A 52,611-nucleotide genomic window follows, 5' to 3' on the forward strand; every position below is an offset into this window, starting at 1 on the left:
GATAAAAAAATATTGCTCGGCTCAAAAAATTGTTGTATTTTTAAAGCCTAATTGATTTTAATTGTTAACCCTGCTCCTTAATTACATGAATTAAGGGGCCATAAAAGTCCAAAGGGAGGTGAAAAGATGCGTATACGAACATACGAAAGTGTGGTTGTGCTTAATGCCGCACTCGAAGATGATCAAATCGAATCTATTCTAAAACGTATCGAAGAAATCATCACTTCAAACGGTGGCGAAGTACTCGATATCGACAAATGGGGCAGAAAACGCCTCGCATATCCAATCCAAAAAGCCAAAAGCGGTTATTATGCCATTTTCCGTTTTAAAGCTCCTACTGAATTAATTAAGGAACTCGAGCGTAATTATCGCTTGGACGAAAATATTATTCGTTTCCTTACTATTTTACTCGATAAGTTTGCTCTAGAAGCAATTGCAAAGAAAAAAGAGTCTGCAGAGAACGAAAACTCCGGCGACTCCGAAACTAATAATGAAAGCAAAGAATAAAAAACAAGTTAAGTATGGAGGTTACGATGGCTGAATTAAAGATGCCAGAAATTAACAGTGTAATTGTTGCAGGAAATTTAACCAAGGATCCTGTGTTCAGACAAACATCCAACAATACTCCCGTTGTTAATTTTCACATAGCTGCAAACAGAAGATACAAAGACAGCAGCAACCAATGGCAGGAAGATGTTTGTTACGTTGGCGTGGTTGCCTGGAACAAACTGGCAGACAGTTGCAGAGACAGATTGAAAAAAGGAAGCGCCGTTTTAATCGACGGCGAATTGCAGAGCAGAACTTTTAAAACGGAAGACGGCCGTAACAGAACCATCGTCGAAATCAAAGCAAAGAGAATTCAATTCCTTAATAAATTCAACAAGGCTCAGAACAACGGCGAAGATACATCTGACAACGACAGCATTGTTGACGACAACGACGATTCCAGCTTTGAAGACAATTCTTTCGACAAATTCTTAACCGATGAAGAATCGGATTTAATCAACGGAGAAGAAAATTAGGAGTTACTAATTAGAAAATGAAAACTACAAAAAGAGTAAAACGCGTAATTGAAGGATACATCGATTATAAAGATTCCAAACAGCTCCAGAAGTTCCTGACCGACCAGGGAAAGATTATTCCCCGCCGTATTACCGGTCTCAGCGCAAAACAACACAGAGAATTGGTCAGAGCTATCAAAAGAGCGCGACATCTTGCTATTTTACCATTCGTATCCGAAGCTGTTAAGTAAAGGAGATAATGATGAAAGTTATACTTAGAAAAAATTTCAGTCAGTTGGGCAATGTGGGCGAAATAGTTAATGTGAAAGACGGATATGCCCGCAATTATCTGATTCCTCGTCAGATTGCTTATCAGGCAACCAAAGGCAATATAAGAGCTCTCGAAGAAGAGAAAAAACAAATTCTCAAAAGAGAAGCCAAGGAATTGGAAAGCGCCCAGGCGCTGGCTGCCGAATTGGAAAAAGTATCCATTTCTATTCCTGTAAAAGTCGGAGAAGAAGAAAAAATATTCGGTTCGGTAACTACTCAAATGATCGCCGACGCCCTTAAAGAAAAGGGTTTCGACCTCGACAAACGAAAAATCGAAATAACCGAGCCGATTAAAGCTTTAGGCATTTACAGCGTTTCAATTAAACTGCATCCCAGCGTTACCGCAACAGTAAAAACCTGGGTAGTAAGAGAATAGTTTTGGTGAGCCGGCTTTTTAGCCGGCTTTCTATATTTTGTTCGTTAAATAAAATTAATTCATCAACTAATTTAAGATCTCGTGATGAAAGAAATAAGATTTAGACTGTTCCTAGTAATCGGCGCTATTGCTCTTTCGCTCTATCTCCTCTACCCTACTTACCAGGATTATAAAAACAACGTCGACGTTTCCGAAAAACTGGTTCACATGGAAGATAGCCTTAAGAAGAGCGCCCCGAATTTAACCCCAACTGAAATAAGAGAATTAATTACATCAAAAAAAGACAGTATACTTGCCAACACTCCGGAATTCCGCTCGGCGCGCGAAAAAAGAATTAAATTGGGTCTCGATCTTCAGGGCGGTATGTATCTCGTCATGGAAGTGAACACCGCCAAACTGCTCGAAAGACTTGCAAAAGACCCCGACGAACAATTCTTTGAAATTCTCAAACAGGCGGAAGCCGAGTCCCAGCTTTCAGATGAAAACGTGGTGACGATTCTGGCAAGATTAATGCAGGAAAAGAATATTCGTCTGAGCCGCTATTTCGGCACGATTCGAGAAGACGATTCGCAAATTATCAGTCGTCTCCAGGAACAGGAATCTGACGCCGTTACCAGAGCCATAGAAATTATTCGCAACAGAGTCGACCAGTACGGAGTTTCAGAGCCCAACATTCAGAAACAGGGTTCCAGAAGGATAGTTATCGAATTGCCCGGAGTAGCAAGAGAAGAAGAGGCAAAGAGACTTTTGCAGGGCAGAGCCTTGCTCGAATTCAAACTCGTAAAAGATGCTGACTTTGCTATTCCTATTATGAACAGAATCGACGAAGCGCTCGCAAAATCACTTGGCGTCGATTCCGTACAAACTGCCAGTACCGATACTACCAAACAGTTAACCGAAGAAGAATTTGCAAAACAGCATCCCTTCTTTGCCGTCGCCCGTTTGGCAGACCCTCAAGGGAGAATACCCGACGCTTACGTAAAAGAAAGCGATAAGCCCAAATTGAATGCGTATCTCCAACGCGAAGAAGTTAAAAAAGTAATGCCCGACAACGTAGAATTTCTCTTCGACGCCAAACCGATTGTAGGCGACGACGGCGAGAAATATTATCGTATGTATATGGTAAACAAAACTCCCGAATTAACCGGCGGAGTTATTGTTGACGCGCAGGCAAATATCGATCCTACCACTTCGGCTCCGGTTGTTTCGATGCAAATGAACGCCGAAGGAGCCCGCGAGTGGGCAAGAATTACCGGTTCGAATATCGGTAAAAGATGCGCAATCGTATTGGACGGAGTGGTCTATTCGGCTCCGGTCATCCAGAGCAAGATTCCTTCGGGTAATTCTCAAATAAGCGGCATCCCGAATCTGGACGAAGCTAAATTGCTCGAAATCGTATTGAAAGCAGGCGCTTTGCCGGCGCCGGTGGAAATAATCGAGCAGAGAACAGTTGGACCGTCTTTGGGTCAGGACTCGATTCGACAGGGTTTCAATTCATTATGGTTAGGTTATACGCTCGTTGCAATTTTTATGATATTCTATTACAGAAAAGCCGGTACGCTGGCTGATATCGGATTGATAGTGACAGTATTGTTAATACTCGGCGTTCTGGCAGGCTTCCAGGCAACGCTTACTCTGCCGGGTATCGCAGGTATAGTTTTAACGATGGGTATGGCGGTCGACGCAAATGTGATTATCTACGAGAGAATCCGGGAAGAATTGAATACGGGCAAAACCGCGCGAGCCGCGGTTGACGCAGGCTACAGAAATTCTTTCTCGGCCATTATCGACTCGAATATCACTACTTTCTTTACCGGCATTATTCTATACCAGTTCGGCAGCGGACCCATTCAAGGTTTTGCGCTTACGTTAATGATAGGTATTCTGACTAGTTTGTTCTCGGCTTTGATTGTTGTGCGCATGATGTTCGATTACATGTTAAACAAAGGACAAAAAATCAATATTGGTTAATTGAGGAGAGGTCAAATAGATGCGACTATTCGAGAATTTAAATATCAACTTCATGTCAAAACGGACAACCTATTTCATTGTTTCTTCCGTTATATTGTTGTTCGGATTAATCAGTATTCTTGTAAGAGGATTACAATTTGGTATTGACTTCAAAGGCGGCACAGAAGTAGCGTTGGAATTCAGCAAACCGATCGACATTGCGGAAGTGAGGAATGCGGTTGAAAACATAGGATTAGGCAACGTTGAAGTAAAAACATTCGGCGGTTCATTGGGAATCTTGTTGAGAACCGAATTGCAGCAATTACCGCCCGAAGTAATTCCAACCGTTAAAAACAAAATAGTGTCTTTGATTCAAAAAGCCGCTCCCGCAGCGGAAATCAGAATGATTGATTCTACGGCTACAGCATTGACATTCGATTTTTCGGATCCGCAAACAGCAGATGTGGTTTATGACAAATTATTCGAAGCAGGATTCCAAACGGCAAAAGCATCGGCCGAACCGGAAAACACTGCTGTGGTTGTAAGACTCGGCATTGCCGATTGGATAAAAGAAAATCTTTCGGAACATTTTGCCGACAATCCGTTTAATGTATTGAAAGAAGACAAGGTGGGTCCCAAAATCGGTCAGGAACTAAAAACCGACGCGATTATTGCAGTAATGCTATCGCTGCTTGTAATTCTAATTTATCTCGGTTTCAGGTTTAAATTTGTATTTGCACTCGGCGCCGTTATAGCTCTGTTCCACGACGTTCTGATTACGCTCGGTCTCTTTGCTGCGCTTTATGGATTAATACCCGGATTAAACCTGGAAATATCTGTTAGCGTTGTAGCGGCGTTTTTGACGCTTGTGGGTTATTCCATCAACGATACGGTTATTGTTTTTGACAGAGTTAGAGAAGAAATAAAAATTCATAAATCTTTACCGCTAATCGAAAACATCAACAGCGCCATCAATAAAACGCTAAGCCGTACGTTAATCACTGTTTTTACAACCTTGCTAACAATAGTAGTGTTGCTGATATTTGGAGGCGAAGTGTTAAGAGGTTTCGCTTTCGCCCTTCTGCTTGGTATGATTACTGGTACTTATTCGTCTATATTTGTGGCGAGCGCATTTGTACTGGAAACCGTAAACAGATCAGATAAAAAAGTTGAATTCTGACAACTAATTTTAATCATTAAGCCGCTCAATCGAGCGGCTTTTTTATTTTAAAACTTTGGCAACTATGTAGGTTAAGTCGTCGCTCTGCTCGGCGCCTTTAACGTGCTCGTCGATACTTCTTTTAATAATCTTCATTGCCTCGTACGGCGATTCGTCCTTCAAACGGCAAACGAGCTCTTCGAATCTTTCGTCCGTATATTCTTTGCTATCCTTATCCATTGCCTCCGTTATTCCGTCCGTATATAAAACGAGGAAATCCCCTTTTTGCAGTTTTACCGTTTCAGATTCGTAAGGAATTTCTGTGGGCAGGAATCCGATTATCATGCCCCCTTTTTTTAGTTTGGTTATCTTTCCGTCTCGAACCAGAAAAGGAGGATTATGCCCGGCATTGACATAAGTTAATTCTTTCGATTCTGTATTAAACACCGACCAGAAGAAAGTAACATAATTCCCCATAGTCGTATTTTCCGCAATCAGGTCGTTGATTAGATTAGTCGCTTCGTCGAGCGGCAATTTCATTTTACAAATTGTCTTGAGAAACGCCTGAAGATTCGCCATCAGCAGCGACGCGGGAACCCCTTTGCCCGAAACGTCGGCAATTGCAATCAGCACGTTAGACTCGTCGAGTTGAATAATATCGTAATAATCTCCGCCTACTATTTTTGCCGATTCGTTATAAGCTTCTATTTCGATTGTATCGAATTTGGGGATTGATTTTGGCAGCAGATTTTTTTGAATGGTTCTTGCGGTCTCCAGGTCTTTTTCCATTCTTTGCTTTTCCAGCGCCGTTTCGAAAAGCAATGCGTTTTCGATCGATATTATCGCAATGCTTCCAAGCGAAAGAATAAATTCAATATCCGTCTGTTCATAACTCTTGCGGTTCTTCCTTTCGCCCAGCATAATCAAGCCTTTGGTTTCGCCTTTGATTTGCATCGGCACGATCAGTTCAACTCCCAGATCACTCAAATGCCGCAGCTCGTCGGTAAATTGCCGTCCTGTAATTACATTTTTTATTTTGCCGGCGTCGCAATTATCGAGAAACAGAGCAATTTTGTTTTGGTCGAATTTCGTTTCGAGTATCCGGTATTTTTCCCCGCTGCAAATTACAATAGCAAATTCCGAAACGGTCATTTGACCGATTAATGAAAAAGCCAGCAGCTTGCCGATTGTTTCGATTTTCAGAAGTCCGCTGAATTCTTTACTCAGGTCGAAGAGCGAACTCAATTGATTGACTTTAGAATCGAGCTCCCGGTTGACTCTTTTTAATTCTTCCACAGTAAGAGAATTCTCAATAGCAGTCGCCCCGATATTGATAATTGTGCTTAAAAATTCGAGGTCGGTTTTGTCGTACTCGGCGCCGGTTAATTTTTTACCGAGGAAAATAACGCCGATTGCGCCTGAGGAAGAATTGATTTCTTTTCTGATTGCAAACTGGCAGGACTGAATAAAGTCATCAAGCGCTTCCTTGTTTGTATTTAAATCTTCCGGAATTTTCGGGTTTTTAAGAAATCCTTTCGAAAGATTCAGAAAAGGCTTTCCCGCTCTGTCGAAAAGCACGATCAAACCTTTGGTGGTATGGAATTTCCCCATACAGGTAAGAAGAATATTGTTCAGGATGAAATTGATATCGAGGCTGGAATTGATAAGATTGCTGAAATCGACCAGAGCCGACAGATTTCGCAACAGTCCGATATTATCGGTTTTATCCATCAGGCGTTCTTAAGATATTTGACTAACGTTACCCGATTCTTGTTTTTCTTTTCCACCGAATAACTTACTTCGTCCATCAATTTTTTCATCAGGTAGATTCCGAGTCCGCCGACTTTTTTCTGTTTGTAAAATTCCCGTACGTCGGGAACCGGAATCAGTTTCGGATCGAAACCTTTGCCTTCATCGGTAATTGCAATCGTAAATTTATCATCATTAAACTTAATGTCGATATCGATAATACCGTCCGGCGAAAACTCATAGGCATGTTTAATAATGTTTGTGCACGCCTCGTCGACAGCGAGTATAATCTGTTCTATATCGTCTTCGCCGAAGCCGCATTCCAAAGCGGTACTTTTCACAAAGTTTCTGACTTTTGCCAGATTCTCGGTTCCGCTGTTTATTTTAAGTTGTTTATGCAATCTGTAATTTTTCAAGATTTACCCGGCTCGTTAAACTTTTGGATAGCTTCGTTTTCGTCTTTATAGAATTCGTAAAGGAGGGGAAAACCGAGCAGATCGAAAATATTGTAAACGTTTTCCTTCAAGTTGGCAAATTTAATATCGCCGTTATTTTCTCTCATGGTTTCAACGTAAGCCATAAAAACGCCGAGTCCCGCGCTGCTGATGTAATTGAGTTGATTGAAATTGACGACAACTTTGAATTTATTTTCCCGAATCAATTTGTTGAATATATTTTCAAGTTCAGGAGCCGTATGAGCGTCCAGATATCCTTTTAATTCAACAATACTAACTGTACCGGCGTCCCTCAAGCCGACATTAAAATCTGCCATTTATATTTCTCCGTTTTAATAATTTTTATGAACTCCATCTTATGATTACAAGAGTTATATCGTCGTGTTGAGTATGGTCTTTCGAAAACAAAGTAATTTCTTTAACAATTTCGTTTGCAATTCCGTCGAGATTTTTTCCGCAGTTCGAAGCGACAATTTTTTCAAAACGTTCGTAACCGAAATCCTCGTTCATGGAATTTTTAGCTTCCGGAATTCCGTCGGAATAAATTACAAAAACGTCTCCATCTTTCAAATTAATTTGCAACTCTTCGAGAGAATTTTCAAATTTTTCCGAGTAGTCGAGCCCCAATCCGATTCCTTTCGGCAGCAGTCTGGATATTTTACCGCCGCAGCAATAGATAATCGGCGTGTGCCCCGCCCTTGCGATTTTGACGACTCCGTTTTTATAATCGAGTATCCCGTAAACGGCTGTAACAAAGTTTTTTTTGTCCAGACTGTCTTTTAGAATTTCATTGGCTTTAACCAGCAGCTCGGTGGGCGAATTGACAATTTTGGCAAGCGATTCGAAAATTCCTTTCAGTTCAGCCATAATAAACGCCGCGGAGATTCCTTTGCCGGAGACGTCGGCGACGATAAAACCGAGCCTGTTGTCTGACAGCTCGAAGAAATCATAATAATCGCCCCCGACTTCGAATGCGGGAATAAAAAGAGCGGAAAGCTCGTAATGGTCGGAGACCGGAAAATTCACAGGCAATATTTTGCGTTGAACGTCTCTTGCGACATCGAGTTCTTTCTCAAGACGTTCTTTTTCGATCGATTCGGCTATCAGCTTAGCGTTTTCCAGCGCCACGGAAGCATAGTCGGCGTATGTCTGTAAAGTGTTCTTTTCGTCTTTGTCAAAGTCGACTTCGCTGAGCCTTGCAGTAAATAAATAGCCGCTCAATTTATTGTGAACGTTCAACGGCGCAACCGCCACGGTGCGGAAATTGAATCGCTCGTCTATTTCATCGGCGTTGGTAATCGAATAAACGCCGTTAACCGAATCTTTAAGAAACAATTCGGCAGCCAGTCGAGCTTCAACATAACCGATGTTATTGACGGCGTTTACTTCTATTCCGTCTTCGCTAATCGTAACCAGCCAAGCTGCGTTGGAATTGCAAATCTTTGTAGTAAAATTAATGATTGAATCGGCAAGCTCTTTGAAATCAAAAACCTGCGTTATCAGTTTTGTAAGGTCCATCAACGAAGAGATCTCTTCGGAACGGCGGTCGAACGCTTCGGCTGTCGGAAGATGAAACAACGTAGTGAAAAATATAACACCGAAATAAATCATGCCGTAAATCATTACCAGACTGAAAACCGAATAAAGTCCCACCGACAACTTGAACAAAATCATTTTAATTACATTGCTTTCGTTCAAAAGTCCGAAATTAAATCCGAACAATATCGAAAGTATGATTGAGATCAATAGCAGATAAAGTTTCTGTTTTTTCGTAAGAAACGCAATCCACGACACTTTCAGAGAGTTCAAAGAAATTAATACGATTGTAACTATATAAAATGCGTCGTGTATAAAATCCAACGACGAATTAAAATTCGCAAACTCAGAGAAAAACGTCATTACGAAAAAGAATAACATCGTATTGAAATAGAGCGACTGGTCTTTTTTCTGCCGCAAATAATAGAGCGTTCGAAAAGTAGAAAATATGTAGGCAAGGACGATTATAAAAATGTAGTTCAGAACCGTCGTAAAAAGAGTGTTAACCGCGCCGGTGTCGGATTTAATCGAATTGCCGTCTCCTATAGCCGAATTTGCGAGCGAAATTACGAAAAAGACCAAAGCGCCGAGTATACCCGCATTCAAAACCAACGATAACGGAGCGTCTTTTCTTAATTCTGTGTAAGGCGAAATGTAATTATAGATGAAAAATATTGTAAGGAATACGAGGACTTCATTTACAAAAGAGACAATCGGATTGGAATGAATCGGGAATATAAAATTATAAATCAGAAGAAGAACCGAGACAACTACGGCGTTTTCGAGACTGCGGCTTCTTGTTAATTTAATAACGCTCTTTAGATTCATGGATTCACTTTTTCTGTTTGGAAACCGAATCGGCGTAACTGCGCGCCATCGAGTCGATTTTTCTTCCGAATTCTTCCCAGTCGACTTCGCCTTTGCCGCCGACGGCTTTTAATGTCGCTTTAATAATTTCCGAAGGATCGATGTTATGCCTGTCGTACTTTAATTTTTTCTCTACAGATATTTCCGCTTCGAGTAATTTGGGAAGTTCGATCTGAATTCTTTGTAATTCTTTATTAAGGTTGTCCAGTTCAATTCTGAATTGCCTTGCATCCTCGTGGCGGTCGTCCGTGTACGGTATGCTTACCTTAAAATTATTGGAATCGAATTTAAAATTAAATCCTGAATGCTCTTTCAGAAATTCGAATTTGATTTTACCGGCGGCGGGAATGCCATTTGTTCCAGTATGCATAAACTGATCGTCCATAGCCTGAGTATCTATATCTCCTTTGGCAAAAAAGACGGTGTCCGGAGTTACAAACAGAAATCTGTCGTCTCTCGCTTTACGGGTATTTTCAATAAAGTCGGTCAATTCCCACTCGTGCGGTATATTGTTGTCGCCGGCAAGCAAAATATCCGTTTTGCTCTTATTATACTTCCTTGCAAAATTAATAAGATCAGCCAGCAGGGCTTTTTGCAGATCCGCCAATCTCGGGTTGAATGCCAGAGTTCGGTTGTCGTCGGTAAGAATCGAATAGTAAATTTGTTTTTTATAAAATTCGAGAAGCGAATCGACCTTTTGCCGCTGAACTTCATTTAATCTCAGATAATCCGCAAACAGCTTATAATGGTTTTGATTTACTTCAAGGGGCATAGTTTTAATTTCGTAAATTACATCGCGCCCCGCCGAATCGTCCGAAATTAATACGACTTCATTCTTAACTTTATCAACCGGGAGATATTTATAGAGAGCGAAGTTGAATACGTCCTCGTTGCTTATCCGGGTTTTATAGAACAGAGGCTTGAGACTGCCCGCATAAAAAGAAATTATATCGTTTTGTCTTTCTTCGATAAACTCGTTGATATTATCCTTGTTGAATTTGAAAACCAGCATCAGAACAATTGTCAGCAAAATGATCGGTAGAATCGGCAGGAATTTTTTAATATTTTCTTTCAGACTTTCGTTCATCATCCGTTCATTTCTTTATAATATGGTTCGAGAATAACTTTTAAAGCTTCGCGGGCTCTGAAAATTCTCGATTTAATTGTGCCTACTTCAGTATTAAGCTGTTCGGCAATTTCCTTATAAGTAAACCCGTCGATATCTCTCAGGATAAGAGGCGTTTTCAAATTTTCCGGCAATCTTTCTATAGCTTTTCTGACAATCTTCTGCAAGTCGATATTCTCGGAAAAAGATTTAACTCCGTACTGGCGGTCGGTATCGCCCAGCGGCGAAAAAATGCTGCGCACTCTTTTCTTCCTCAGGTAGTCTCGACATTTGTTGACGGTAATTCGATATATCCAGGTTGTAAATTTCGATTCGAATCGGAAATCTTTCAATTTATTATAAACGCTGATGAAAACGTCCTGCGAAATATCGTCGACAAATTCGTTGTCGCCCAGAGTAAGAAACACTAAATTTCTTACCTTGTCTTTATGTTTAAGAACAAGAATTTTAAATACCGATTCGTCGCCTTCAATAAACTTTTCAATTAATTCAAAGTCTTCGTCGCGCAGATTGTCATTCTTTTCTTCATTATTGTTAAGCAAAGTCATAGTTTTAGACGTTCAAAAAAAATTAATGTTCCTCTTGAGGAAATATTTCTTTATTTTTACAATAGTAATCGATAATTTAGTTACTAATATAATTATTAATAGTGAATAAACAGCAAGCCGAAGAACAAAGGCAGCGAAAAATTTAAGGAGAACTCATGAAAATCAAAACATATGAAAAATACGGCGCTGTAGTAATCGAGTTAAAAGGCAACGTAATGGGCGGTCCTGAAGCTCAGGAATTCAGCGACTTGTTGCACAAACTCCTTGACGAAGGCAAAAAAAACGTAGTTGTCGACCTGTCGGGTTGTAAATTTATGAACAGTTCCGGACTCGGCATGCTCATCAGCGGATATACTACGATGAAGAACGGCGGCGGCAACCTTAAACTTGCCAACGCTACCGATAAAATCGAAAGTCTGCTGGTAATTACCAAATTGATTACGATTTTCGAGCATTATCCGTCGGTTGATGAAGCCGTAAAGAGTTTTTCCGAAAAATAATTTTCCAATACTGTTTTTAATTCTTTTTAATCCCCGTGGGAGGGGAAGGAAATAGTTTGTGGTTTACCCACCTTATTTATAATTAACGGAGATCGGGATGAGCGTTACCGTAATAGTTGGTAGCCAATGGGGTGACGAAGGCAAAGGAAAAATAGTCGATATTCTCTCGGAGCAGTACGACATAGTAGCCCGTTATCAGGGCGGCGCAAATGCGGGTCATACCGTTCAGGTAGGCGAAAAACAGTATATCCTCCATTTGATTCCCTCCGGCATTTTGAGGGAAAATATTATTTGCGTCATTGGAAACGGCGTGGTTATCGACCCGAAAGCTTTGCTCGACGAAATAAATTTGCTCGAAGAAATGGGAATCAATATCAAAGGCAGATTATTTATCAGTCACAACGCTCATCTTATAATGCCGTACCACAAGCTGCTCGATTCACTCAATGAAAGCGGCTCTACAAAAATCGGCACTACCGGCAGAGGCATCGGACCGTGCTATATCGATAAATACGCACGCAAAGGCATCAAAATAGTCGACTTGCTCGACAAGAAAGTCCTTGAAGAAAAAATTAAATTGAATCTCGAAGAAAAAAACACAATAATTCGAAAAATATACAACCGCGAAGAACTCGACGTCGACGAAATAATTAAGGAATACACCGAGTTCGACAGGATTATCGACCAGTATATAACAGACACGTCGGCGCTCTTGAACAATGCGATTAACGAAGGCAAATCGGCATTACTCGAAGGCGCTCAGGGTACGCTGCTCGACGTCGATTTCGGAACCTATCCGTACGTAACTTCTTCTAATCCGACATCCGGCGGAGCTGCAACCGGCACCGGAATTCCACCCACCAAAATCGATTCGGTTATCGGCATTGTAAAAGCTTATACCACTCGAGTAGGATTGGGACCGTTCCCGACCGAATTGGAAGGAAAGCAAGCCGAAGAATTGAGAAAAGCCGGAGTCGAATTCGGAGCTACAACCGGAAGACCCCGACGCTGCGGATGGTACGACGCTTTCCTCGTTAACTATTCCAGAATGATTAACGGCATAGAAAGAGCCGCCATCACAAAACTCGACGTGCTCAGTTATCTCGACGAAATTAAAGTCTGCGTGGGTTACGAAATAAACGGCAAAAAACTCAAATCGTATCCGACCGACGTAAACAGACTCGAAAGCGTAACCCCGGTCTATGAAACTTTAAAAGGCTGGAAGAAGGATATATCCAAAATCCGGTATTACGACGATCTGCCTTCCGAAGCGAAAGAGTATTTAACATTTATTTCCCAGCAGAGCGGTTTCGAAATTAAAATGATTTCCGTCGGACCGGCGCGCAGTCAAACTATTGAATTATAATTTCTCTTCCAATTTCGGAAGAATTTTATGAATAAATTTGGCAATTCTACTACAGTTAAAATAAAATTTACCCTTCTCTTTATCGGCTCTCTAATTGCGCTCGGCACATGGTATTACACACAATATCTCGTCAATAAATTGCAGGAACGCGAGAAAGAGATAATTCAGTTATATGCCAACAGCCTCGAGTATATAGCCAGACCGGACGAGTCCGGCAGCGACATAACTTTTATATTTCAGAATCTGATACAACGAATCGACTTTCCTTTGATACTAACCGACGCCAACGGGAATATTGTTTCTACTGAAGCCGGCATCGGATACAAAAACATTTACTTCGAACCCGAGATACCGAAAGAAAAATTACTCGAACTGCTCTCCGAAAAATTAAAAGAACTCGAAAACGAGCATCCTCCTATCGAAATAAAAGCGCCCGACGGAACTGTTATACAGTTGATCTATTACGGCGATTCCGCCGTAGTTCGTAAACTTCGTTTTTACCCGTATCTTCAAATTCTCTTTGCCCTCGTTTTTATACTGATTGCTTATACCGGTTTCAACTTTATTCGTAAAAACGAACAGAGCAGCATCTGGGTCGGCATGTCGAAAGAGACCGCGCATCAGCTGGGGACGCCGATATCGAGCCTTATGGGTTGGAACGAAATACTGAGAATCAATTACGACAACCCGGATAAAGTGCTCGACGTTGCCGACGAAATTTCGAACGACCTCGAACGCCTGAACAAGATTACAAAGCGTTTCTCGAAAATCGGTTCCAAACCCGAGTTAAAAGAAGAATCGCCTTACGAAATAATCGAAAACGTTATTCGTTACTTCGAACGACGCCTTCCTCAAACCGGGAAAAATATTAATATATCGGTTGAAGGCGACTCTTCCTTAAAAGCTCTTCTCAACAAAGAATTGTTCGAGTGGGTTATCGAAAATTTGATTAAAAACGCGCTCGACGCAATTGAAAGCCAAAACGGAACAATCGAATTTTCGATCAAACAAAAAAACGGTTCCCTCGTAATCGACATTAAAGACAGCGGCAAGGGAATCGAGCCGGGAAATAAAAAAGAAGTTTTCAAGCCGGGATATTCCACAAAAAAAAGAGGCTGGGGCTTGGGACTCAGCCTTTCAAAGAGAATCATTGAAAATTATCACGACGGAAAGATATTCGTCAAAGAATCGATGATCAATAAAGGCACGACATTCAGAATAATTCTAAAAAGAATTATTTAATCTTTTTTTATCATTTCTTTTAGCGCTTTCATTCCTAAGAAAAAATTTTAAGACTTTTTATAACTTTTGAAAAATATTCGGACTAAGAATAGGATTTAACCCATTAGAAAGCGTTTTTATTTGGCACGCTCATTGTTATATATTAAGCAAGTACACATAACTTACACAACCCTCCTAAAAACTAACCTCGCTGCTATGGTGTCGCCCTCCACCATAGCAGTGTTTTTTTTAAACAGAATTTGGTTAAATTTGTCATTTCATTATTCATCTTACGGAAATTCAAATGGGTGATAATCACGGAAGACGTCCTTCGTGGGACGAATACTTTTTGAAAGTTGCAATGCTTGTTTCGGAAAGAGCCACATGCCCGAGAATGCATTGCGGATGCGTTCTGGTAAAAGACAAACAAATTTTATCGACGGGATACAACGGGTCGATTCCCGGCGACGACCATTGCGAAGACGTCGGTTGTATGGTTATCGACAATCATTGCGTAAGAACCATTCACGCCGAAATGAACGCTCTCTTGCAGTGCTCTTCCCACGGTATAAGCACGCAGGGCGCCACTGCGTACGTTACTAATATGCCGTGTACAAATTGCGCCAAGGCATTAATTACCGCCGGAATTAAAGAAGTGGTAATTTTTTCGGATTACCACGATACTCTTGCTGAGGAATTCTTCAGACGCGCTAACGTGGAATTGAAAAGATTGCCAATGCCCGAAAAAATAATTAAATACGATATCGAGAATTATACTTCCGTCAAAAAATAAAAAGTCGAGATATGAAACTCACAAAAGAATATATAAAGAAATATTTCAAGAGCGAAAATTTTTTCAACCGCGAACTTAGCTGGCTTGAATTCAACAGACGCGTGCTCGAAGAAGCCACGAATCCGGATTTGCCTCTGCTCGAAAGAGTTAAATTCATCTCGATATTCTTTTCGAATCTTGACGAATTTTATATGATTCGCGTTTCCGGTTTGAAAGAACAAATCAGGGCAAAGGTTTTCGAAAGTTCGATTGACGGACTTACGCCGATGGATCAGCTGGCAAAGATCGAAGAGACCGTTCGACCGATGGTCAAGCAGATATACGACTACTGGCATAACACCATAATTCCCGAACTGAGAAAAAACAATATTTTTATTTGCGACATAAACGAACTGACCGATGAAGAAAGAGAAGGGCTAAATCAGTATTTTCTGAAAGAAATTTATCCCGTACTTACGCCGCTGGCTTTCGACCCGGGAAGACCTTTTCCCTACATTTCCAATCTTAGTTTAAGTTTTGCAATTCTTGTAAAAAAACCGAACGGCGAGAAACATTTTGCCAGAGTAAAAATACCTAGCATACTACCGAGGCTTTTGAGAATAGACCACATAATTGACAAAGATTCGTCCGCTCAAAGAAATAATATTAAGTACGTATGGATCGGGGATTTAATTAAATCCAATCTGAATATGCTTTTCCCGGGACTCGACGCGGTAGAGGCATATCGGTTCAGAATAACAAGGAATACGGATCTGGAAATTCAGGAAGACGAAGCAGACGATTTGCTCCAATTGATCGAAGAAAATATTCGACTCAGAAAATTCGGTTCGGTTGTAAGGTTGGAAGTGGAAAGCAACATGCCGGATTATATGCTCGATACGCTTGTGGAAAATCTTGAAATCACACGCAACGACGTTCATATAATCGACGGAAATCTGGGACTTGCCGACGTAATGATATTGTACGACCTTTCCCTTCCGCATCTTAAGGACAAACCGTTTTATCCCGTGCCTTCATTAAATATTGAAGAAGAAGAAAATATATTCTCGATGATCTCAAAAAAAGATATTCTTCTTCATCACCCGTACGAATCGTTTACGCCCGTAGTGGATTTTATTAAAGAAGCTTCGAGGGATCCCGACGTTCTTGCAATCAAACAAACTCTTTACAGAATTGGTCAGAATTCTCCTATAGTAAAATATTTAATCGAAGCCGCCGAGAGTAAAAAACAAGTAGCTGTATTAGTTGAACTCAAAGCGCGCTTTGACGAAGAAAATAATATCTATTGGGCGCGGGAACTCGAAAAAGCGGGCGTGCACGTTGTTTACGGGCTGGTCGGTCTGAAAACGCACGCTAAAATGACGCTGGTGGTTCGCAAAGAACTCGACGGCGTAAAACGTTATGTGCATTTGAGCACCGGAAATTACAATACGTCGACCGCTAAATTGTACACCGACTTAGGACTTTTTACCGCCGACGAAGATATATGCGCGGACGTATCGGAAATTTTCAATTACCTGACCGGATATTCGGAACAAAAAAAATACAGGAAATTGTCCGTAGCTCCCGTGAATAAAAGACAAACATTTCTTGAACTAATAAACCGTGAAATCCAAAATGTAAAGTCGGGCGGCAAAGGCAGATTAATTTTCAAACTCAATTCATTGGTCGACCCGACAATAATCGCAGCTCTCTACGAAGCTTCAAATCACGGAGTAAAAATCGATCTGATTGTAAGAGGAATTTGCTGTCTGGTTCCGCAAGTTCCGGGCTTGAGCGAAAATATTAGAGTTGTCAGCATTGTTGGACGATTTCTTGAACATAGCAGAATTTACTACTTCTACAATAACGGAGAGGAAGAAATCTACTTGAGCAGCGCCGATTTAATGCAAAGAAACCTCGACAGACGCGTCGAAGTTACATTCCCGGTTGAAAATCCCCAACTACGGAAATTCATTAAAGAAGAAATTCTCAAGACCTGTTTGCGCGACAATCAAAAAGCTAGAATTTTATTGCCTACGGGGAAATATGTATTTAATCACCCTGTTTATACGGAAAAACCGTTAAACCATCAGGAATACTTGATTAAATACGTAACAAAAAAGCACAAGAAACCGATAAGAGCAAAGAACAAATAATCAGGCCAAAAGATACCACAATTGCGTCGTAGCATAGCAAATCAAAACTCCTAGAGCAATCGGAAGAAAAGTGGCAACAGCTGTCCACTTAACGCTCTTGGTTTCCTTGTAAATCGTATAGATAGTTGTCGAGCAGGGATTATGCAATAAACTGAACAACATTAAATTGATTCCCGTCAAAGCTGTCCAACCGCCCAATTTCAGCAACTCGGCTACGTCGGCAGGATTATCCATTTCGAACATTACGCCGGCGCCGGCTCCCACTCCGCTTATCTTCAACGATAGAACCGTAAGCATTAATATTGTCGGTATTACTATTTCGTTTGCAGGAATTGCAATAATATACGCAAGTATAATAACGCCGTTTAAACCGATAACCATAGCATACGGATCGACCCATCGGATAAAATGCTCGGCAATGCTTATGTCTCCTACATTAATATTAGCCACCGACCAGATTACAATTCCCGCGGGAAAAGCAAATACGACAGCGCGCCATAAAACAAAAATCGTACGGTCTATCAGCGACGTATAGAGTATCTGGAGAATTCTCGGCGGACGATAAGGAGGTAATTCAAGACTGAATGCGGAAGGCTCGCCTTTTAACACCGTACGGGTCAAACCCCACGATACTATCAAGCTGAAAACGACACCGAGAATTGCAATGCCTACGACTGCGCCGGCAGATGCTATTCCGGCTAAAAATGGAGGCGCAAGACTTCCTATAAAAATCGACGCGATCAATATCTGAGTAGGCCATCTGCCGTTGCAAAGCGAAAAATTGTTGGTAATAATTGCTATTAATCTTTCCCTGGGACTATCGATTATACGCGCCGCAATAACGCCTGCTGCATTGCAGCCGAATCCCATACTCATTGTCAAAGCTTGTTTGCCGTGAGCTCCGACGCGTTTATAAATTCCGTCCATATTAAACGCCACACGCGGCAGATACCCAAAATCTTCTAAAAAAGTAAATAAAGGGAAAAAGATTGCCATCGGAGGCAGCATAACGCTTACCACCCACGCAACCGCAAGATATCCGCCGTCTATCAAAGCTCCCGTGAGCCATTCGGGTGAAGAGATTGAAACAAAAAAATCTCTTAAGACCGGATGCAGAGTATCCACCAGAATAGTCGCCAAAAACGAAGATGGATAATTTGCGCCTACGATTGTCAACCAAAAAACGAGAGCCAGCAGTAAAAACATGATTGGGAATCCGGTCCATTTGTTCGTAACTATCTTATCGATTAAACGATCGATATTCTTTTGGGAAATTTTACCAGTATCGTTTCTTGTTACAACTTTTGCGCTGATTTCTTCCGCGCTTTTGTAAATACTTTCCAGGAGCGAGTCGTGTAAATTTTCTCCGATTTCCCAACGGAGTTTTTCGGCTTCTTCAATAAGTAATTCGCGTTCGTTTTTCATAATTCAACCTTCAATCTCTTCTGAAATTAATTTGCCGATTTCGCCGCTTCTTACAGCGTCGATTATCTTTTGATCGCCTTCGAGCAAGCGCAGGGCTATCCAGCGCGTATTTGGCAAATCGGGGAACAAACTCTTTATTTTATTTTCGAGTTTTTCGACGGCGGGCGCTACGTTTCTGAAGTCGGTATTAACTCTGTACGGATTGCACTTAATTTCGCCCGTAGCGACTTTATGGATAGTTTCGAGTAATTCCGGAATCCCTTCTTTTTGACGAGCCGCGGTCGGGACTACCGGTATACCAAGAATTTCCGACAGTTTGATATGGTCTACGCTTATATTATGTCTCCGGGCTTCATCGATCAAATTAAGACATAATACGGCGCGGTCTGTAATTTCGAGAACCTGCAGCGTTAAATTAAGGTTACGTTCGAGCCTTGTGGCGTCGGCAACGATTACGGTGACATCGGGTCTGCCGAACAAAATAAAATCGCGCGCAATTTCCTCGTCTGTGCTCGTTGAAAGAAGCGAATATGTGCCGGGCAAATCTACGATTTTATATTTATGTCCTGCATAACTGAAGGCGCCTTCTGTTCTTCCGACGGTTTTACCGGGCCAATTGCCCGTATGCTGGCGTAAGCCCGTTAAACTGTTAAAGACGGTGCTTTTTCCGGTATTAGGATTTCCGGCTAAGGCAATAATAAAATCGACATCGGTCATGTCGATACCGAGTTTCACCAAATTTTTTTTATCGTGCGCAGGATTCATTTTTCATTCCCGATTTTTCTTATAAAAATATAATCCGACTGATTTTTCCGTAAAGCTATCAAAGCGCCTCGCAGTTCATAAGCCACGGGATCGTCGCCCACGCTTTTCAATACGGCTCGAATACGCGTACCGGGCACAATTCCGAAATCGAGCAAACGCCTTCTTTGCATTCCTCTCAATGCTTTCGAAATACCGACTACTTCGGCTTCTTCTCCGACTTCGAGGTTCGACAACGGCTTGTAATCCTGCGTTACGATTTCCTCTTTATTCAGGGGCACGATTGTAATATTCGCTGCCGCTTCGTTGGATATATACTGTTTCTTACCGTCTCCTTTTATTTCGATGCCGTCGTCTTTCTTATTCTTTACTTGAATTTGCATTCCGGGATAAATTCCGGAATCGGAAATTTCCTTGTATAAACTTTTAGGCTCGTCTTCAATATGGACAATATTTCCAAAATCATTAACATTTAACTTCGAGAGGGGAACGCCGTTATGAGAATAAACTTCGCCTTTTGCAGTAGGAATCGGATCTCCGTGAGGGTCGCGCAAAGGATTGCCGAGTCGGGCGGCAAGCTCCTTTGCTTTGTCATCGTCGATTTGATGCTCTTTGGCTTCGGCTATTTTATGCCATTCGGTTTCGCTAATGCTCGTATTTTCGGCAAAATATTTTTCAAGCAAACGATGAATCCTGACGACTTTAAGCGCGTAAGCGCGTCCGTTTTTTGTAAGTTTTTGCTTACCGTCCACATTTTCCGTAAGTCCGCTTTCTTCCAGTTTTTTGATTAATCGCCCTGCCTGCTTGACGGATATCGATAAAACTTTTGAAAGCGTGTTTTCGTCGGTATCCGTTTTGGCTTCTTCGGAATTATAAAGGTGCTTGAGAGTGTCTTCGATTAATTCCTTGTCGGAAAACTTCCACTTCCCGCCCTTCGATTTACTGAAGAATATTACCGTCAGAACTACCAACGCCGTTAATAATATTAAATAGAGAACCATTAAAACCCCCTTAGGTTAATTCTTCAACGAGCAAATTACTCGCCGCTTTTTCGCTCAATATCGTTTCTCTCTTTTTGTAGCTTATTTTAATCGAATTGTCGTATTGAATACGGTCTACAAATTCGAATTCCGTTTCGAGAAGCAAATCGATATCGGATAAATATTTAATTAAGTCGCCGTCTCTGTCGTCCACCTGTTTCAGTTTATATTTTTTACCGGTCGTACATTCGAGCATCGGGATCAGCATGTCCGCGCCTTCGATCGTGCCGTCTTTTTTGGGAATCGGATGGCCGTGCGGGTCGAAACGGGGGTAACCCAAATAAGAATCGATTTTATCGATTAAATACTCGGAAGTATGATGTTCCAGCCTTTCTGCTTCGTCGTGAAGTTTGTTCCACGGAATTTCGAGCGCCTTTTGCAAAAACATTTCCCAAAGGCGATGTTTCCTGAGTACTTTTAAAGCCTCCAATTCTCCCTTCCGGGTCAGCTTCATGCCTTTATATCTCTCGTATTCGATTAAGCCTTCCCGCGAAAGCTTTTTTGCCATATCGCTGATTGCAGAATTCGACACGTTCAATTCCTTAGCCATTTGCGACGTTGCGGCTGCAATTCCGCGCGCGTTGTAGTTATAAATTAATTTAAGATAATTCTCTTTAGAAATTGTAGTCATAAGATTAAAATTTTTTCCACAATTTAAGCTAACTTAACTATATTGTCAAGCCTCTTGAATAATATTTTCATGCTCATTGCATTTTTAACTTTTTCAGAACATTCTGGAGGAGACATTTGTTTATTATGTTGTCTAATCAAAAATTAGTATTTTTGTATCTTAAAAACGGAGTAGAAATGTCGGAACTCAAAAAAATTGATATACTGGATGCATTGCGTAATGTGACTGACCCTGGCACGAAACAAGACATCGTATCGGCAAACATGATAAAGAATATAGAGATAAATGATTCGACCGTAACAATAGAAATTGACTTTCCCCCCTCCACCTCAAGCTATCAGAATAAAATCAAGGAAGATTGTATAGTCGAAATAAAAAAAGCGGCTCCCGACATAACGAACATCGACATCAGGAATAAATCGGCGGCTCCGGCAGCAAACACAGCCGCAAATCCGTTAATGCCGGGCGTAAAAAACACCATTGCGGTCGCCAGCGGCAAAGGCGGAGTGGGAAAAAGCACGGTATCGGTTAATCTTGCCGTTGCTTTGGCAAAAGAAGGCGCCAAGGTCGGTTTAATTGACGCAGACGTTTACGGACCGAGCATTCCGCTTATGCTCGGAATCGATAAGAATCCCAGAATTTATCAGGATCCTCAAACAGGCAAAATGCTGCCGCTTGAAAGTTACGGAATAAAAACAATATCAATCGGTTTTCTGATAGACGAGGATTCGCCCGTTATTTGGCGGGGTCCCATGGCAAGCGGAGCGATAAAACAATTTATGACCGATGTTAACTGGGGCGAACTCGATTATTTGATTTTCGACCTTCCTCCGGGAACGGGCGACATACAGTTAACGCTGGTTCAATCGATTCCTTTGAGCGGAGCTGTAATTGTAACTACGCCTCAGGATATTTCTCTTGTAGACGTTAAAAAGGCGATACGAATGTTTCAGAAAGTAAACGTGCCCGTGCTTGGAATAGTCGAGAATATGAGTTATTTTATTGCGCCGGATACAGGCAAAAAATATGAATTGTTCGGCAGCGGCGGCGGTGAAAAACTGTCGAAAGAATTTTCGACGCAATTGCTCGGCAAAATTCCGATTAATCCCGATATTCGCGTTGGCGGAGATTACGGCAAACCGATTGTAATTTCGAATCCCGATGCCGATGAGGCAAAAATTATTCGGGAAATTGCCCGTAATCTGTCTAAACAAGTTGAAGCCAATTCTCAAAATTCAATTCCTAAAATTGTTTTAGGAAATTAAAGAGGTTAGTTATGAGCGATACATTAAAAGAAAAAGTAGAACAGGCTTTGGAAAATATACGCCCTTATCTCCGCGCCGACGGGGGCGACATTGAATTGGTTCAGGTTACGCCGGAGGGTATTGTGGAAGTTAAATTGACCGGAGCCTGTATCGAATGCCCGATGTCGCAAATGACTCTAAGAGCCGGAGTCGAACGGGCTTTGATACGCGAAGTGCCCGGCATCAGAAGAGTTGAAGCCGTAAATTAATTTTCCATTCATAAATCGTAGGTTGCTCTATGCGTAAAAAGGTTGTTGCGGGTAACTGGAAGATGAATAACGACCTGGATTCTTCCGTTGCTCTTATATCGGATATTAAAAACTTATTGGCGTCGAAATCTTTAAATGCGGAGGTTATTATTTGCCCTCCGTTCACCTCTCTGGACGCCGCGAACAGTTTAATCAAAGACACCCAAATTAAATTGGGCGCTCAAAATATGTATTTCGAAAAGAGCGGCGCTTTTACAGGCGAAATTTCGCCCCTTATGTTAAAAAGCGTCGGCTGTCAATACGTTATTTTAGGTCACTCCGAAAGAAGAACTATCTTCGGCGAGTCGAATCAATTAATCAATAAAAAGATTAAAGCAGCCGTCGAAAATCAGTTGAATCCCATTTTTTGTATCGGAGAAACTCTCGAAGAACGCGAAAGCGGCGTTACATTTAAAGTTATCGAATCGCAGGTGCGCGAAGGACTCGAAGGTCTGACAGCCGAAGAATTGGCTAATCTTATAATTGCATACGAACCCGTATGGGCTATCGGAACAGGCAAAACCGCGTCGCCTGAACAAGCCGAAGAAGTCCATGCATACATCAGAAAGCTGATCGGCGAGCTCTATTCAAATCAATTCGCAGAAAAGCTCACTATTCAATACGGCGGCAGCGTTAAACCCGAAAACGCAGCCGAATTGATGTCCCAGCCCGATATCGACGGAGCTCTTGTAGGAGGAGCCTGCCTTAAAGCAGACTCGTTCGTAAAAATTATCGAATCCGCACAATAAGAGGCATATCAAAATTGATATGCCCCCCTTATTTTTTTATATTTGAGGGTTTATTTTTTATACTTTCCGTACAATGATTAAAACTTTGAATATCTTTATAATATTCTTATTTACCGCTTTCTCCAACGCCTTTTCCGGTGCGTTAATAAAATCTCTCTATTCGGAAAAGAGCGCGCAAATAATCGAATCCACCGAGACCCGAGAAGTCCGATTTTTAAATAAAAACTGGAAAGTATTTACCGGCGAGGAATCCAAAACAAACGTAAATGTACCCGCTGTATTCGAAGAAGCTTCAACCCTTAACTTCGAAACAAGTTTTAATGTACCCGATAAAAAAAATAAAATCTACTCCCTGTTTTTCGAAGGGATCGGCTACTCTGCGGACATTACGGTAAACAATTCCCTGATATACAAAAAAACAGCGGGAGAGATTCCTTTCGAAATCGAGCTGCCATCCGACATACTACGGGAAGGTAAAAATACTCTCATATTAAAAATCTATTCCGGACTCGATTCAAGAACAACGATTCCCGTTAAACAACAGTTCTTAACTCCCCGTAATTACAGCGGCATCCTCAGAAACGTATATTTGACGGCAAAACCGAATGACTTTCTGAAAGAGATTGAATTCAAATCAAATTTCACACAAACGGGAATATCGATCGACGCAGAGGCAATAATTTCAATTAATAAAAATTCATCGTCGAATTATCGACTTGAATACGAATTCACACCTGCGCTTAATCCGAACGGCGCCGAAAAATTTTCTTTTAATTTGCCTCCATTAAAAGCGGGCGAGACTAAGAGCGCGTTTAATATAAATCTGAAAAATCCCGCCGTCTGGTCGCCGGACAATCCCGATTATTATGTAATCACAGCAAGTTTATTTATCAACGATTCCCTGATCGACAGGACGATTAAGAATTTTTCAATTGCCGATTTGAAAGCCGATGCAAGCGGAATTTTTCTCAACGGTAATCGTTTTACAATCCGGGGCGCAACCTATTATTTCAACGAAGGCGAATACGATAACGCAACGGCGCAAGAAATAATAAACGAACAACTTATTCGAATTAAAAGCGCGGGTTTCAACTCCGTTCGTTTTACCGGGCAGTATCCCAATCCTTATGCGGTTGCCGCGTGCAGAAAGATAGGTCTTCTGCCGCTGCTCGAGATGCCCTTAAATTCAGCGCCCGAAGAAATATTCGCCGCCGAAGAGTATCGTATGAGGTACAAAGCGATACTCGGCGAGATGCTCCGGAACTACTCTTCTTATTCGAATATTTTTATTGTGGGACTCGGCTCGTCATTTTTACCCAATTCCGAAAAAACAAAAAATTTTATTGACGAAATTGCTACGGACGTAAAACAAAAAGGCTACGTCGCTTATGCGTCGTTTGCCGGCATACCCGATATATTTTCGAGCGGTCTCAGCTTGTACGGAATAGAATTATATTCTTATCCCATCGAAAAAAACGAAGCCGCGCTTGACGAATTGGAACATCCTTACTTTATAAGCCAGGTTACGTATCCGGATTATTACGGAAACGCCTCAGGATATCTTGTAAATAATTCGACGCAGGCTCAAGCATACTATTTCGACAAATTTCTGGACTTAACGCTTAAAAGGGATTTCGGCTTTGTTATCAATACCGTCTATAATTTCAAGAGTTCTCACTCGTCTTTTTACGGCGGCTATTCGGACGACTATTACACAAGGATTGCACTATTCAACCGTCCCGACGCAACCAACAGTCTCAGCTACCGAGTTGTCGAATCCAGATTGAAAAATTTATCCGGAGTAACGATTCCGATCGGAACAAGCGTAAGCGAGAACAAACCGATTTTTATATTGATTTCGCTCGGTCTTTCGATATTGATGGCGTTTGTAATCAACTGGCGAAAAAAATTCAAAGAAGACTGCAGCCGCGCGCTTTTCAGAAGTTACAATTTCTTTGCCGACCTGAGAGACCACAGAATTTTATCGGGCATTCATACTTATTTGCTGCTCTTTATCGAAGTCGGCTCGATGGCTCTTCTTTTTACGATACTTCTCTATTACTTGCGTACGAATATATTGTTTGAAAAATTACTTGTGGATATCGGGTCAAACCGGTTAATCGATTTAATCAGCTATCTCGCCTGGAATCCCGGGCGCGCATTCGTATCGTTATATCTGTTCTTCATCGTCAAAATGTTTTTTCTGTCGATTGTACTTAAATTGTTTTCGCTCCCTTTAAAAAACAAAATTGACTTCCAAACTTTGTTCTACGGAATCGTATGGTCTTTTCTTCCTTTTACGATAGTACTGCCTGTAGAACTTGTATTATATAAAATACTGGCGATGGATACGATTAATCTTGTTGCAATTGCGGTATTATTGATTATGTGCCTCTGGATTTTATTCAGAATTTTGAAAGCCGTTTATGTGTTACTCGAAACGCATCCGTTAAAAGTATATTTCTACGGATTTCTATCCATTATTGCCGCGGCGTCTGTTATAATTCTTTATCTGCAAATAACAAATGCGACGATATATTACTTTATGAACACTTTAAAAGAATACGAAACACTATTACACTAAGAGGCGGAATTGTTTTTATCCAAACTGGAAATATTCGGTTTTAAGTCGTTTGCAAACAGGACCGTAATCAATTTCAATCGCGGAATTACCGGCATAGTCGGACCGAACGGGTGCGGCAAGACGAATATTGTCGACGCAATACGATGGGTGCTGGGCGAACAAAAGACGACCACGCTCCGCAGCGATAAAATGGAAAATGTCATTTTCAACGGCACTCGTTCAAAAAAACCGATGGGAATGTCGGAAGTGTCGCTGACGCTTGTAAACGACAAAGGCATTCTTCCTACCGAATATTCCGAAGTTACAATTACGCGCCGCATTTTCAGATCGGGCGAAAGCGAATATCTCCTCAACAAAAACATCTGCCGTTTGAAAGATATTACCAATCTTTTTATGGATACCGGCATCGGAACGAATGCATATTCCGTAATCGAGCTCAAGATGATCGAAACGATTCTGAGCAGCAAAGCCGAAGAAAGAAGACGATTGTTCGAGGAAGCCGCCGGCGTTAACAAATATAAGCTTCGCAGAAGGCTCTCGCTTAAAAAGCTCGACGACGTAAAAGCCGATCTGACCAGAGTGAACGATATAGTTTCGGAAGTCGAAAAGACCGTCCGTTCGCTCGAACGTCAGGCTAAACGGGCAAATCAATATACTCAAATTCAATCCGTGCTGAGAGATAAAGAACTCGACCTTGCCGAACGCGAGTACGCTCTTTATTATGAAAAGAAAAACAAACTTCACGCCGAAATCGAATCGTTCAAAATTCAAAAAGACGAAATCGACAGAGAAATCCGGGAAATCGAAAATCATTTAATTGATTACAGAAATAAAATAAACGAAGTCGATTCCGAACTTCAGAAAAAAAGAAAAGAAATTTCGGAAATAACGGATTCGATTCACAACAATCAAAAGAGTTTGTCCGTATCGCAGGAACGTCTTAATTCCCTCTCTTCCAATCACGACCGGCTTGTAAACGAAATAGAAGAATTTCGTAATTTGATAGAAGATACGGAACTCTCGAAAGAAGAAGCTCGCGAAAAACTGGAGAAAATCGAATCCGAGTTGGAGAACGGAACCGACAACCTAAATAACGCCGAAAAAACGATCGAGGAGAAACGCTCCGAACTCGAATCCAAAAGAAAAGAACTAAAAGAACTCCAGGAAAAAAGGTTTGCCATTCTCAGGGAAATTTCGGACAAAGAAAATTATGTTGCCGCTCTCAAAAAAGAACTCGATTCCCACTCTGCCAACATCGAACGATTAAATGCCAAAATTCAGGACATTACGAATAAAATTGCAAAGACTGTCGGATTCATAGAAGAACTCAATAACGAGAAAGAAGAAGCCGAGAAAAAATTAAACGAAGCGGGTCTTGAACTTACAATACGCCAGAAAGAGAAAGCCGACCTCGAGGCTGAATTGAATTCTCTGAAAGAATCAGAAATTGAAAAGAAAACCCTGCTCGTTTCGCTGAAAGAGAAAATCGATTTCATTCAAACTCTTATTACAAATCTCGAAGGGCTTTCGAAGGGTTCGAAAATTTTGATCGAAAACGACGAATGGAGCTCCAAAGAAAAACTCCTCTTTGCCGACGTTGGAAATACCAAAGAAGAATTTCGCTTTGCGCTCGAAGCCGCATTAAAATCGGTTCTCAACAATCTTTTAATAGAAAACACGGAAGACCTGGTCAAAGCAGTCGAGTACTTAAAATCCAATCAGCTCGGAAAAGCTTCGTTCTATCTGCTGAAAACCGATCCGAGTGACAAGACGTTATTAGGGAAACTAAATAATTTCATACAGAAAAGACGCGCAAAGAAAATCGAAAAGGAAGAAGGATTCCTCGGATGGGCGGCTCAATTCGTTGAAACGGATAAGAAATGGGAACCCTATTTCATTCAGGTTCTGAATAATATCGGAATCGTTAAAGACCTCGACTCCGGCTTGCGTCTCCATTCAGCCTATCCCGAGTTCGGTTTGACTACGCTCGAAGGAGACATTATACTTCCCAACGGCATTGTCGAAGCAGGCTCTCTTCCCAAAGAAGACGAAACTCTTTTCGGCAGGCGTAAACTTCTGGAAAATCTTAGAGAGCAGCTCCCTTCGCACGAAAAGGAACTCGAAGAAATTAAGAAAAAGATCGAGAAAGCGGAATCGCTCATTTCGGAAATCGACTTAAAACATCTCTCCGAAAGAGAACGGCTTATATCGAACGACCTGTTGAATATCGACAAACAAATTTCGCAGCTCGAATTCGAAAAGAAAAAAGCCGACGAAGAAATCGAAAATTCGCGGCAGGAAATTTCCGAACTTGCCGAAAAGTCGAATATGCTCCAGTCGCAGATTTCCGAGACGAATAATTTACTGGAAGATTTGTATTCCGAAAAAGAAATAATCGAATCCCAAATTTCAGAATTCGAAACCGGTCTGAAAGAGTTCGAAACTTCATATAATCAACTCACAAAAACTTTTAACGACAGGAAACTTGATCTCGAAAGGCTCCGAGGCGAAGTTAATTATACCAAATCAGTAATAGAACGTTACGAAAACGACATAATCAACGCAGCCAAAGGTATCGAAAAGAGAGAAGCTTCGATTAAAGAGAACGAAATTGAAACCGAGGAACTCAAAGGGCGTATTGAAGAATTAATCTCGGAACTCGACCTTCTTGAAGGCGAACGCAATGCCGCAAGGGAAGAAGAAAATAAAATTGCCGATGAGTTGAAAAAAATTAAGGACGAGGCTTCTTCTTATGAAAATCAGTTGCGCGATTTACGGAACAAACGGCAGGAACTTTCCGACGCCATTCATTCGTTTGACATAAAAGAAAGCGAAATCAATTATAAAATAAACACTCTTAAAGAAAACATCCGGGAAAATTACAATATTGAACTCGATCTGAAAGAGTTCGAAGACCTTCACGAATTCAATTTCGAAGAAGTATCGAAAGAAGTGCACGACCTCAAAGAAAAGTTGAAGAATCTCGGTCCGGTAAACCTGCTGGCTTATTCCGAGTATGAAGAAGAAAAGAAACGGCTCGACTTTCTCCATAAACAAAGAGACGATTTAATCGAGTCCGAAAAAGATTTGATTAACACAATCAATGAAATTAACGACACGGCACAAAATCTGTTTCTCGAAACATTCGAAAAGATCAGAGAGAATTTCAGGACGATTTTTCAGACACTCTTTAATCCGGGCGACGAAGCGGATCTTAAGCTCGAAGAAGGGGTCGATCCTCTCGAAGCAAAAATCGAAATAATGGCAAAACCGAAAGGCAAACGCCCTACTTCGATCGAATTACTCTCCGGGGGAGAAAAAACTCTTACTGCCACGGCTCTCCTTTTTGCTATTTATCTTGTCAAACCTTCTCCCTTCTGTATTCTCGACGAAGTGGACGCGCCGCTCGACGACGCCAATATCGACCGGTTTACCAGACTCTTAAAAGAATTCAGCAAAGACACCCAGTTTATCATAGTGACTCACAATAAAAGAACTATGGAAGCCGCCGAAACCATGTACGGCGTTACGATGCAGGAGGAAGGCATATCGAAACTTGTAGGCGTACGATTCGAAGAAATTCCGGAGACTCAAAGCTGATGGTCACGAAAAAGACATTCAAAATATTTGTCGACTTCGACGGCACGATCACAAAAAAAGACATAGGCGAAATTTTATTCCTTCGATTCGGCGACGCAGAAAAAGCCGGAGAGATAGTAAAGGATTGGATCGATCAGAAAATCAATTCCAGAGAATCGTGGCGCCTTCTTTGCCGCACTATCGAAAACCTCGACAAAAAAGAATTCGATCGTTTCATCGATTCGCAGGAAATCGACGATTCATTCAAAACTTTCGTCGACTATTGCAACGACAACAGACATGAAATCAGAATCGTCAGCGACGGTCTCGACTACTACATCGACAGGATTTTGAATAAAGAAGGTTTATCGTTCGTTCAGCGTTTTTCGAACAAACTCGTATTCGACAACAGCGGCGGTTTTTATCCGGAATTTCCTTATACGGACGAAGAATGCGACCGTTGCGCAAATTGCAAAAGGAATCACATAATTAATTATTCCGACGACGAAGATTACACTGTGTATATCGGCGACGGCTATTCGGATTTATGCCCCGCTCAATATTGCGATTTTATCTTTGCCAAGGGTTCGCTCTTGCGCTACTGCGAAATCAACAGAATTACATATTTCCCGTTCGAAAACTTTACCGACGTAATCGACAAATTAAACGAATTATCGGCCAGAAAGCGCTTGAAAAAGCGTTACCAGGCTCAACTCAAAAGAAAAGAAGTTTATATACAAGGATAATCATGAGCAATTTTGCAACTAAGATTTTCAAATACAGAAGTTATACTCCGCTACCATTTTTATTGCTGATGCTGATTTTCCAGGAAGCCACGCCGGCAAGCCTGGTTGTCGGATTCATTATTGTTTTGACAGGAGAATTTTTCAGACTCTGGGGAGTGTCGTACGCCGGCAGCGAGACGCGAACTACGGGAGGCGTCGGGGGAACTTATCTCGTAGTTTCAGGCGCATTCGCTCACGTGCGTAATCCTCTCTATTTCGGCAATCTTTTAATCTATACAGGCATCGGCGTTATGTCGATGGCTCTCTATCCCTATTTGTTGGTTGCGGCGCTTGCCTTCTTTATATGGCAGTACAGAGTAATAATAAAAGAAGAAGAAAATTATTTGAGAAAAAAATTCGGTCAATCTTACGAAGATTATTGCAGCAATGTGCCCAGATGGATACCGACATTCTCCAAATATAAAAACCCCGGACTCCCCCAACCGGAATTTAACTTGAAAGCCGGACTTAAATCCGAAAGACGCACTCTCCAGGCAATTTCCGTTACGGTATTATTATTAATAATACTTTATTTGGTTACAAATTGAACAAGAGAATAATGATCATTGCAGGCGAAGCTTCGGGCGATTTGCACGGAGCCGAGTTGATACAACAACTAAAAAAAATCGACCCGGGAATCGAATTTTACGGGATCGGAGGCGACCGTATGATTGCCGCTGGTCTTAAGCCCGTTGTTCATATAAATCGAATGGCATTTCTGGGCGTCGCCGAAATTATTCGCCATCTACCGTTTATCAGAAAAGTGCGTTCGCAGCTGATCGATACGGTTAAACAATTCGATATACGCAACGCCGTTTTAATCGATTATCCGGGTTTCAATCTCAGAATCGCCGATAAATTCAAAAAATTGGGCTTGAAGAATTTCTATTATATCTCGCCTCAAGTTTGGGCATGGGGCAAAAAAAGAATTAGAAAGATCAAAAAGATAATCGACAAAATGATTGTCGTCTTCCCTTTCGAAGAAAAATTGTACAAAGACAATAATATCGACGTCGACTACGTGGGTCATCCGCTCATTGAAAAAATTGAAAATTATGAATTCATGCCGAAAGATGAATTCTTTAATAAATTCCGGCTGGATACGAATAAAGGAATTTTAGTCTTGTTGCCGGGCAGCAGGCGGCACGAAATCGAAAAAATTTTCCCTGTCATTCTGCCGGCAGCCGAGAAAATTGCCGGCGTCAACAATTTACAAATCGTAGTCGCATGCGCGGAAAATATTGACGATTCGATATTCGGTAAATACAACAACTCTAATTTTCATATTATCAAGGGACATACGTACGATCTCTATAAGCATTCGCGTTTCGGAATCGTAAAATCGGGAACGTCGACGCTGGAAGCGGCATTGCTCGGACTCCCCTTCGTGGTTGTTTATTCTACCAACATAATTACTTATTTATTGGGTCGTATGTTTGTTAAGGTCGATCATATTGCGATGCCGAATATTTTGCTTGGGGAAACCGTTGTCGAGGAATTGATTCAAACGGATCTTAACGAAGAAAAAATCATCGGCGCAGCCGCCCGGATACTCAATAATCCCGAAAAGTATGACGAAATAAAGAACAAGTTGAGTAAAATAAAATCGATGCTTGGCAGTGCGGGAGCGTCCCGTAAAGCCGCTGAAATAATTTACAGTCAACTTAATGAAGCTTAACGATAAACAAAAAAATATAGCCCGTTTTTTGGGAATCAGAGCGGGATATTTTCTTATAAATTTTTTGGCAAAGACTTACAGAATAACCAGAATAAACGGGAACTATTTGGATGATATGATTGATAAAGGTGAAAATTTTGTGGTTGCTTTCTGGCACGGTTCGATGATACCCGGGTGGTATTTGCACAAAAATTTCAACAGCGCGGCTCTTGTAAGCAAAAGCAAGGACGGAGAAGTGTTGTACCATATTCTAAACAAATGGGGTTATAAAGTTGTCCGCGGCTCAAGTCACGTCGGAGGTAAGGAAGCTTTGGAAGAGATGATCTCTCTTTTGAAAGAAAAACATACATTGGTAATAACGCCTGACGGTCCGCGCGGTCCTCGACACAAGATGAAAGCCGGAGCCGTAATAGCGGCAAAAAAAGCAGGAACGCCGTTGATACTGGCGGGTATTTATATAAAAAATAAAATTTGCCTGAACAGCTGGGATAAGTTTGAATTCCCGCTTCCGTTTACTAAAATAAACGTTAAATATTCCGAGCCGATTTATATCGACAAAGAACTCGACTACGATGCGACTTCTAAATTGATTAACAATAGCGAACTTTATTTGAAGAAACTTCAAGAGGAAGCGGAAAAAATTGATTGATTTATTAAGAATTATATCGTCGCCTTTGGTCGTTTTCTATTATTTGGCGATTAAATTAAGAAACTATTTGTTCGACAAAGGAATTTTTAAGACGGAAAGAGTTAATGCAAAAGTGATTTCAGTAGGAAACATAACGGTTGGAGGTTCCGGCAAAACGCCGGCGGTTTTATACCTGGCGGAACTGATGAAAAGAAACGGAATAAAAACGGGAATTTTGAGCCGCGGCTACAGACGTCAAACGAGCGGATATCTGCTGGTCTCCGACGGCAAAAAAATCTTTTCGACCGTAGACGACTGCGGAGACGAAATGTATTTTGTATCGACCGAGACGAATCTGCCGACTGCGGTTTCCGAAAACAGAGTCGACGGATGCAAACGAATAATAGAAGAAACCGGAGTCGAAGCCATAATTCTCGACGACGCTTTTCAACACAGATGGATTCACAGAGATATCGACATTGTGATAATCGACCAGCGCTTTCTAAATAAAACCGGAAAGAAAGAGCAACGGCTTCTGCCGCTCGGCAATATGCGCGAGCCTTTCGATTCGCTAAAGCGCGCCGACATAATAATATTAAATCGTAAATTCCTCGATGATTATAATGTGCCCCATTCGCTCAAACATTATTTTGAAAAGAAACCCGTCTTCCGGGCTTATTACGATGTGGAAGGAATCTACGACGTTAAAACTCACAAAAAATATTCTTTCGAAGATTTCAAGGGACAGAAAAGTTTGATTGTATGCGGAGTCGCCAAGCCGCATTCTTTTCTTAACGTTTTGGAAAAAAACGAAATCGATTTTACAAACAAAATGCTCTTTCCCGACCATAAAAATTATACTTTGAAAGAAGTGCAGGCTATACGCAAACAATTTTACGATACAAACGCTTACTCCGTGCTTACGACGCAAAAGGACGCTGTAAAATTGACAAAGTATTCGAAAGAACTGGACGATATCGATATTTATTATCTGAAAATTTCCTTAATAATAGAAGACTCAGATAAATTCGACAGAATGATAATCGATAAAATAAAATATAATCCCACTCACAATAACTAATTGGAGGTAACTAATGGCTAAAAGTAAGTCACAAACGAAACGCAAGACTCCCAAGTATGTTTATTTCTTCGGCGGTAAGAAAGCCGAAGGAAAAGCGGACATGAAGGAGCTTCTGGGCGGAAAAGGCGCGAACCTTGCCGAAATGGTTAATATCGGTTTGCCTGTGCCAGCCGGTTTTACAATTACAACCGAAGTGTGCACGGCTTATTACAAGAACAACAAAAAATATCCGAAAGAACTCAAGCAGCAGGTTCTCGACGCCCTCAAAAAAGTTGAAAAAGAAATGGGCGCAAAATTCGGCGACAAAGACAATCCGTTATTGGTTTCCGTGCGTTCGGGCGCAAGAGCTTCGATGCCCGGTATGATGGAAACAATCCTGAATGTCGGCTTGAACAATGAAACTCGCGAAGGATTGATTAAAAAGACGAACAATCCTCGCTTTGTTTACGATTCGCATCGCCGCTTAATTCAGATGTACTCCGACGTTGTTATGGAAAAAGCTGCGGGCATCGAACCGGAAGAAGGCAAAGGCGTACGCCAGCAGCTCGAAGCCGAACTCGAAAAAATGAAAGAAGCCAAAGGCTATCAAAGCGACGTAGACCTGACCGCCGAAGATTTGAAAGAACTGATTGAAATCTACAAAGCAAAAGTTCAAGAAGTGCTTGGCAAACCATTCCCCGAAGATCCGATGGAACAATTATGGGGAGCTATTGCCGCAGTATTCCAGAGCTGGATGGGTAAACGCGCTATTGCTTACCGCCGTTTTGAAGGAATTCCCGACGATTGGGGTACGGCAGTGAACGTTCAGTCGATGGTATTCGGAAACATGGGCGACACATCGGCAACAGGCGTTGCTTTCACACGCAACCCCGCTACCGGCGAAAAGTATTTCTACGGCGAATGGCTTCCGAACGCTCAGGGCGAAGACGTTGTAGCCGGTATCAGAACTCCGAACCCGATCAACGAAGTCGGTAAATCCGAACACAACAAACACCTCCCTTCGTTAGAAACAGCAATGCCGAAAGTTTACAAAGAATTGCTCGGCTATCAGAAGCTGCTCGAAAAACACTATCGCGACATGCTCGATATCGAGTTCACAATTCAGGAAGGCAAACTTTATATGCTTCAATGCCGCGTAGGTAAACGTAACGGTCCCGCGGCTGTTAAAATGGCGCTCGATATGTTGCAGGAAAAATTAATTACAAAAGAAGAAGCGGTATTGCGCGTTAATCCCGCTCAGCTGGACGAACTGCTTCACCCGATTATCGATCCGAAAGCCGAAACGACGGCAACTATGGTTGCAAAAGGATTGCCTGCAGGACCCGGCGGCGCAAGCGGACAAATTGTATTCAGTTCCGAAGAAGCAGTTAAATGGGCAAAAGCCGGCAAACGCGTTATTCTCGTGCGCGAAGAGACCAATCCGGAAGATATCGAAGGTATGCGCGCCGCAGAAGCCATTCTCACAGCAAGAGGCGGTATGACATCCCACGCAGCTCTCGTTGCCCGCGGATGGGGCAAATGCTGTATCGTAGGCGCCGGTTCGATTAAAATCAATTTCAAAGACAAAACAATGACCACCAACGGTCACACACTCAAGGAAGGCGACTGGATTACTCTCAACGGCACCAAAGGCGTCGTATATCTCGGCGAATTGCCGATGATCAAAGCCGCCGAAGAAAATCCGTACTTCCAGAAATTGATGAAATTGTGCGACCAATTCAGAAGACTTAAAATCAGAACAAACGCTGATACGCCCGAAGACGCTTCAAAAGCAAGAGCTTTCGGAGCAGAAGGTATCGGCCTTTTCAGAACCGAGCATATGTTCTATGGCAAGAACTCCGAAGAACCACTTTCAAAACTTCGCAAGATGATTGTTTCTAAGACCGAAGAAGAAAGAAGAAACGCGCTGGACGAATTGTTCCCGTATGTAAAAGCCGATATCAAAGGCACGCTCGAAGCTATGGATAAATACGGCGTTACAATCAGAACTCTCGATCCGCCGTTGCACGAGTTTGTGCCTCATCGTCAGGACGAAAGAGAAAAACTCGCCAAGAGTTTAGGCATAACGCTCGAAGAGTTAAACGAACGCGCGGAATCGCTTCACGAAAACAACCCGATGATGGGACATCGCGGCGTTCGTTTGGGCATCACTTTCCCCGAAGTAACGGAAATGCAGGTAAGAGCAATCTTCGAAGCTGCCGCGGAATTAATAAAAGAAGGCAAAAAGCCCTTCCCTGAAATTATGATTCCCGTTGTAAGTCACGTAAACGAATTGAAACATCAGTACGATATCGTTGTTCGGGTTCACAAAGAAGTATGCGAAAAATTCGGATTGAAAAAGATTCCGCACCTTACAGGCACAATGATCGAAATTCCTCGCGCCGCATTGACTGCCAATAAGATTGCCGAATACGCTCAATTCTTCTCGTTCGGCACCAACGATCTGACTCAAATGGGCTTCGGATTTTCACGCGACGATATCGGCGGATTCCTCCCCGATTATCTCGAAAAGAAAATTCTTCCCGAAGATCCGTTCCAGTCAATCGATCAGGAAGGCGTAGGCGAACTGATGAAAACCGGCGTTACAAAAGGACGCGCTACCAGACCCGATCTTAAAATCGGTATCTGCGGCGAACACGGCGGCGAACCCAAGTCGGTCGAATTCTGCCACAATATCGGTCTCGATTATGTAAGCTGCTCGCCGTTCCGAGTGCCGATTGCGCGTCTGGCTGCAGCTCAGGCGGCTATTAAAGAAGCAAAATCCGCCAAACCCGCGGCAAAGAAAAAAGCAGCTAAAACAAGCAAGAAGAAAAAATAATATGGCTTGAATTCCCGGGCTGCCTTTGTTAAGGCAGCCCGTAATATTTATTAAGACAACAAGGAGATGAGGAACTAATGAAGCTATCGGATTTCAAATACAATTTGCCAAAGACAGCCATTGCTAAATTCCCGGTTACTCCGCGCGACGCGGCAAAATTAATGGTGCTCAACAGAGCCACCGAAGAAATTGAGCACAAAGTATTTTCCGACATTATCGATTATATGGACAAAGGCGATGTTGTGGTAATTAACAAAACCAAAGTAATGCAAGCCCGCCTTATAGGTAAAAAAGAAAGAACCAACGCTAAGATAGAAGTGTTCGTTTTGCGCGAGCTTAACAAAGAAGAAAATATATGGGATGTTATAGTCGACCCCGCAAGAAAAGTAAGAATAGGCAACAGAATTTATTTTAACGATAACCTGTGGTGCGAAGTAATCGATAATACGACTTCGCGCGGCAGAACCGTCAGATTTAACGAAGACGCCGGCGACATATTCAAAGCCATCGAAGAAATCGGAAATACTCCTCTTCCCCCCTACATCAAACGCGAACCGATACCGGAAGACCGCGAAAATTATCAAACCATCTTTGCGGAAATCGACGGCTCAGTAGCCGCCCCGACAGCGGGTCTTCATTTTACTCCTCAACTCGTTAAAAAGATAGAAAAGAAAGGAATTAAATTCGTACCCGTTATACTTCATATCGGACTCGGCACATTCAGACCGGTAGAAGTGGAAGATTTGACAAAACACAGGATGGATTCGGAATACTATGAAATACCGGAAGAGACTGCAGAGACAATCAATAAAGCTCTAACCAGCAAAAAGAATGTGTTTGTAGTCGGAACCAGCACCTGCCGCGCATTGGAAAGCAGCGTTACCGCAGAAGGTTTTTCGAAACCGAACCGCGGCTGGACGGACAAATTTATCTTTCCGCCTTACGATTTCAAAATCACAAAAAAATTGATAACCAATTTCCATGCGCCGGAATCGACGTTGTTAATGCTTACGGCGGCTTTTGCGGGCTACGACTTCACTATGAAAGCCTACAAAAAAGCATTGAAGGAAGGTTACCGATTCCTCAGCTACGGCGACGCAATGTTGATTCTGTAATATGAAAGTCTATGCGATTATACCGGCAGGCGGAACAGGCACGCGGATAAACGCGCCCGTTCCCAAACAATTTATACGCGTCAACGGCAAGGAGATAATTGCATACACGCTTGAAAAATTTCAGAAATCATCGATAATAAATAAAATAATAGTCGCCGCTCACAAAGATTATATCGGCAGACTGGAAGATCTAAGAGATAAATACTCGCTCGACAAACTGAAAGATATAGTCGCCGGAGGAACCGAAAGGCAATTTTCGGTTTATAACGCGTTGAATTCGATTGACGACGCGTCCGACGACGACATCGTTATAGTTCACGACGCGGTGCGTCCTCTTGTTACCGAGGCAATTTTAAATTCTTCGGTAAATGCGGCAATAGAGTTCGGTTGCTTTGTAACTGCTATTAAAGCTAAAGATACTTTAATCGAAGGCAATGAATTTGTTTATTCTTACGCTGACAGGTCAAAATATTTTTATGCGCAGACGCCTCAAGGCGCCCGGTACGGTATTTTTAAGGAAGCTTTTAAAAAAGCCGCAGCCGACAATTTTCTCGGCACGGACGAATCGACGCTCTTTCACAGGAACGGCAATAAAGTGAAAATTGTGGAAGGTTCTTCGCTCAATTTCAAAATTACAACCGGCGACGACCTCAAACTCTTCGAGCTTTTGCTAAAAGCCGGTGAACATTTATAGCTTTTATTTTGTTTAAAAATTGTATAAAATTGTGTAAGAAATAAATCAGATGTAATTATGCTTAACTTATTATTCGTTATCGTTCTCTCGTATCTTGTAGGTTCAATACCCACAAGCATTATCATTAGTAAACTGGTAAAAGGAATAGATATCCGCCAATACGGAAGCGGAAACGCCGGCGGCACCAATGTTTTCAGAGTGCTCGGCTGGAAGTGGGGAGTATTAACCATACTGCTCGACGCTCTCAAAGGCGCTGTCGCCGTTATTGTAGTGGCGCGCCTCTATCTGGATAATATTCCGTTCAACAACATTACGCCGTTCGACGATTTCACGTTGGTACAGATACTCTGCGGCGTAGCGGCTGTAATAGGTCACATATGGACTGTCTTTGCAGGTTTTAAAGGAGGCAAAGGCATTGCAACTGCTCTCGGCTTTTTGATGACCATCATTACAGTCGATATGCTCCTCGCAATCGGAATATTTCTGGTCGTTGTTTATTTCTCGCGTTATATTTCTCTCGGTTCTTTAACGGCGGCTGTTTCCGTGCCGGTTATCCTTTTTGTGCGCGAGAATTTATTCGGCGTTCACATTGCCGGTTACGGTATTATTCTTCCTTTTGCAATTGCTCTTGCTCTGCTTGTTATTTACACTCACCGTAAAAACATCGACAGACTACTCAAAGGAAACGAAAACAAAATTTCTTTCGGAAAGAAATAAATGCGTATTTCAGTATTGGGAGCCGGAGGCTGGGGTACTACCCTGGCTATCCTTCTCTATTTTAACGGACACGAAGTCACTCTCTGGGAATACAAAAAAAGCTACTCAAAAACTTTATCCAAGTCGAGAGAAAACAAAATATATCTTCCCGGCGTTAAGATTCCGAAAGAAATTCAGATAACTCACTCGCTCGAAGAAGCGTGTAATCGTCGACATATGGTCGTTATTGCCATCCCCACTCAATATATCCGCAGCGTGCTCTCGCAAATTAAAAAATATGATTTTTCGGATACTACATTCGTAAGCGTTTCGAAGGGAATCGAGCGCGACACTTTGATGACCGTATCTCAAATTATTCGGGATGAACTGAAAGATATTGCTCCTTCGCAAATAGGAGTTCTATCAGGTCCTAGCCATGCGGAAGAAGTAAGCCGTAAAATACCGACTGCAGTAGTTGCTGCGTCGAGCGACGAATTAACCGCAAAAGAAATTCAAGCCGCTTTTATTACTTCTTACTTCCGCGTTTATTCCACAACCGATATTCTAGGAGTTGAATACGGAGGCGCTTTAAAAAACGTTATTGCAATCGGCGCGGGTATAGTGGACGGAGCGAATTTCGGAGACAATACGAAAGCAGCCATTATGACAAGAGGGATTGCAGAAATATCGATACTCGGCATGGCGCTGGGCGCGCGTCCCGAAACTTTTTCGGGATTATCGGGCATGGGCGATTTGATTGTAACCTGTATGAGCCGTCACAGCCGGAACAGATACGTGGGCGAGCAAATCGGGAGAGGCAAAAAATTAAAGGATGTTCTCAAATCGATGAAAATGGTCGCTGAAGGAGTCGAAACGAGTAAAGCCGTTCACATGTTGTCGCAGGAACACGATATCGAAACTCCGATTTGTTCAGCTGTATATAAAATACTCTTCGAAGAACGCGACCCGGTTAAAATTACGTATGAATTAATGACGAGGGACATGAAGCCCGAGAACGAATAACAATTCTTTTCTTTCCCCCTTTTTTATTATTTTAACCCAAAAATTTTTTGATGAGATGGATTTAAACGCATCGATTCAATACTTGAAGTTTGTCGGGCCCAAAAGAGCCAAAGCTTTTTCTAAAATCGGCATCGAAAAAATCAAAGATCTTCTCTTTTATTTCCCGTCGAAACATTTGGACCGTTCAACTATTCTTTCGACTATCAAAGCCGTTCAACATCTAAGAAACGGCTACGAGGGCGAAGTAACGGTTATTGGCAGAGTTGCCGACAAGGAAATAATTCGATACGGAAAGAAACAATTGTTGAAAGTTTTTTTCAGCGACAGTACGGGCTCGTTCGAATGCGTTTGGTTCCAGGGCATTAATTATTTCAAAGACGTTTTTAATCCCGGAAATTATTTTGCAATTTCCGCCAAGCCCACAATAACAAAATACGGACACCTTCAATTTGTTCACCCCGATTTCGACAGGATAAGCGATAAAGAGTCGAACGATTTCTTAAACACCGGCAAAATAATTCCCTTCTACAGAATTCCAAAAGAACTCAGATCGATTAATTTGGGCGACCTTGGGCTGCGCAGGATTGTAGCCCAAGCGGTATCCGACTACGCCGATTCCGTCAAAGAAACTCTGCCTGAGAAAATCATCAAGGAATACGATTTACTGCCGTTGAATCTGGCTCTCAAAAACATTCACTTTCCCGAATCGATTGATATGCTGGAGCGCGCGCGTTACAGATTCAAATTCGAAGAGCTGTTCTATTTTGAAATACTCGTCGCTCTCAGAAAGCAACAATTAAAAATTCAAAAGAAGGTTAATCTATTCAAAACTAACGCGGAATTAATTAAAAATTTTTTAAAGCTGCTTCCCTTCGAACTAACCAAAGCGCAGTTGAAAGCTCTTCATGAAATTCGTCTGGATATGGAAAGCGACCGCCCGATGAACCGCTTACTTCAGGGCGATGTAGGCAGCGGAAAAACAGTTGTAGCTTTAATTGCCATGCTCATAGCGGCGGGAAGCGGTTATCAGGCGGCTTTGATGGCTCCCACCGAAATACTTGCCGATCAACATTATAAAAAAATTTCCGAAATGCTGAAGCCTCTCGGAATAGAAGTTGCATTATTAATAGGCGGACAAAAGAAAAAAGAACGCGAAGTATTCCTCGATAACATTAAATCGGGCAAAACAAAAATTATTATAGGAACTCATGCTCTTATTGAAGATAATGTCGAATTCGATAAACTCGGTCTTGTAGTAATTGACGAGCAGCACCGATTCGGAGTTTTGCAACGCTCGCAATTGATTAACAAAGGTTTAACTCCGGACATATTGATTATGACAGCCACTCCCATTCCCCGGACACTTTCGATGACGCTTTACGGCGACCTCGATGTGTCCGTAATTGACGAGATGCCCGCTAACAGAAAACCGGTTAAAACCGTACTGAGAGGCGAAAGCAAATTAAAAGACATTTACAATTTCATAAGACAAAAAGTGGAAGAAGGCTACCAGGCGTTCCTTGTATATCCGCTTATAGAAGATTCGGAAAAGCTCGACCTTAAAGCCGCAATTGCGCAATACGAACTACTGAAAAAAGAACATTTGAAAGATTTGAGAGTGGCTTTGATACACGGCAAAATGAAATGGCAGGAGAAAGAAGAAGTTATGCTAAGTTTTGCCCGCAAAGAGTTCGACGTATTAATATCCACTACGGTTATCGAAGTCGGCATCGATATTCCCGACGCAAATATAATCGTTATAAACGACGCTTTCAGATTCGGTCTTTCTCAATTGCATCAATTAAGAGGAAGAGTAGGTCGCAGCGACAAACAAGCTTACTGTATTTTAATTACCAAAGACGAATTTGCAGTCAAGATTAATCGCTTCAATTACAACTTCGATTATCTTTCTCCTGCTCAAATTGAAAAGCACAAAACTCTCATCCGTTTAAACGCAATGACTAAAACAAACAACGGTTTTGAGTTAGCCGAAATAGATTTAAAATTGAGAGGACCGGGCGATCTGTTCGGAACAAAGCAAAGCGGCTTGCCCGAATTCAAACACGCCGACATTGCCGAGGACGTTGATATTCTTTACTCTGCGCGCTCCGCTGCTTTTAAAGTCGTTAAATCCGATTCGCATTTAAAAGAAAAAGAACACGTTATTATAAAAGAAGTATTGAAAGAAACTTATGCAAAACATATTTCGTTATCACAAATAGGTTAATTATTTTTTTATAATTCTTGCAAAAAAATTTTAAATCAGTATATTGGTAACAAAAAAATAAAAAGGATTTCCTATTAGTTCTTTTTTACTAAATAGAAGACTTAAATTAGCATTAACATATAATTTAAAGCCGGATGTAAACAACGATTCCGAAGGAGCTTCTTTCTCTTTTCAGAACAACGACACTCTGACCATGAACGACACGTATGCGGAGTGGGATACCATCGAAACAATTAACGCAATCAAAAACGCGCTCGAACTTTTTCACGAAGTGCATCTGATAGAAGCCAACGAAGAAGCTTTCGACAAATTCAGAACATTAAAACCGGACTTAGTATTTAACGTGTCGGAAGGCTTTAACGGCATAAGCCGCGAAGCTCAAATTCCGGCAATGCTCGACCTGCTCGGCATTCCTTACACTGGTTCCGATCCTCTTACGCTTACCACATGTCTCGATAAATCCAGGACAAAAGAAATTTTATCATATTACGGAATACCTAACGCCAGGTTCGTTACTGTCGAATCGCTCGAAGATATTATAAACTTTTCTCTCGCGTTCCCTGTTATCATAAAACCCGTTGCCGAAGGTTCAAGCAAAGGAATTTTCAATTCGTCATTAGTCAACAATACGGAAGAACTTCGGATAAGACTCGGCGAGTTGATCGAAACATACAAACAACCTTTATTGATAGAAGAATTTTTACCCGGGCGCGAATTTACGGTTGCAATAATGGGAAACGGAAAAGACGTCGAAGCGCTGCCGATTGTGGAAATCAACTACGCTTCGCTGCCGGACAATCTTCTTCCGATTTATTCATACGAAGCAAAATGGATTGCCGATACTCCCGACAATCCTCTTGATATTTTCAGTTGTCCCGCCCGACTGGACGACGAACTCAAAAGCAAAATAGAAAAAACCGCGCTTGATACATATAAAATATTAAGATGCCGCGACTGGGCGCGTATCGACATTCGTCTCGACGAAAACAATATTCCGAACGTTATAGAAGTTAATCCTCTGCCGGGAGTGCTGCCCAATCCGGAAGACAATTCGTGTTATCCGAAAGCCGCCCGAGCCGCGGGTTTATCTTACAACGAAATGATTAACAAGGTACTCTATCACGCCGCCAAAAGGCATAATTTGATATGAAGAGCGACAGAAAGATATTGATTTGCTTCAACGATCCGGTTCGTTATTACGAAAATTACACGGGCAAACGCTCGACTGATTTTTCGAACGACGTCGATCTGTCCGAAATAAATATCGTCGAGCAAATTGAAAATATTCGGGACATTCTCGGCAAAAAGTATTCTTCCGTGGAAATACTATCCGTAAACAAGGATATAAGGAAATTTATCGACAAACTAAGAATGATTTCCCCGGACGTAGTATTCAATCTTGTCGAATCCGTAGAAGGCAACGCCAACTATGAAAGTTACGTAGCGGGTTTATACGATCTTTTTGAAATTTCCTATACCGGCAACACTCCGCTTTGTCTGGGAAATTGTTTGAACAAAAACAGAACAAAGCAAATTTTGTTGTCGCACGGCATTCGTACTCCTAAATTTATAATTGCGGAATGCAATTCATATCCCGTTAAAGATAAATTTCCGTTGAAATTTCCGGTTATCACAAAACTCGCGCGCGAAGACGCCAGTATCGGCATATCCGAAAATTCGGTAGTGCGAAACTTTAACGACCTGCGCAGTCAACTCGAATATCTTTTTCATACGTACAAACAGGAAGTTTTAATAGAAGAATATATCGAGGGAAGAGAAATAAACGTTGCCATCCTCGGTTCCGAGATATTGCCATTGTCGGAAATAAAATTCGACGGGCTGCCGGACAATTTACCAAAGATTATAACATACGAAGCAAAATGGTCGCCGGACAGCGTTTATTACAATAACACCGTGCCCGAATGTCCGGCTAAACTATCCGAAGACATTGAAGATAAGATTAAAAGCGCTGCCGAAGCGGCTTTCAATGCATTGGGCTGCAGGGATTATGCAAGGGTCGACATTCGATTGAGTAAAAGAAATGTGCCCTATGTAATCGAAGTCAATCCCAATCCCGATATATCGCCCGACGCCGGATTCATAAGGTCCGCCAATGCAGCCGGCTTAAGTTTTGAAGACGTTATTCTTAAAATTGCCGAACTTGCAGAAAAGAGGATTAAATATGATACGCAAGCTGCAATCTGACGACAGGAAACGACTGGTTGAAATTATCGACGGCACTAAAAATTTCAGCAAAGAAGAAAAAAAGATTGCCGTCGAATTGATAGACGAAGCTCTGGAAAAAGAAGGAGTCGACAATTACAATGTGTTCGTTTATCTGGAAGGCTCGGAAATTGCAGGCTATCATTGCATCGGTCGCAGACCTTTGACAGACGGCGTATTCGACCTCTACTGGATTGTAGTCGACAAAAAATTCCAGAATAAAGGTATCGGGAAAAAATTGCTCGACCACGCCGAAGAGTTCGCAATTAAAAACAACGGCAGATGGATACTTGCCGAAACTTCGTCTCAGGATAATTATAACGAAACGAGGAATTTTTATTTCAGGAATAATTATTCGATTGTTGCCGAGATAAAAGATTTTTACAAACAGAACGATAATCTTATCGTCTTTGGAAAATATATAAAAAAATAAATATAAAGGGCACACATATGGAACTCTGGCAGCAAATGATAAGGGATAGTATACACTCCGTAGATCAACTCGTTGAAAAATTCAATATCGACAGAAAGGTAGCCGAGGAGCTCGACGAATTTTTTCAGGCGCGCATTAATCCGTATTATCTGAGCCTGATACGTTATCCCGGCGACCCCATCTGGCTTCAATGCGTCCCGGACGTCAAAGAGCTTGAAGACCTTGACGGCTATGAAGACCCGCTGCAGGAAGACGCTATGAGTCCCGTGCCTAATATCACTCACCGCTATCCCGACAGAGTATTGTTCCTGACGACGAGTCAATGCGGAATGTATTGCCGTTTTTGCACGCGCAAAAGGAAAGTGGGCAACTCCGATAAAATTTCGATGCGTCAGCTGGAATCGGCTTTCAAATATCTCGAAGAGCATACCGAAGTCCGGGATGTGATTATGTCGGGCGGCGACCCGCTGATGTTAACCGACACAATGCTCGAAAAAATAATTAAAAGAATACGCCAGATTCCGCACATCGAAATAATCCGCATCGGCACAAAAATGCCGTGCGTTCTGCCACACAGAATTACGCCCAAACTTGTGGAAATGCTTAAGAAGTACCACCCGATTTATATAAATACGCATTTCAATCATCCGTGGGAAATTACTCCCGAGAGCTCCAAAGCCTGCCAGATGCTTGTAGACGCCGGATTCCCCGTCAATAATCAGGCTGTTTTGATGAAAGGCGTTAACGACGACCCGCAGGTGCTCAAAGAGTTGTTCCTTAAACTGTTAAAAATACGCGTAAGACCTTATTACCTTTTTATGGCGGACGAAACGCGCGGCGCAAATCATTTCAGAACTTCGCTCGACAAAGGACTGGAAATTATGTTTGCTTTGAGAGGCAACATAAGCGGATTGGCAATTCCTCATTTTGTAATCGACGCGCCCGGCGGAGGAGGTAAAATTCCCGTCCTGCCCGATTATATTCTCCACCGCGACGAAGAAAAAATCGTTATGCGCAATTATCAAAATAAAATTTACGTCTATCGCGAAGCTAAAAACGAAGATACCAGAATCGAAGTGGAAACTTCAGGAAACGGCAACGGCAATTTACCCAAGCCGAAAAAGTTAAAGAAAAGCGCAAAAGCGGAAGTTACGGAATATGAAATAACGTAACGGTTTTCAGACATTTAAAAATGAAAGAGCCTGCCGAATAACCGACAGGCTCTTACTTAAATACCACTAACCCCTAATCCCTAGCAACTAATCCCTGATAACTAATCCCTAACCACTAATCCCTAAAACTACTTCACCATCACCATCTTCCTCGTCTGAACAAAATCGCCGGCGATAATTTGATAGAAGTACGTACCGCTGCTTACGCGATTTCCGGAATTGTCTCTGCCGTCCCAGAGGATATTGTGCTTGCCGGCAGACTTAACTTCGTCGAGTAAGCTCCTCACTTCCCTGCCCAGCGCGTCGTATATTTTTATCCGTACGTTGGTCAATTCGGGCAAGGTATATGTTATAATTGTAGAAGGATTAAAAGGATTGGGATAATTTTGATCGAGAGCGTAACTCGTGGGCAGCAATTCGATTACATCGTTATTGCCGGTTGTTTTTGAACTAACGTAAGCGCGGATAAGATTCAGGAATATATACCCTTCTTTGTCTTGGACGCTATAGAAAAGCCATGAGCCGTTTTCTGTACTGTACCAATAACTATTATTAGAAGTTTGTGATTTATAATAAGTTACCATAACCCGGTTTTTCTCCGGGTATTCGCCTTCTACGGGAAGGATAACCGTAAAATCTTTATCGGCGGAAATATTATAAGAAGTAAGGTCGACTTTTACCCAGTTGGGATACGGTTGTTCATACGGATATGTTGCTCCGCTATTAATTACCGGAGGCGCTTGCGCTAGTGTAGGCGTAACAGTAAACGATGCAAGATTTTTTCCGGCAAATCCCGCCGTAGTTCCTTTCAGTTCGTAGACGCCTCCAATCATCGGTAGTGTATTTCTAACGGCAATTTTCACTGAGTCCAATTTCATTCCTGATATTCCGTTGAATACCACTGCCACACTGTCTCCTGCCGTAAGTTGAAGATAACCCACAGGTTCCGTATTGTCGTAAGCAATTTCGATCGGTTTGTTATCGAAGACGCCCGTTGCATTGAAAGCATAGCTGAAAGCTTTCGTAACAGGATAAGCGCTCTGATCCACAATGTAAACCATAAAAGTCACTTCGGTATAATCGGATCCGAAAGAAGCCAGCGAATAATCCGTTCCGAAAGAAACGTCTTCTACTTCGACTCCGCCGGATGAAGTTCTTTTAATTGCTTTTAACTGTATGCTTTCGTTTGTCGTAAATTTAATGTTCAAATTGCTGCCGCCGGTAAAAGTAATATAATCGACTCCGTATTTATAAACCGAAGCGGTAGAAACCGACACGTTCGGATTGAAATATTTTGTATCTGCCATTTTAGGCAGCCCGGGATAAGAATAGCCCCATTTCGGATTGACGTTCCTGTCGTTAATAAAATTAGCCAGAAACCAGTTTTCCATTAATGCCGAGAAAGTAATTGATTTGTCGATTGAACTCAGCGTATTCAAAACTCCGGTGAATCCTTTTACTCTTTTATTAAGAAATTCCTTGAAGAATGACGATCCGTACTGTTCGTAGAGATAGAGAGAAAAGCGGGCTGCTCTCGAATAGTCGGTCAAAACGGCGGTGTTGTCGTTCCGGCGCCAATCGAGAAAATAATGATCGGGTTCCTGAGCATAAAGATTTTGATTATATACCTCATAACCGCAAATCACTTCGGCGACAAGAGACCAGGCTTCGTCAAAAAACGTCTCTTCTTCTTGTATATAATTATAATGTACCATATGCTGAAACTCGTGCGCGGTAGTGCTCATAGCGTTCGTAAGTCCGGCTTCGGTAAGCAGTTTATTCTGAACGCCGTCCAGGTAATAAATCTCGGCAGCATTGCTGTTGGAAAACCCCGGTTTGCTTTTATCAGTTTCTTGATTATAAGAGAAAAAATATCCCGAGATATACCCCCCCGATCCGCTGTAGCCGTCTTTTATGTCGAGAATTAAAATAATTACTTTCGGATCGTTGTCCACATCGGGCGGATTTCCGAAATTTTCAACAACTGTTTGATAAATGCCTTTATTCGGGTTTGCGGGAGTCGATTTTTCAAAAGCGTTCAATACCTCATTTACTGCATCCTGGTCGACAGTTTCTCTGTCCCAGAGCTTGTCTTCGACGAAGATATAGCAATTATCTCCTACGGCACGGCATGTAGAAGGTACGTCATAAAATTCATTTGTTGTAGTCAGGTCCGAAGCCGTCCATGTATGTTTTGAGCCGACTGTAAATCCCCACGAAGAGGATTTTTTGAGAGATTTTTCGGGTTTTATTTTCGAAAGGTCGATTCCGTTTGCTTCGCTGAATTTTTCGAGAAACGGACGCGCGTCAACCGGATAGCTCGTTTCCCGAGCAATTCCCTGTTCCGCCGACTTATCTATTTTTATTGATGTCTGTCCGGAAATGCCTATACTCCACAAAAACGTTAAAGCAAGTGCTAATTTTTTCATATTGCTACCTATTTTGAATTCTTAGTTAAGGGTTTTATTTCGTCGACAATTATAACGGGAGCTCTCGTATCCTCTTCGGTTTTAGTGAAAGTAACCAGATAGTAGTCTCCCTGCTTTTTCCATAGTTCTCTTTCCGTTTCGGGTTTACACTTCAAGATGTACACTTTATCATCGTCTGTTTTAATTGCAAGTTTAGAAAACGGTTCGTTGCCTATAACTGTAATATAGCCTTTCACTTTTCCGCCGTCGGCAACGGCATTTTTGCACGAACAGCATGCGTTTACGGCAAAAACAGAAAGCAGAATTAGAGCAAACGGTATAAATTTTTTGATTTTCATATAAATCCCGGGAATTTTTGTTTAAATATACTTAGAAAACAAATAAAATTTCGAAAAAATTCAAACTTGAAGCTGAGGGAAAAAATTTTCTCCGATCCAGTAGCCGGTAAAATTTTTGAACATTTCTTTGTATCTGTCGAAGCTGAGAGGTTTAATAAGATAACTGTTGGCGCCCAGTTGAAAAGCTCTGTCGATATCGGTCTGATTTGAAGATGTGGACAATATAACAACGGGAATAACTTTATATTCTTCGTCGTTTTTTATTTTTTGAAGAAACTCGAACCCGTTGATTCTGGGCAAGCGGATATCGAGCAGTATGATATCCGGCTGTGTGCTGTTTTCGGAATATTTTCCGGCTTTGAAAATGAAATCGAGCCCTTCCTTTCCGTCGAAGAGATGTATTATTTCGATTTTGAATTCGGAATTCTCTAAACTCCTTTTGACGATTTCTGCGTGCGCAAAATCGTCTTCAATCAACAGGATTACTGCGTTTCTTTTTTTCATATTACCCCCTGATTATGGTTTTCGGAAGGGTAAAGAATACAGTAGTTCCTTTATTCAGTCCTTCGGACTCAATCCAGATTCTGCCGCCGTGTATTTCGATTATTCTTTTCACGATTGTTAATCCCAGTCCCGTTCCTTCGTAATCGGCGTTCAATTTTTCGAAGAGACCGAACAGTTTGTTTTTATATTCGGGTTCTATCCCAATGCCGTTATCTTTAATATAGATAATAATTTCTTCACTTTCTTTGACGCCGATTTCAATGTGAGGCTGCTCACAATCGCCCGTGAATTTAACGGCGTTCTCAATCAGGTTTCGAAATACATCGACTAATTTATCCTTGTCGCCGTAGATTATAACGGGTTTGTCCGTTACGTCTATTCGTATATTTTTCTCTTTCAGTTGACCTGCGAGAAGATCAAGAGAATCTTTTACAATTTCCTGCAGAGTCAATTTTTCGGTTTTGTGAGAAACGCGTCCGAGCCGCGAAAGTTCAAGCAGGTCTTCAATCAATTTGCTCATTTTTTCCGAAGCTTTATCGATATAAGTCAGATCGTCGGACAATTTTTTGACGTCGTTCTTTTTCAGATTTTCTTTCATATAATCGACAAACGTACGAATAGTAACAACGGGGCTTTTCAAGTCATGCGAAACGCTGTAAATAAACCGCGTTATTTCCTCGTTCTTCTGACGAATTTCTTCGTCTTTTATTCTTCTTTCCGTAATATCCCTAATATTAACAACCACTGCGTTAAGATGAGGTTCGGAAAGGAAATTTCTGCCGACAGCTTCGAGCCATATATACTTGCCGTCTTTTTTCAACGCCCGGTATTCAACCCTGAAAAGACTTCTTTCATTCTGAAGAACTTGATCCCAAACTTCGACCACATTTTTAAGGTCTTCCGGATGAATAAATTTTTCGAACGATTTCCCTTCGATATCCCCTGCTTCAAAGCCCGTCAACAATTCGATAGCCGAGCTCACATACTGAATAACGCCTTCCGAATTAATCAGCATAAAAATATCGTTGGAATTGCTGAGCAGGGCCCGGAATTTTGCTTCCGCTTTTTTCCTTTGTTCGGTCTCTTTGACAAGTCCCCAAGATTTGAATGCGTAGTAAGAAAACAATACCGCGCCCAGAAAGATTGCGCTTATAAGCATCAGCAGTTTATTCCTGAAATCGGCAAGACCCGCAGTCAATTCATCTTCGGATGTAACGATAGCCAGCGACCAGTATGTGCCGTCGAGATGGATCGGCATATAAAATGCTCTCATTTTGCGATACGATTCGGAAGCGTGATCATAATAAAAAAGCGAAGTTCCTTCTTTCCCTTCCAGCATTCTCTTAATCATATTGGCAAAATTCGGGTCGTCGTGTAAAGTTTGTTTTATGTTATTGCCCACATGAATTCGTCTGGGGCAATAAAGTTCCGTCCCGCTGCGGCTTATTAACAACGCATAGCCGCTTTTCCCGATCGTTACCTCTCTGACAAACTTTTCGGCAATTTTTTCAAAATTCAAAACGAGTGCAATTGTACCGTCGAACTTGTTGTTTTTGAAGACGGGAACGTGGATTACAATAGCGTAGAAGCCCTGCACAGCCAGGAAGACATCGCTTATAACCGGCTTATGCGTTTTGAATATCTCCTGTATATGCGCCTGCGAAGAGACGTCCAAACCAATCGCTTCTTCATAAGGCGCCGTAAACGTAATTTTACCGTCGGCGCCGACTCGCGTTATGCTTTTTAATTCATTGCGCAGGTTTTTGTACAAGAAGCGGATGTTCTCTTTACCCCGTTTATTCATTTCAATAATATTTTCGTCGGCGGCGAGATAAGTTAAAATGCTCTTCCAGTTATCGAACATTTCCCTGAAAGACAGTGAAGTTTGACGCGCGTGTATTCTTTGAAGATTATAAGAATTCTCAATAACGTTATTTTTTTCGTCGGAGTAAAAAGAGACAAACGTGTAGAGGGCAATCACGAGAAATAATAAAATACTGAAAAGCCAATATCGATAGTTCACAATTCCTCTTCGATACGGTTATTTTTAAAGTGAAATTAAAAATAATTTAAATAAAACGAAAGGAGAGAAGCCGCAAACGACTTCTCTCTTTCGGCGCGGATATTATTTTACTTTAAATTCAATCCGGCGGTTGGCTGCCCTGCCCTCGGCGGTTTTATTGTCGGCAATCGGATTGCTTTCGCCGTATCCGACAGCCGTAAGTCTGTCTGCGCTTACGCCTTTGGCAATCAAATATTTCATAACCGCATCGGCTCTCATTTGAGACAATTTCTTGTTATACTGTTCGGAGCCGATATTATCCGTATAGCCCTGGATTTCGACTTTTAATTCCGGATTAGCCAGTAGAGTTTTAGCCGCGTCGAATAAAATCGGATACGATTCGGGAGTCAGCTTTGCGCTGTTGAATTCGAAATTAACTCCTACAAGCACCCATCTTTTTTCTTCTTTAACGGGTTTTTCAACGACTACTTCTTTAACAACTTCTTTTGGAATGTACCTTTGAACAATTTCTTCAATCCGCGCATAGTCGATCGGAGCTGATTTTTGTTCAACGCTCAATCCCGAATAGAGTTTGCAATATTTGGAAGGCTCGCCTTTGCTGAAGTAATAGAGCACGCCGATTTTAGCGGTCATATAAGAATCTTTTCCGTTAATTTCTCCGACGCCGAGCGCGCCGTCAAATTCCGAATTGGCGACAAGATTATAGTTCCCTTCCGTTACCAATTTAAAATCATTTCCCAGATGCCATTCGATGCCCATACCAGCATTAAATACTCCGCTTGCCGCATTGTCTTCGACGCCGGGCGTCGCCTGATCGCTAAGCATCCTATAAGCCACTCCGCCTCCTACATTAAAATAAGGCGACACGGGTTCGCACGGCACGAGATAGTAGAGCAGGTTCAAATTTCCCGCAATTGTATTGTTGACCGTAGTTGTTACGGGCGCGCCCCATTCGCCTTCCAGGTGAAGATATGCGCCCGAGAGACGAAGTCCAACATGTTCTGTAAAATTCCTTTGGATCGAAAGATAAGCGCCGTAGTTTGCGCTTGTTGCCGTTATATTGGAATTAACAAAACGCGGATAGTCAAATCCGGCTCCCACTGCCCAGCTGTTTTTTGCAAGCTGAGCGTCTACCGATTGTGCTGCAAAGAATACAAAAAGAATTAGTATAGTGATTATTTTTTTCATACATCCTCCCCTTTCCGAGGTTATTTGTTTTTAAATTAATAAAAAAAATCATATTTTTGTCTGTCCATTTTTGTCGGGGTGTAGCGCAGCCCGGTTAGCGCGCTTCGTTCGGGACGAAG

Annotated in this window: 44 protein-coding genes and 1 pseudogene; 31 read left to right on the forward strand and 14 right to left on the reverse strand. The window is 41.9% G+C overall.

The window, feature by feature from the left end; all coding sequences use genetic code 11:
* Positions 1-126: 126 nt before the first annotated feature.
* The 6 genes from rpsF (at position 127) to secF (ending at position 4,837) form a co-directional block, all read left to right on the forward strand.
* Positions 127-507, forward strand: a complete 381-nt coding sequence (rpsF, locus tag ACSSWA_RS13865; RefSeq protein ID WP_437357149.1) for a 30S ribosomal protein S6 — start codon at positions 127-129, stop codon at positions 505-507.
* 26 nt (positions 508-533) lie between these two features.
* Positions 534-1,022: a single-stranded DNA-binding protein gene (locus tag ACSSWA_RS13870; protein WP_437357150.1), complete on the forward strand. Its 489-nt coding sequence runs from the start codon at positions 534-536 to the stop codon at positions 1,020-1,022.
* Positions 1,023-1,039: 17 nt separating this feature from the next.
* Positions 1,040-1,252: a 30S ribosomal protein S18 gene (rpsR, locus tag ACSSWA_RS13875; RefSeq protein ID WP_014856529.1), complete on the forward strand. Its 213-nt coding sequence runs from the start codon at positions 1,040-1,042 to the stop codon at positions 1,250-1,252.
* Positions 1,253-1,263: 11 nt separating this feature from the next.
* Positions 1,264-1,707, forward strand: a complete 444-nt coding sequence (gene rplI, locus ACSSWA_RS13880) for a 50S ribosomal protein L9 (protein ID WP_437357190.1) — start codon at positions 1,264-1,266, stop codon at positions 1,705-1,707.
* An 84-nt stretch (positions 1,708-1,791) separates the two neighbouring features.
* Complete coding sequence (gene secD, locus ACSSWA_RS13885; protein WP_437357151.1) at positions 1,792-3,678, forward strand: protein translocase subunit SecD; 1,887 nt, start codon at positions 1,792-1,794, stop codon at positions 3,676-3,678.
* Between the two features lie 19 nt (positions 3,679-3,697).
* Entirely contained in the window at positions 3,698-4,837 is a 1,140-nt protein-coding gene (secF, locus tag ACSSWA_RS13890; RefSeq protein ID WP_437357152.1) for a protein translocase subunit SecF, read from the forward strand.
* Between the two features lie 42 nt (positions 4,838-4,879).
* On the opposite strand, the gene ACSSWA_RS13895 is transcribed toward secF, so the two are convergent.
* Genes ACSSWA_RS13895 through ACSSWA_RS13920 form a run of 6 tightly spaced genes read right to left on the reverse strand, consistent with a single transcriptional unit; the run spans position 4,880 to position 11,097 of the window.
* Complete coding sequence (locus ACSSWA_RS13895) at positions 4,880-6,547, reverse strand: GAF domain-containing SpoIIE family protein phosphatase (protein ID WP_437357153.1); 1,668 nt, start codon at positions 6,545-6,547, stop codon at positions 4,880-4,882.
* A complete protein-coding gene (locus ACSSWA_RS13900) occupies positions 6,547-6,981 on the reverse strand; it encodes an ATP-binding protein (protein ID WP_437357154.1) in 435 nt (144 codons plus the stop codon). The genes ACSSWA_RS13895 and ACSSWA_RS13900 overlap by 1 nt, the downstream gene beginning before the upstream one ends.
* Positions 6,978-7,337 (reverse strand): STAS domain-containing protein, encoded by a 360-nt coding sequence (locus ACSSWA_RS13905; protein WP_437357155.1) that lies wholly within the window; start codon positions 7,335-7,337, stop codon positions 6,978-6,980. Before ACSSWA_RS13905 ends, ACSSWA_RS13900 begins: the two co-directional genes overlap by 4 nt.
* A gap of 25 nt (positions 7,338-7,362) precedes the next feature.
* Positions 7,363-9,384 (reverse strand): PP2C family protein-serine/threonine phosphatase, encoded by a 2,022-nt coding sequence (locus ACSSWA_RS13910; RefSeq protein ID WP_437357156.1) that lies wholly within the window; start codon positions 9,382-9,384, stop codon positions 7,363-7,365.
* Positions 9,385-9,388: 4 nt separating this feature from the next.
* On the reverse strand, positions 9,389-10,513 hold the full coding sequence (locus tag ACSSWA_RS13915) for a hypothetical protein (protein ID WP_437357157.1): 1,125 nt from the start codon (positions 10,511-10,513) through the stop codon (positions 9,389-9,391).
* Entirely contained in the window at positions 10,510-11,097 is a 588-nt protein-coding gene (locus ACSSWA_RS13920; protein WP_437357158.1) for an RNA polymerase sigma factor, read from the reverse strand. The genes ACSSWA_RS13915 and ACSSWA_RS13920 overlap by 4 nt, the downstream gene beginning before the upstream one ends.
* A 155-nt stretch (positions 11,098-11,252) precedes the next feature.
* On the opposite strand from ACSSWA_RS13920, the gene ACSSWA_RS13925 reads away from it, so the two are divergent.
* From ACSSWA_RS13925 to ppk1, 5 genes are all read left to right on the forward strand, one after another.
* Positions 11,253-11,597: an STAS domain-containing protein gene (locus ACSSWA_RS13925; protein WP_437357159.1), complete on the forward strand. Its 345-nt coding sequence runs from the start codon at positions 11,253-11,255 to the stop codon at positions 11,595-11,597.
* A 97-nt stretch (positions 11,598-11,694) separates the two neighbouring features.
* A complete protein-coding gene (locus ACSSWA_RS13930; protein ID WP_437357160.1) occupies positions 11,695-12,963 on the forward strand; it encodes an adenylosuccinate synthase in 1,269 nt (422 codons plus the stop codon).
* A 27-nt stretch (positions 12,964-12,990) separates the two neighbouring features.
* Positions 12,991-14,205, forward strand: a complete 1,215-nt coding sequence (locus ACSSWA_RS13935; protein WP_437357161.1) for a sensor histidine kinase — start codon at positions 12,991-12,993, stop codon at positions 14,203-14,205.
* Between the two features lie 283 nt (positions 14,206-14,488).
* Positions 14,489-14,977: a deoxycytidylate deaminase gene (locus ACSSWA_RS13940; RefSeq protein WP_437357162.1), complete on the forward strand. Its 489-nt coding sequence runs from the start codon at positions 14,489-14,491 to the stop codon at positions 14,975-14,977.
* Between the two features lie 11 nt (positions 14,978-14,988).
* Complete coding sequence (ppk1, locus tag ACSSWA_RS13945; RefSeq protein WP_437357163.1) at positions 14,989-17,115, forward strand: polyphosphate kinase 1; 2,127 nt, start codon at positions 14,989-14,991, stop codon at positions 17,113-17,115.
* Here ppk1 and feoB read toward each other — a convergent pair.
* The 3 genes and pseudogenes from feoB to ACSSWA_RS13960 form a co-directional block, all read right to left on the reverse strand.
* A pseudogene (gene feoB / locus ACSSWA_RS13950) lies at positions 17,116-19,305 on the reverse strand (ferrous iron transport protein B).
* Entirely contained in the window at positions 19,302-20,303 is a 1,002-nt protein-coding gene (locus ACSSWA_RS13955; protein ID WP_437357164.1) for a FeoA domain-containing protein, read from the reverse strand. The pseudogene feoB and the gene ACSSWA_RS13955 overlap by 4 nt, the downstream one beginning before the upstream one ends.
* A 10-nt stretch (positions 20,304-20,313) precedes the next feature.
* A complete protein-coding gene (locus ACSSWA_RS13960; protein WP_437357165.1) occupies positions 20,314-20,973 on the reverse strand; it encodes a metal-dependent transcriptional regulator in 660 nt (219 codons plus the stop codon).
* 176 nt (positions 20,974-21,149) lie between these two features.
* Here ACSSWA_RS13960 and apbC point away from each other — a divergent pair, with 176 nt between their 5' ends.
* From apbC to ACSSWA_RS14060, 20 genes are all read left to right on the forward strand, one after another.
* Complete coding sequence (gene apbC, locus ACSSWA_RS13965; RefSeq protein ID WP_437357166.1) at positions 21,150-22,238, forward strand: iron-sulfur cluster carrier protein ApbC; 1,089 nt, start codon at positions 21,150-21,152, stop codon at positions 22,236-22,238.
* An 11-nt stretch (positions 22,239-22,249) separates the two neighbouring features.
* Entirely contained in the window at positions 22,250-22,486 is a 237-nt protein-coding gene (locus tag ACSSWA_RS13970) for a NifU family protein (RefSeq protein WP_014856509.1), read from the forward strand.
* A gap of 29 nt (positions 22,487-22,515) precedes the next feature.
* Positions 22,516-23,274 carry a triose-phosphate isomerase gene (tpiA, locus tag ACSSWA_RS13975; protein ID WP_437357167.1) on the forward strand — a complete coding sequence of 253 codons (759 nt, stop codon included), beginning with the start codon at positions 22,516-22,518 and terminating at the stop codon, positions 23,272-23,274.
* An 85-nt stretch (positions 23,275-23,359) separates the two neighbouring features.
* A complete protein-coding gene (locus ACSSWA_RS13980; RefSeq protein ID WP_437357168.1) occupies positions 23,360-25,858 on the forward strand; it encodes a sugar-binding domain-containing protein in 2,499 nt (832 codons plus the stop codon).
* Between the two features lie 9 nt (positions 25,859-25,867).
* The gene (gene smc, locus ACSSWA_RS13985; RefSeq protein WP_437357169.1) at positions 25,868-29,458 is read left to right on the forward strand and encodes a chromosome segregation protein SMC; all 3,591 of its coding nucleotides are present in this window, start codon (positions 25,868-25,870) and stop codon (positions 29,456-29,458) included.
* On the forward strand, positions 29,458-30,183 hold the full coding sequence (locus ACSSWA_RS13990; RefSeq protein WP_437357170.1) for an MtnX-like HAD-IB family phosphatase: 726 nt from the start codon (positions 29,458-29,460) through the stop codon (positions 30,181-30,183). Before smc ends, ACSSWA_RS13990 begins: the two co-directional genes overlap by 1 nt.
* Before the next feature lie 2 nt (positions 30,184-30,185).
* Entirely contained in the window at positions 30,186-30,770 is a 585-nt protein-coding gene (locus ACSSWA_RS13995) for a methyltransferase family protein (RefSeq protein ID WP_437357171.1), read from the forward strand.
* A complete protein-coding gene (gene lpxB / locus ACSSWA_RS14000) occupies positions 30,767-31,900 on the forward strand; it encodes a lipid-A-disaccharide synthase (RefSeq protein WP_437357172.1) in 1,134 nt (377 codons plus the stop codon). Before ACSSWA_RS13995 ends, lpxB begins: the two co-directional genes overlap by 4 nt.
* Positions 31,890-32,549, forward strand: a complete 660-nt coding sequence (locus ACSSWA_RS14005) for a lysophospholipid acyltransferase family protein (protein ID WP_437357173.1) — start codon at positions 31,890-31,892, stop codon at positions 32,547-32,549. The genes lpxB and ACSSWA_RS14005 overlap by 11 nt, the downstream gene beginning before the upstream one ends.
* The gene (lpxK, locus tag ACSSWA_RS14010) at positions 32,542-33,609 is read left to right on the forward strand and encodes a tetraacyldisaccharide 4'-kinase (RefSeq protein ID WP_437357174.1); all 1,068 of its coding nucleotides are present in this window, start codon (positions 32,542-32,544) and stop codon (positions 33,607-33,609) included. Before ACSSWA_RS14005 ends, lpxK begins: the two co-directional genes overlap by 8 nt.
* Positions 33,610-33,622: 13 nt before the next feature.
* The gene (gene ppdK / locus ACSSWA_RS14015; RefSeq protein ID WP_437357175.1) at positions 33,623-36,427 is read left to right on the forward strand and encodes a pyruvate, phosphate dikinase; all 2,805 of its coding nucleotides are present in this window, start codon (positions 33,623-33,625) and stop codon (positions 36,425-36,427) included.
* 77 nt (positions 36,428-36,504) lie between these two features.
* Complete coding sequence (gene queA / locus ACSSWA_RS14020; protein WP_437357176.1) at positions 36,505-37,542, forward strand: tRNA preQ1(34) S-adenosylmethionine ribosyltransferase-isomerase QueA; 1,038 nt, start codon at positions 36,505-36,507, stop codon at positions 37,540-37,542.
* Between the two features lies 1 nt (position 37,543).
* Positions 37,544-38,236 carry a 2-C-methyl-D-erythritol 4-phosphate cytidylyltransferase gene (ispD, locus tag ACSSWA_RS14025; RefSeq protein WP_437357177.1) on the forward strand — a complete coding sequence of 231 codons (693 nt, stop codon included), beginning with the start codon at positions 37,544-37,546 and terminating at the stop codon, positions 38,234-38,236.
* Positions 38,237-38,293: 57 nt separating this feature from the next.
* A complete protein-coding gene (gene plsY / locus ACSSWA_RS14030) occupies positions 38,294-38,953 on the forward strand; it encodes a glycerol-3-phosphate 1-O-acyltransferase PlsY (protein ID WP_437357178.1) in 660 nt (219 codons plus the stop codon).
* Positions 38,954-39,955, forward strand: a complete 1,002-nt coding sequence (locus ACSSWA_RS14035; RefSeq protein WP_437357179.1) for an NAD(P)H-dependent glycerol-3-phosphate dehydrogenase — start codon at positions 38,954-38,956, stop codon at positions 39,953-39,955.
* A gap of 55 nt (positions 39,956-40,010) precedes the next feature.
* Positions 40,011-42,182, forward strand: coding sequence for an ATP-dependent DNA helicase RecG (gene recG / locus ACSSWA_RS14040; RefSeq protein WP_437357180.1), 2,172 nt, complete (start codon positions 40,011-40,013; stop codon positions 42,180-42,182).
* Between the two features lie 193 nt (positions 42,183-42,375).
* Complete coding sequence (locus tag ACSSWA_RS14045; protein ID WP_437357181.1) at positions 42,376-43,332, forward strand: D-alanine--D-alanine ligase family protein; 957 nt, start codon at positions 42,376-42,378, stop codon at positions 43,330-43,332.
* A complete protein-coding gene (locus ACSSWA_RS14050) occupies positions 43,329-44,387 on the forward strand; it encodes a D-alanine--D-alanine ligase family protein (RefSeq protein ID WP_437357182.1) in 1,059 nt (352 codons plus the stop codon). The genes ACSSWA_RS14045 and ACSSWA_RS14050 overlap by 4 nt, the downstream gene beginning before the upstream one ends.
* The gene (locus ACSSWA_RS14055; protein WP_437357183.1) at positions 44,365-44,838 is read left to right on the forward strand and encodes an N-acetyltransferase family protein; all 474 of its coding nucleotides are present in this window, start codon (positions 44,365-44,367) and stop codon (positions 44,836-44,838) included. Before ACSSWA_RS14050 ends, ACSSWA_RS14055 begins: the two co-directional genes overlap by 23 nt.
* 17 nt (positions 44,839-44,855) lie before the next feature.
* Positions 44,856-46,010, forward strand: a complete 1,155-nt coding sequence (locus ACSSWA_RS14060) for a KamA family radical SAM protein (protein ID WP_437357184.1) — start codon at positions 44,856-44,858, stop codon at positions 46,008-46,010.
* 128 nt (positions 46,011-46,138) lie between these two features.
* Here the strand turns inward: ACSSWA_RS14060 and ACSSWA_RS14065 are convergent, their stop codons facing one another.
* From ACSSWA_RS14065 to ACSSWA_RS14085, 5 genes are all read right to left on the reverse strand, one after another.
* Positions 46,139-48,439, reverse strand: a complete 2,301-nt coding sequence (locus tag ACSSWA_RS14065) for a FlgD immunoglobulin-like domain containing protein (protein WP_437357185.1) — start codon at positions 48,437-48,439, stop codon at positions 46,139-46,141.
* An 8-nt stretch (positions 48,440-48,447) separates the two neighbouring features.
* Positions 48,448-48,777, reverse strand: a complete 330-nt coding sequence (locus tag ACSSWA_RS14070) for a hypothetical protein (RefSeq protein WP_437357186.1) — start codon at positions 48,775-48,777, stop codon at positions 48,448-48,450.
* A gap of 60 nt (positions 48,778-48,837) precedes the next feature.
* Positions 48,838-49,281 (reverse strand): response regulator, encoded by a 444-nt coding sequence (locus ACSSWA_RS14075; RefSeq protein WP_437357187.1) that lies wholly within the window; start codon positions 49,279-49,281, stop codon positions 48,838-48,840.
* Position 49,282: 1 nt separating this feature from the next.
* Positions 49,283-51,304, reverse strand: coding sequence for a sensor histidine kinase (locus ACSSWA_RS14080; protein WP_437357188.1), 2,022 nt, complete (start codon positions 51,302-51,304; stop codon positions 49,283-49,285).
* A 102-nt stretch (positions 51,305-51,406) separates the two neighbouring features.
* Positions 51,407-52,492, reverse strand: a complete 1,086-nt coding sequence (locus ACSSWA_RS14085; RefSeq protein ID WP_437357189.1) for an OmpA family protein — start codon at positions 52,490-52,492, stop codon at positions 51,407-51,409.
* Positions 52,493-52,611: the final 119 nt, after the last annotated feature.

The organism is Melioribacter sp. Ez-97, from assembly GCF_051488665.1.
In the GTDB taxonomy this organism is placed as follows: domain Bacteria; phylum Bacteroidota; class Ignavibacteria; order Ignavibacteriales; family Melioribacteraceae; genus Melioribacter.

Bases quoted from the DNA above. Each gene is read 5' to 3' on its own strand.
- ACSSWA_RS14085 (WP_437357189.1), bottom strand. From the start codon at position 52,492: ATGAAAAAAATAATCACTATACTAATTCTTTTTGTATTCTTTGCAGCA.
- ACSSWA_RS13990 (WP_437357170.1), top strand. From the start codon at position 29,458: ATGGTCACGAAAAAGACATTCAAAATATTTGTCGACTTCGACGGCACG.
- ppdK (WP_437357175.1), top strand. From the start codon at position 33,623: ATGGCTAAAAGTAAGTCACAAACGAAACGCAAGACTCCCAAGTATGTT.
- ispD (WP_437357177.1), top strand. From the start codon at position 37,544: ATGAAAGTCTATGCGATTATACCGGCAGGCGGAACAGGCACGCGGATA.
- ACSSWA_RS13905 (WP_437357155.1), bottom strand. From the start codon at position 7,337: ATGGCAGATTTTAATGTCGGCTTGAGGGACGCCGGTACAGTTAGTATT.
- ACSSWA_RS13960 (WP_437357165.1), bottom strand. From the start codon at position 20,973: ATGACTACAATTTCTAAAGAGAATTATCTTAAATTAATTTATAACTAC.
- ACSSWA_RS13955 (WP_437357164.1), bottom strand. From the start codon at position 20,303: ATGGTTCTCTATTTAATATTATTAACGGCGTTGGTAGTTCTGACGGTA.
- ACSSWA_RS13910 (WP_437357156.1), bottom strand. From the start codon at position 9,384: ATGAATCTAAAGAGCGTTATTAAATTAACAAGAAGCCGCAGTCTCGAA.
- recG (WP_437357180.1), top strand. From the start codon at position 40,011: ATGGATTTAAACGCATCGATTCAATACTTGAAGTTTGTCGGGCCCAAA.
- ACSSWA_RS13925 (WP_437357159.1), top strand. From the start codon at position 11,253: ATGAAAATCAAAACATATGAAAAATACGGCGCTGTAGTAATCGAGTTA.
- rplI (WP_437357190.1), top strand. From the start codon at position 1,264: ATGAAAGTTATACTTAGAAAAAATTTCAGTCAGTTGGGCAATGTGGGC.
- secF (WP_437357152.1), top strand. From the start codon at position 3,698: ATGCGACTATTCGAGAATTTAAATATCAACTTCATGTCAAAACGGACA.
- ACSSWA_RS14045 (WP_437357181.1), top strand. From the start codon at position 42,376: ATGAACGACACGTATGCGGAGTGGGATACCATCGAAACAATTAACGCA.
- ACSSWA_RS14065 (WP_437357185.1), bottom strand. From the start codon at position 48,439: ATGAAAAAATTAGCACTTGCTTTAACGTTTTTGTGGAGTATAGGCATT.
- plsY (WP_437357178.1), top strand. From the start codon at position 38,294: ATGCTTAACTTATTATTCGTTATCGTTCTCTCGTATCTTGTAGGTTCA.
- ACSSWA_RS13920 (WP_437357158.1), bottom strand. From the start codon at position 11,097: ATGACTTTGCTTAACAATAATGAAGAAAAGAATGACAATCTGCGCGAC.
- ACSSWA_RS13935 (WP_437357161.1), top strand. From the start codon at position 12,991: ATGAATAAATTTGGCAATTCTACTACAGTTAAAATAAAATTTACCCTT.
- apbC (WP_437357166.1), top strand. From the start codon at position 21,150: ATGTCGGAACTCAAAAAAATTGATATACTGGATGCATTGCGTAATGTG.
- rpsR (WP_014856529.1), top strand. From the start codon at position 1,040: ATGAAAACTACAAAAAGAGTAAAACGCGTAATTGAAGGATACATCGAT.
- secD (WP_437357151.1), top strand. From the start codon at position 1,792: ATGAAAGAAATAAGATTTAGACTGTTCCTAGTAATCGGCGCTATTGCT.
- ACSSWA_RS13930 (WP_437357160.1), top strand. From the start codon at position 11,695: ATGAGCGTTACCGTAATAGTTGGTAGCCAATGGGGTGACGAAGGCAAA.
- ACSSWA_RS14070 (WP_437357186.1), bottom strand. From the start codon at position 48,777: ATGAAAATCAAAAAATTTATACCGTTTGCTCTAATTCTGCTTTCTGTT.
- rpsF (WP_437357149.1), top strand. From the start codon at position 127: ATGCGTATACGAACATACGAAAGTGTGGTTGTGCTTAATGCCGCACTC.
- ACSSWA_RS13970 (WP_014856509.1), top strand. From the start codon at position 22,250: ATGAGCGATACATTAAAAGAAAAAGTAGAACAGGCTTTGGAAAATATA.
- ACSSWA_RS14060 (WP_437357184.1), top strand. From the start codon at position 44,856: ATGGAACTCTGGCAGCAAATGATAAGGGATAGTATACACTCCGTAGAT.
- ACSSWA_RS13940 (WP_437357162.1), top strand. From the start codon at position 14,489: ATGGGTGATAATCACGGAAGACGTCCTTCGTGGGACGAATACTTTTTG.
- ACSSWA_RS14055 (WP_437357183.1), top strand. From the start codon at position 44,365: ATGATACGCAAGCTGCAATCTGACGACAGGAAACGACTGGTTGAAATT.
- queA (WP_437357176.1), top strand. From the start codon at position 36,505: ATGAAGCTATCGGATTTCAAATACAATTTGCCAAAGACAGCCATTGCT.
- ACSSWA_RS13895 (WP_437357153.1), bottom strand. From the start codon at position 6,547: ATGGATAAAACCGATAATATCGGACTGTTGCGAAATCTGTCGGCTCTG.
- tpiA (WP_437357167.1), top strand. From the start codon at position 22,516: ATGCGTAAAAAGGTTGTTGCGGGTAACTGGAAGATGAATAACGACCTG.
- ppk1 (WP_437357163.1), top strand. From the start codon at position 14,989: ATGAAACTCACAAAAGAATATATAAAGAAATATTTCAAGAGCGAAAAT.
- ACSSWA_RS13870 (WP_437357150.1), top strand. From the start codon at position 534: ATGGCTGAATTAAAGATGCCAGAAATTAACAGTGTAATTGTTGCAGGA.
- ACSSWA_RS14005 (WP_437357173.1), top strand. From the start codon at position 31,890: ATGAAGCTTAACGATAAACAAAAAAATATAGCCCGTTTTTTGGGAATC.
- ACSSWA_RS13915 (WP_437357157.1), bottom strand. From the start codon at position 10,513: ATGATGAACGAAAGTCTGAAAGAAAATATTAAAAAATTCCTGCCGATT.
- ACSSWA_RS13995 (WP_437357171.1), top strand. From the start codon at position 30,186: ATGAGCAATTTTGCAACTAAGATTTTCAAATACAGAAGTTATACTCCG.
- ACSSWA_RS14035 (WP_437357179.1), top strand. From the start codon at position 38,954: ATGCGTATTTCAGTATTGGGAGCCGGAGGCTGGGGTACTACCCTGGCT.
- ACSSWA_RS14050 (WP_437357182.1), top strand. From the start codon at position 43,329: ATGAAGAGCGACAGAAAGATATTGATTTGCTTCAACGATCCGGTTCGT.
- ACSSWA_RS14075 (WP_437357187.1), bottom strand. From the start codon at position 49,281: ATGAAAAAAAGAAACGCAGTAATCCTGTTGATTGAAGACGATTTTGCG.